The following is a 57671-nucleotide window of genomic DNA, read 5'->3' on the forward strand; positions in this document are numbered from 1 at the left end:
TATCCACTACGCGCTCCTGCGATGTGTTTTATCCCAACAAAGATTAACTAATAGTAACGCGCTAAGCTAAAGTAACCAAGTGTTTCTATTAATTTATCATTTTTATCACAGTTGTGTGCTGTTGGTGCTAGTGGTAGCATATATAGCTATAAATATCAGGGGATCAAGCAAACATGGATGTGAAATTTGCCCCTGTCATGGCAAATGCAAATAACTTCCCTGTTGCAACAATCAGGGCAACACCGGCATTTTGTGTGACAGATTTTCGTCGGCTTGGGCAGTCGACTGACTTTTCGCAGTGTATCTATACTCGCAATGGCCGAGCCGCTATTGGTCTTGCAGCACAGCAGTTAATGCATAGTAATAAAGCGAATGTAGTTTTATTACCGGCTTATCATTGCCCAGCTTTAGTAGAACCTTTTCTTTGGTTAGGTTACGAGATACGTTTTTATCCAGTTTTACCAGATTTAACTGTAGACGAAGATGTATTTCTGCAATACCTAACCGCTGATGTAACACATTGCCTTGTAGTAAGGTTTTTTGGCTTTCAGCAAAATAATAAACAATTAATAAATTTAGCTGCGCTAGCAGGTAAAGTAATTATTGAAGATTATGCTCATGCCTTAGTGGACTTTTTACAGCAGTTAGAGCAGGTAAATTCAACTGTTGCTGCCCGCATTTGTAGTATTAATAAAATATTACCCACTATTGATGGTGGCTTGTTGTATATGCAACAAGGAATAGGTGTGCAGCCGCAATATTGCAGTTGGTATGAAGAAGCGAAAGGGATCGCATTTCTATTTAAAATTCCGCAGTTTATTCAATATATTAAGTCAAAAGTAAAGAAACCAAGGCAGACACCATCTGTCGCACAAACAGCTGCTCGAACAGTAAATAAACTTACTTACTTTCAGCCTGAAGATCTTAGTTCTGCTAGTTTTCGCCACACAAAAGTAATTTTACAATTAAGTGATTTTAAACACATAAAAGCTAAACGTAGATCTAATTATAATTACCTAGCGCAAGGTTTAGCCAAAAGCCAAGCGGGGCAGTGTTTATATGCATATGCGGAGCTGGAAGCACCTTATGTTCTCCCATTTTTACTGAATGATGCGGCTGATTTTCAACATTTAAGGTTGAAGAAAATTCAAGTGTTACGCTGGGAAGAAGTTGCTTATGGGCAATGCCAAGTGAGTGAAGATTATCGCAGCCGACTTATTCAATTACCTTGTCATCATAAATTAAAACAAGCAGAGCTTGATTATATTATTGATGCCGTTCAAAACCTGGTGAAAAAAAATGAAAGCTAGAGCGTATGCTATAACAGATTTTAAACAATACACTACTGATTGGGACAAGTTAAATCAACAAACCCATAATCAGGCTATTCTTACTGTTGATTTTATTCAATGTTTAATTTCTCATTATTTTTTAGGTACTGAACAGTTAGTTATTGTTAAAGAGTCTACTAATATTATATTTATGGGTTTTTTTCAGCGAGTGGGCTTTGGCCGTTGGCAAACTGTTATGCCTTCTCAAGCACCATTAGGCTTATGGCTAAGTGCTAATGGCAGTGTAGATGAAAAGCTATTAGCAAAAATCGCCTCTGTTTTACCTGGTATTATTTTGCAAATAGACCTACTGCAAGCCGATTCGCGTTATTTAACGGTAGGGCCTAATATTTATCAGCAACATTATATTGAAACGGGTAATAAGCCGATACCTAGTCATTATGATGATTTTTTTAAAACTATAGGTAAAAACTTACGGCAAAATTGTAACAAAGCCTATAATAGAGCTGAGCGTGAAGGTGAAAGTTTTAGTACTGAAGTATTAACCAGTAGTGAAGCTGTTTTAGCTGGCGTGATTAAATATGGTGATATCGAAAGTAATAGCTGGAAAGCCGAACAAGGTACTGCTATTAGCGCTACAAATAGTCAAGGTAAGTTTTATCAAACTATGATGACTAGGCTAGCGCAGCGCAATAAGGCTTGTGTATGGTACTTTTTAGTCTCTGGACAAGTAGCGGCTGTTGATCTTTGTGTTAGCCATAACGGTAATTTAATTATTTTAAAAACTACATTTGACGAACAGTTTGCTCAGTATTCACCCGCGTTATTATTAAAAATGCAGATGCTTAAACACTATGCCGAACATCCTGAATTAGCTATAAAAAATATAGAGTTTTATGGCAAGGCTATGGACTGGCACAAACGTTTAAATTCTGAGCTTAGACCAATAGTACATTTAAGTTGGCAACGAAATAGGCTGTTGCGGTGGTTAGTAAAACAACGGCGCGATAAAAATAAAGTAGAGAGCTAATTGTCATGAATAAAGTAGCCGTTATTATTCCTTACTTTCAACGTAAAGCCGGATTATTAACCGCGGCTATCACAAGTATTAGACAACAAATAGCTTTTGCACGTATTCAACAAATTATTATTATTGATGACAGCTCGCCACGCAAAGCTGTTTTAGATCTTGAGCCTTTTTTATTTGATCCAGAATTACAAACTAAATTACAACTAGTCGAGCAGGTTAATACCGGTGTTTCAGCTGCCCGTAATGCGGGCTTAGACTTAGTTGCTAATGATGTTGAATACGTTGCGTTTCTTGATCCTGACGACGTATGGTTAGAAACGCATTTATCTTCAGCTTTAGCCGCGTTAGACAAAAATAGCGACTTTCACTTTGCTAACTTTACTCATATTGGCCAAAGTATTGGGGCATTTGAGCGGACAAAATTTTTTCAAATAACCGAACATAAATTGTTGTTAAAACCTGATATATATCAATATTGCACTGATATGGTCCGGCAAATTACCACCGTTAATATTATTGGTACTTCTACAGTAGTGTATCGTTTTAGTTTGGCTAAGAAAGTTAGATTTGAACGCCAATTTACTTTTGCTGGTGAAGATTATTTAATGTGGTTAGCACTTATTGCCTGTTGTTTTAAGATTAGCTTTACATCTAGTATTACCGCTCACTATGGTGAAGGGGTTAATTTATTCTCTGGAGCAATATGGGGCAGCAGGCATATGTGTGTGCGTTTATTAGATGAAATAAATTATCGTAGCTACATTTTAAATAATATTGCTCTAGAGCGGGATAATCAATTAATGATTAAACAAGTGATAGCTGCTAATCGTAAAGCTTATATAGGCAATGTTATGTCGATGCTAAAAAGGTTTAAACTCAATATAATTTGGTTAGTTTTACAACAGCTTTGGTTAAATAATGATTTTAGAAAAGTAATGTTGAATAAATAGCACTTAATTTTTCAATTGAATACTTAACAACCTAGCGTGAAATTTAAAGGCAGTTTTATCCCAAGGTGTAAAACGCTTTAATTTAAATTCAGATGTAAGCTTAGAAGAAACACCCCAATTAGTTGCTACCGCAGTTTTAAAGCCTAGCTCTTGCACACAGTTTACTGTTTCTTGATCAAAATCTATGTTTTCTACCCCATTTGGATAAGCAAAATGCTCTACTGCTTTACCAATCCATTGCTCTAATTCTTGCTTTGATTGAGCAATTTCTTGGCGTTGTTTTGCAACAGGTAATATTTTTAAAATAGGGTGGTTTACCGTATGAGCGCCAATAGTAATGCCTTTATCGGCAAGCTGTTTAACTTGCTTGGGTGACATCATTAATGGCGTTTGCTCGGTGCAGTTATTTTGCTGGTAGAATTTATCAATTAAAGCGATACGTTCTGTTGGTGGTAAGTATTTAAGCTGCTTAAGCCACTGCTGAGCTTGTTCACGTCTATCCGCCCAGTCAGTTAATGTTAGTGTGGTTTCATTTAAAACAAGCTGTTGCCGCTTAGGATCAGAGAATAAATAGAGTAAACGATCGTTCCACATATTTGTGCCGTGGCTAAATGCGGTCGCAACATAAACCGTTGCCGGAATAGCGTATTTAGCCAGTATGGGCTGAGCAACGGTAAGGTTATTAAGGTAGCCATCATCAAAAGTGACGCAGATAGCATTAGCAGGCAAAGTGCCGGCTTTTAAGTGGTTTAGACCTTCACCTAAAGATAATGGCGTAAAGTAGCGTTTTATTAAGCGCATTTGCCAATCAAAAATATCTGCTGTTGGCTCTGTTGGTCGCATGGGATCTTTGCTTGCCAATACTTGATGGTAAATTAAGATGCTTAATTTATTTTTGCTAAATAAACGACCAAACAGAGCAATAAGACTATGCATGAGTTGTCGCTTCATCTTGTTGTAACCATAGCTCAAGTACAACCAGTAACCAGATCAACTCACCATAATAATTAGTATGCTGTTGTTGATGTGCAGCTATAACTTGTTCAATTAAGCTATCGTTGACAATTTTACGCTTTTTAAAGGCATGCAAGGTATCTAATGCTATAGTTTTAAGTCGTTCATTTTGTTGTAGCCATACGCCAAAGGGTAAACCAAAGCCTTGTTTTTCTTTGCTTAGAGTTTCATCAGCTAAAAACCCTTTACAGCTTTGCTTATAAAAGTCACGTAACTTAGTACCCGGTAACTTAATATCAGCGGGTACTAAGCAGCTAAAGTCGACTAAGTCTTTATCTAACAAAGGAAATTCGACATTAATATTGGCCAATTCACACATTTTGCGAACTTTAACTAAGTCGTTATCAGCGAGTGTAAATTTCCAATCTAAAAACAACATCGCATCTGTAGGGTGCTGGCTTGTACATTCTTTATAGCGTTGCACTAATTGTTGCTCGGGCTGCTTAAGATCTATGCCAGTTAAGAAATCGGCCGTAAAAATGGCATTGGCACCTAATTGATTAATAAAATTATGGGTTTGCAGTCGCAAGGGCAGTCCGGTTCTAGCTTGGCTAATGTAACTAGCTGCTTTTTGTGTGCCAGGAATATTTGCCAAAAAGCTATCATGAAAGATGGCTTTAAGTAGCGCTTGTATCGGGCTAGGTAGTTTTAAATAAGGTGTAAATACTTTTTGTCTAGCATAACGGCTATTACCTGCAAAAAGCTCATCGCCGCCGTCGCCGGCTAATAATGTTTCTATACCTTGCTTTTTAGCATCTTGAGCACAAAAGTAAGCCGCCATGGCTGAAGAATTGCCAAAAGGTTCGTCAAAATACTGGGCAACTTTTACAAAAGCTTCAGCAGCTTGTTCAGGTTTTAAATAAAGAACTTGGTGTTGGGTATTAAAATGTTTAGCCGTAATTAGGGCATAAGGGGTTTCGTCATAGCCTTTAGCTTCAAAACCCACAGAGAAAGTGCGAGCAGGTGTTTGATGTTTGGCTAGCATACCAGCAACGGTAGAGCTGTCTAAACCACCGCTTAAAAAAGCAGCTACGTTGTCGCCAGTGTGCTTCTTAACAGCTTGCTCTATGGTATTAATGCACTGTTTATGCAATGTTTTATCGTTAGTTTGTTGAGTAAACTCAGGGCTGTATAGCAGTTGCGTGCTAAATTTTAGTTGCTGATTTAAATACACGGCTTTAGCCGGCTCTAGTTTAGCAGCTTGCTGATAAATAGTTGTTGGAGCTGGAATACAATGAAAATACAAGTAGTTATAAATTGCTTGTTTGGAAATTGTTAGAGTAATAGGTAGCCGTTTTAATTGCTTTAAATGGCTACTGATATAAAGGGTGTTATTTTCAAGGCTATAAAAACAAGGCTCTATACCCATAATATCATTAACTAAAAATGCTGTTTGTTTGCCTCCGATAATTGCTAACCAGAAGCGGCCGCTTAAACGTTGATAAAAAGTTTGGTCATCGCTACTTGCTAGATACTGTTGCAATAAAAACTCAGCCGAGCAGACTTTATGCTCAAATAGTATAGTGCCCTTGAAGGCTATAGCAGTTTCTTGTTGCTGATAATGCTGAATATCAGTGCCAGCGATCACTAATTTAAGATTGTCTTTAGTATCTAGTGTTATCGTGTTTTCCATGGCGTTTGCCTCCCACAAAATATAAGTATCGACTTTAACCCTGTTATACTCTACTTATTTTGAGTAACAAGTTCCTGAGGCTTTTAGCCTGATGCACACGAGAGAAGGTGGCAATTTTTTCTTTTGGTAAAAACTCATATTGGTTGTTTTGTAACTTTGTTAATAAAGCTTTAATGGCGGTACATATTTGCTCTGAATTATTTAATGGAGCTAACTCAGCAACTTGGGACTGCAAGATTAAGTTGGCTGTATCACCTTTTGCATCCGTTAAAGCTAAGATAGGTTTTTGTGCGCGAATATATTCATAAGCTTTAGCCGGAGTTTGATAATTACAATTGCTAGCTTGCATAAGTAGCAAGGCATCTGCATTTAACATTTCTTCTAAGGCTTTAACGTAACTTAAGGCTGGCGCCAGAGTGATAATATCATTTATACCTAATTCTTGCAGTACTGGTTTAAATAACCCATCGTGCCCAGTACTTCGCAGTATAATGCTTAATTTATTGCTTAGGTTTGGTTCTTGTCGCTTTAAAGAAGCAATAGCATTAAAAAATGGAATAGGATCACGTTCCGACGGATAAATAGTGCCGCTATGCAGTAATGTGACTTTATCATCAGCTATGGCAGATTGACTAGATGTTACCTGTTCAAATAGTGCTTCATCATAACCATTAGGCAACACTTGCCAAACATCAGTAGCTACTTCAGGGTAACGTTGTTGGTAGAGCTTTAGTGCACCAGGGCTGGTGAAGATGATATGCCGGCAGTGTTTGGCGGCTTTTTTTTCTATCCAGCTAAATAGCTTTCTTACTCTAGGATTGGCAGGATAGTCTTTTTGCAACATAGGATCACGAAAGTCAGCAATCCATGGGATCCCAGTTAATTTATGGATAAAATAGGCGATGAAATGAGCAGAAGCGATAGGGTAGGTACTAATAATAACATCGGGCTGATATTTTTTTGCGTAGCGCCAACCGCGCAAAAAACCACCCAAAATCCAGCTTTGCCATCTATCTGGTAAAGCCATCCAGCCAATGTATTTATTTTTGAAAGAAAAATGTTTTGCCGTATCTCTGGCATAACAGCGCAGTACATTAACTTCAGCCGGTATTAGGGCTAAGTTTTTGTCATCACATTGGCTGTAAGCTTTGGTAGATGCAGTAAGTACCGTCACATTGTCGCCTTGCTCGGCAAAGTAACGAGTAAAGGCTAATGTACGGTGGACACCACTACTCATTTGTATTGGTGGAAAATGAAATGCTATATATAAAATACGTTTAGACACAAACTTTCCATGTTCGCGATAAGTGATGCTATATTAAAACGTTTTGAACATGTTAATGCAACTGCTGTCTTTATTAAAATTAAAGTAACGTTGACTTCAAGCCTAAAACAACTAAAATTGGCTAGCAGCACTTATCCTGTTTATGCTCTTCAAATTATTGCTAATTAGCTTGCAATGTAAAGGATTACATCAAATGACTTGCTTATATAAATTAAAAACAATACTACTTTTAGTTGTTGTTTTTACTTCTTTCAGTGCTTTTGCTAATAGATACAATAATAGCACTTGTGGCATTATTCCTGGGCAGAAATTAACAAATGCCTATGGTCCTTATGATGCAACTAACCCAGCCCATGCTAGTAAGTTGCCAATAGTTTTAGGTGCACACTTTACACGTGATGTTGAGCGATTAGTGAGCGGAATAAGTGGACCAGTAATGGGTGATATAGACTATACCCTAAGAGCTATACCTAATTATCATCGAGCGTTAGCTGCTATGGCAAAATATCAGCGGCGAGAAAAAGTAAAACTAAAAGAGCGTGATAGATACTACACTGCAGATTGCTACTTTCAGCGGGCTATCTATTTTCAACCAGCAGATGCAACAACTCGCATGTTGTTTGCTATGCATATGCATTTAACCGGCCGCTTAAATGAAGCAGCAGAGCAATATCAGTTGGGAATAATGGTAGACCCAGACTACCCTGAAATGCTTTATAACTATGGTTTATTATTGTTTGATTTAAAGCGCTTTACCGAGGCACAGCAAATAGCAACTAAAGCTTATGCTGCAGGCTTTCCGTTACAAGGCTTAAAAGACAAACTTAAAAACGCCGGATATAGCATTGAAAGCGTAAATTGATTTACTTACTTATCAGGCGGCATCAAGGGTTGATAACTCAGTTATCTTTCTGCCATGCCGTCCAAATAAAAATCGCTAAAACTAAACACTATCAATTAACGTATACCGTAAATCTACTCTGTGTACTGTTATTAATACGAGTAGGATAAGATGGCTTTACCTAATATTTCAGGCAAGATAATCTCTGGCAGTTTTTGGATGATTTTAATGCGTTGGTCATCAAGACTGCTTGGTATAGCCTCGGTGATAATTTTAGCTAGGATCCTGGTGCCCGAAGACTATGGTTTAGTGGCACAAGCGGTTTTGTTTTCCAGTTTACTTGAGTTAATTACCCAGTTTGGCTTTTATATTGCAATTATTAGAAATAAAAACTCTTCTGTAGCTGAATATAATACGGTTTGGACTTTAAGTGTATTAAGAGGGTTAATCCTCGCTTTAGTTGTCTGCTTAAGCGCAACCTTTATTGCTGATTTCTTTTCTGAACCCCGAATTTATCCGCTTATGTTTGTGTATGCCTTAGTTATTTTTATTAATGGCTTAATGAATGTAGGGGTAGTCGACTTTCAAAAATATATGCAATTTGATAAGGACTTTCGGTTAAATATTAGCTCTCGGTTAACCGGTTTTATTGTCACTATGGTTATTGCGATAATTTATAAAAGTTATTGGGCTTTTCCATTGGGATCGTTAGCAGGAGCCATGGTAAAAGTTATTGTTAGCTACACTATGTCTGCATTTAGGCCCAGATTTACCTTATCTGACTTTAGTAATATTTTTAACTTTTCTAAATGGTTTTTTATTTACGAATCTTTAAATGCTTTTTCCACTAAGCTTGATACCTTTTTGTTAAGTAAATTTTCTTCTACAGAAGCGTTAGGCTTGTATACCGTATCTAATGAAATATCTGCCATGCCATCAACAGAAGTTGCTATGCCAGTAGCTAGAGCATCTTTACCTGCATTAGCACAGTATGCCGATAATTTAGCTGAGTTTCGTAAACTCTATACTCAGGTGCTGGTATCCGTTTTGTTTATAGCTATACCCGCTAGTGTTGGCATAAGTGTTTTAGCCGACTATATAGTCGCTTTAGCTTTAGGGAGTAATTGGAGCGATGCAGCTATTTATATCAAAATTTTAGCTTTTCTTGGTATTACCAAAGTGAATGTTTCTTGCGCTGTAGCTGCGTTAGCAGCAGTGGGTAGGGCAAATATGCTTGGTCAATATTCTGCAATAATGTTTGCTATTCGGCTTGTTACTATGACCGCAGGCGTTCTGTTATACGATGCCATAGGTTTAGCTTATGGTGCTTTAATAGCAAGTTTCATCGGCATGTTACTGATCCATCATTTACAACAGAAAATTCAATTAATATCTTTCAGTGGTATGTTTAAAGGTTTATGGCGAGTTATTGTTTCTGCTGGCATTATGTGGCTAGTTTTGTATTTTCTTTGTCAGCAAATAGCTCAAATTATACCTAACCTAAGCGTAGCTTTAGTGACTATAGGTCTTGTTTTGTTAGGCGGCCTTATTTATATGTTATCGCTAGTAAGCCTTTGTAGCATTATGGATTGGCCCGAAGGGCCAGAAAAAAGCTACTTTATGACAATTAAAAAAGCTTTTGCTCGCTAGTAAAACTTGATATATATCTGGCGAGAGCTGAACTTTATAAGTTTAATTTGGACTTATAAAGTTCATCCTGAATAGCTTGTTATCAAATAACTTAAGTTGTTTGTTTAGTATTTTGCAAAACAAGTGCATCTATTCTTAAACCAACAACAGTAATAAGTGCATAAAGTGCAAAGGCTAAATCAAAATAGGCTAGGCTAACGTTACCGCCGGTAATACCATAGCCAATTAATGAAAGGTAAAGTGCAGAGCATAATTCTACCCCCCATAAGTTTTTTTCTTTACGCATTCGTTTTAAAATTTTTCTACTGGTAGCGTAAGAGCGATACATAATAAGCAAAAAAATAAACAGTCCTGCAAAACCATGATCACCAAGCACTTGGAAATAGATATTATGGGCAGCCTTGGGTATTTCATTCGGAGGAATGCTAGGTGTTTCAACCGGGCCATAAGTAGGGGTGTAAGGCGCATAACTGTGCCATAAAATAGGATCGGTAACCGCCCTGAAGCCACCACCAGTTAAAGGGTCATCACGTGCTATCATGGTTGATATTTTCCAGGCCCATAATCTACCGATAAATGAGCCGTCTTCTGTTGCTGTTTGGATGGTACTTTGTCTGTCCTGCCACTCTTCAGGTGCTTTGTTATAGAGTACTGGCAAACAGATTAAGGCCATTAAAGCCCAAGTTATTTTATGGCGAGACTTTAACCAGAAAAATAGTGCTAAAATAGTTAAGCCAATAAAGCCGCCGCGAGATCCTGTGCCGACTATTGAGATTACATTTAATGTTAGCAATGCCAATAAACCATACTTTATAAGTTTGTTTTCAGTGGTGTTTTTAAGGTAAATAATAAATGGAATGCACATATTTATCGCAACCGCTAAATCATTACGATCTATTAAAATACCCGAACGTCCAGTTATCTGATGGCTACCTGCTGATAATAAGTACTTAACCGCCTCCATTCCTGCATAAGAAGAAACTGATAGTACTATGGCCCAAATAATGGCATCAAGATGCAGTCGTTTTTGTACAGTTAACACAATAAAGAAAAAGAGCAGTGCGACTTTTATAAACTCAAAGAAAATGCTCCAAACATAGGAAGAACTGGCGCTATTATTAAAAATGGTCGTAATTAAGGTCCAGAAGCAGAATAAAATAACTAAAGTACCAATACCTCCCAAACGGAAAGATTTATTTTTTTGCACAAACAGATAAGCTAAAAAGGTAACTAATACGATAGTGAGATTTAAACGAAAGCTTTGTGAAAAACCAAAAGCCCAAGCTGCAGGTGCTGTCAGCGCTATCCATACCCAAGCGGCAACACCAAGGTAAGGACGCTTAAATGAGTAATAAATAGTTATTAATAAAAACAATACCAGTAATAAATCACGCATTAGGATTTGTCCTGCTTATCTGCCCAATAAAATAAAAAACATACGGCACCGATGGACATTAACAAATATAAACTATCTATCATGCTACAACCTTGCTAATAACATAACGAAACTTGCCTGATTTCTCTGCAGCAATAGTATCGACTTGCTGGATGGCAATTTGCACGTCTTGGCCTAATCGGGCTTTGAAACCAGTTATTATTTTAGAGTTAACTTCATCAGGCAATGCACCTTGTGGCCAAACAACCTGAACTTGGGTAAGCGCTAAACTTTGTTGCTCGATGCGAAAAGCTTCTACGCCCGGTATTTCTCGTAAAATATAGATTAAAGACAAGCCATGCATCATAGTGCCATCGCTTGCGACGACAAAGTCGGTACTACGACCTTCAATGGCCTCTAAAACCGGTAAACCGCGACCGCACGAGCAGGGTTTTGTTGCTAAGGTACCAATATCGCCAGTGCGGTAACGAATAAATGGAAACTCTGAGGTAGCTAAATGAGTGACGACAATTTCACCCGATTGGCCATTAGGTAAAACCTGACCATTAGGATCAATAATTTCTACAATAATATCTTCGTAGGATAAATGCATGCTGCCATGAGGGCATTCATGGGCAATAAAGCCAGCATCTCGGCCACCATAACCATTAGCGACAGGGGCAGCAAAGACTTCAGATATCAGCTCACGTTGATAGGGGTATAAGCGCTCTGAGGTAACAAAAATAACTTTTATGCCCAAAGCCGACATATCAATATTATGCTGCTTAGCGGTTTTGGCTAAAAGATGGTAAACCGAGGGGTAACCAAACAGCATTTTAGGCTTGATTTTTTTAATGGTATTTAAAAAGCCCAGTAGCTTTTGCTCTGTCATATCAAAAGCGGGGATCAGTGTTGAGCGAAATAATTTATCACGCCAAATACGCACTTTATCTTGGGCATTTAATTCTATAGGTGAGCCCCATGCCACTATTTCTTTATCGCCAATATCCACTCCCCACCAACGGGTAGCTCGCCATTTTTGAGCAACATCATAAGAGACACGTTCATTGCCTAACAAAAATATAAGCGGTTGGCCGCTTGAGCCGCCAGTGTTAAAGCGCTTTAGCGCTGTTGCGTTATTCGCTTTGAGCGCAGCGAAGTTTTCGCTAATCACAGGCTTGGTTAAAAATGGCAATTGGCTCAGATCACTAGGATGCTTAAAGTGCTCAGGCGTTAAACTGTGTTGCTGCATAAGTTGGCGATAATAAGGCACATTTTGGTATACCTTGGCCATAAAACGATGCAGTTTATCTGCTTGTTGCTGCGCTAATGAGGCAGCGTCTTGCCACTGGCTTTGCTCAAGCTGTTTAAATACCGCAAGGGTCGTATGTTTTTTAAGCTTTTCTTGCAAAGGGAAAATACACTTGGCAATAAAAGCGGTATACCATGATGCCATTAGTTTATTCCTTTACCCGTTATTGCTCGCTGGTATTGCTCTAGCAATACCTTACTAACATTAGACCAATGAAACCTGCTACTACTGGCTAAACCATTAGTAATAAGTTGTTGTTTAAGCTCGGGGTTATTAAGTAAGCGCTTGAGCTGTTGAAAAATAAGCTCTGGCTGCTTTGGCGCTGTTAATAAGGCATCATATTCATGCTTAACCAATAATGGGATCCCACCAACATTACTGCTAATAATTGCAACGCCTGATGCCATAGCCTCTATTAATGAGTTTGGACTATTATCAACTAAACTTGTATTTAGCATAATATCGGCACTTTGGTATAAGGCTGCCATATCATTGCGGTTTAAACGGCCGACAAAGTTTACTGCAGTATCAAGTTGCAACTCTGTCACTAGCTGTTGGAGCTGCGCTAACTCAGGACCTTCGCCAGCTATTGTTAATTTAGCATCAGAGTGAGACTGTAAAATAAGGGCAAAAGCACGGATCGCCGTGGCCACATCATAAATAGCTTCTAGGTTTCGGGTAACGATTATATGCAACTGCGTCGAGTTAACCTGTTTTTTTGTTGGTTTAAATAACTCTGTATCTAAAGTGTTGGCAACTATAGTGCTAGCTTGTTTAAACTGACTAAATACTTGTTGTAAATACACTGAAGGAACAATAACGCCAGCACTTTGCTTTAGAGAAGCAGATACAAGGGGCCAAGAGCGGCTAAAAAAATCGAAGGCATGGCCACCACGATAGTTAACTAAAATAGGTTTGCTGCGTAATTTAGCTATCCAAATAGCAGGTGCGGCAAACAAATGCCAAGACCAGCCAGAATTTGCCATTAAATGCACTACATCTACTTTGCTGTAGCCTCGAAATAACGACAAGCAATATTGCGGTAGACGAAATAGGGCCCTAATGCCTGGGAGCTTACCGATAAAGGCCGGTTTATAGTCAGGGTTTACTTCGATAAAATAAACGTACGCACCACTAGATTCCAGCAGCTGCTTTAATTGTGCCGTTTGATTGGCCATACCACCAGCAGGCGGCGCCTTAGGTCCAACTAAGGCGACCTTAATAGAGCTAAAATCAGCGCTCATTACGCAATGACTCGTAAATGGGTTGATAATGCGCAACACTGAGCTGCCAAGTACGTTGCTCGTTAACAAAAGCTAAGCCATTTTGTTTAATTTCGTCTTGTGAAGGCAACTGTTGTAAATGTTTAATCGCTTGATTGGCTAAATCTTGAATATTATCTTTTTGGAATAACCAGCCGGTTTGGCCATGTTCTATTAATTCGTTATGTCCGCCAACATCTGAGGCTAGCTGTGTCATTCCCTGAGCCATAGCTTCAAGCGGCTTTAATGGTGTTACTAGTTCTGTTAGTCGCATAGATTTTCGTGGATAAACCAGTAAGTCTACTAGGCTGTAATATTGATTAACTTCAGCATGAGGTACACGCCCTGGCATAATAACACTGTCTGCTAAGTCTAGTTGTTGAGTTAAGCCCTCTAAAGCCGCTTGTTGTGGGCCGCCGCCTACTAATAACAAACAGGCATGGGGCAGCTTTTTATGAATTATAGGTAAGGCTTTAATAAGTAAGTCTAAGCCTTCATAAGCATAAAAAGAGCCTAAAAAACCTAACACCTGTTTATTCTCTAAATTGTATTTAGCTAATAATATAGGATCTTTATGCTCAATAACCTGAAACTGCTTAGGGTTAACCGCATTTGGGATCACCGTAATTTTTGACTCGGCTATGCCTCTACTCAGTAAATCTTGGCGTAAACCTTCACAGATAGTAGTTACTGCATTTGCCTTTTTAACTACGTAAGTTTCAAGTTTTTTAGTTAAGGTGTATCGTAAGTCATGCTCTTTGCAGCTGCCATGATCAACCGCAGCATCTTCCCAAAATGCCCTTATTTCATACACTACTGGTAGTTTGCATTTCTTAGCGGCTAATAATGCAGCTAAGCCATTTAGAGCAGGAGAGTGAGCATGAATAACATCGGCCTTCTCTTTTGAAACCACCTCTAAAATACGTTTTTTAAGCGCTAATACCGTAGCGATTTCCTTTAACACCGGTAGTTGCCAAAATTTAGCTAGCCAAGGCTTAGTGCGGTAAAATAAAAAGTCTTCAGCTTGCTCGGTTTCATTGGTATTATCAGGATGCTTGGGGCTAGAGACATGACAAGTACTATAACCTAGTATGCGTTGCTGTTGTAAAATAGCTCTAGAGCGAAAAGTATAGCCGCTATGCAAAGGTAAAGTATGATCGAAGACGTGTAAAATTTTCACTTTTTACTGCCCTCGCTGTAAAAAAGCGGCAAACATCATTAGGGTCCATAAAGCCGCGCTATTATCTTTAAGGCCTTTACTGTGGTCATTCAATAAACGCTTTAATTCATTAGGATCAAAATAGCCGCTATTAAGCATTTCATCAGATAATAGCTTATCTTGTACTCGTTGCTTTAAAGGGCCACGAAACCACTCTTCTAAGGGTACGGCAAAGCCCATTTTATTACGATATAACACGTCTTGCGGTAAATGTGGCTCTAATGATTTTTTTAAGCTGAACTTGCCAATCCCTTGCTCTAAGTTAGCTGCAGATTCAGCCTTAAATGACCACTCAACAAATTTATGATCTAAAAAAGGCACACGAACTTCTAAGGAATGAGCCATAGAGGCACGGTCTACTTTCGTTAAAATATCGCCAACTAAATAGGTTTTCATATCAAGGTATTGCACTTGTTTTAGCGGATCTAAATGTTGCACTTTGTCACGATAGCGATCGAAAACTTGTACCGAGTTATAGCCATTTAATCGTTGTTTAAAAGCCTTTGAAAATAACTTATTACGCTGGTCGGTACGCAGAATTGATATAGAATTATGGTAGGCGGCAACATCATCTAAAGCTAAAGATTGAAAGGTGGTTTTAGCTCTGAATATACGTGGCGCCCAATCTAATTTTGGATATAAAGCACCAAGCGGTGTAAAAATGGCTTTGCGAATAGCAAGTGGCAATATATTTCGTAATTTATGTTCATTTAAATGTAGCTTATAGCGCCGATAACCAGCAAAGAGTTCATCTGCGCCGTCACCACTTAACGCAACCGTAACTTGTTTACGGGCCATTTCACAAACGCGATAAGTTGGAATGGCAGAGCTATCAGCATAAGGTTCGTCATATAAATCAGCAAGTTTGTCTAATAACTCAAAATCATTTTGACTAACAATATTAACTTGATGATTGGTTTTATAGCGATCGGCAACTTGCTGAGCAAACTCTGTTTCATTAAAGGCTTTACTGTCAAAACCGATAGAGCAAGTGTTAACAGGCTTTGTTTGTAAGCCAGCCATTAATGCCACTACTGCGCTTGAATCGACGCCGCCAGATAAGAATGCACCTAAGGGAACTTCAGCCACTAAACGGATATCTATAGCTTCGCGTAAGTTTTCAATTAGCTGTTGTTGAAGTTCAGCTGTGGAGATTGATTTATCCCACTGGGTGGGAATATCCCAGTATTGCTTAGGCTTAGGTAAAGTATTAGTGCCATGTTGTAATAATAAACTATGGCCAGGGGCTAATTTATAGCTATGCTGATAAATGGTATAAGGCTCTGGAATATAGCCAAAACTAAAGTAGTCTTCAACGCTGCTATCTCGCATTGAAGAGTCAAAATCAGGGTGGTTGCGGATAACTTTTAATTCAGAGCCAAAGATAAACTGGCCATCGGGCAATAACGAATAAAAAAGCGGCTTAATACCAAGCCTATCGCGGGCTAAAAATAAACACTGTTTTTTACTATCCCAAATGGCAAAAGCAAACATGCCGCGCAGATGGTCAACGCAATTTTCACCCCATTCCAGCCACGCATTAAGAATAGTTTCAGTGTCGCCTTGAGTGGTGAATTGATAGCCTTTTTCAATTAAGGATTGGCGCAGCTGTTTAAAGTTATAGATTTCACCATTAAAGACAATCCAAGCTTGCTTATTGGCGCTCATCATTGGCTGTGGACTACCCGCTATATCAATAATAGATAAACGCCGGTGAGCTAAACCGATAGTATCAGCATAAAAATAGTCGCCAGCATCTGGCCCACGATGTAATTGGCTATTATTCATTTTTACTAGTACAGATTGAACCGGCGTATCTGTGTTAGCGAGTTGGTAAATCCCTGCAATACCGCACATGTATTATCCTTGCTTCCCTGAGAATTGGTATAATGCCTGATACTGTTTAACCATAGCGGATAAACTAAAATGCTGCTGACAGTGGTTTTGGCACATTAAACCATCTGTTTTAATACGTGTTTCCGTAGATAAATACCCTAACATAGCCTTGCTAAGTTGCTGAATATTATTTACTTCAACGAGGTTTGTTGGGTGTAATTCTGCGGGTAATAAATCAACATTACCACCGACATCTGTGGCTATAACAGGTGTTGCACTAGCCATAGCTTCAAGAATAGTATTAGAGATACCTTCTGCTAATGAGGGTAAGACAAAAACATCTAGCCGCTGCATTATCGCGGCAATATCTGCTCTATTACCTAAGAAAACAATATTTTCGCTAAGCTGTAACGCTTGGCTTAATTGCTCAAGCGTTAAACGATTAGGGCCATCACCAACAATAATTAGTCCGGCTTTGACCTTAAAATCAGGGTGCTGCTGCATTAAGCTAGCAAAAGCCTGTAATAAATAAGCTTGATTTTTAATCGTTGCTAAACGACCAACAGTACCAAACAAAACGGGTTGTTCACTGCTTTGAATATTGGTTGGTAAAGTCAGGCTAGCCGCTGTTGCATTAATAAACTTAGCAAGGTCGACACCATTACATATTCGCTGGATCTTATTGGCAGGTATAGCTATTTTCTGCCGTAAATAACGCTCTGACTCAGAAGATAAGCAGACAAAGCGATGAACAAAAGGTTTTAATAAACGGCGTAAAAACTGATACTTTTTATTAGTGCCGCCAATGTCAGACGTATCCCATCCATGCTCGCCATGAATACGTAAGGGGACTTTACGCCACCAAGCAACAAGCTGTAGCTCTAAAGTATTTAAATTTCGGCTATGTAAGATGTCGGGCTCTAATTGTATTAACAATTTATTTAATGTGGGAAATATTTTCCAGTCATGACCTTCGCGCTTATGTAAGTTGTAAAACTGAACATTAGACTGGCTAATTCTTTGTGCAAAAGCGGGGTCATAACCAGTTAAGGTAATAATACTATGCTTGTAACCCTGAGACGGTAGGTTATTAATTAAATTGACCATGCCATTTTCTAAGCCGCCGGTACTAAAGTGCCAGACAATATGGGCTATATGTTTTACTGGTTTAGTCATTAGACCCACCAGAGATTGTTTGCTCGGATGACATGGTTTTTATTGATATTAACTTATCAGCGGCAGCTTTTAGTAAGGGTAAAGCTTCCTCAGGCGGTACATCTTTAATAGAAACAGCATTAACAGCCATAGTGGCATCACTATTAAAATAGTAGGATAAGGTTTGTTGAACTCTAGTGGCTAATTGCTTAGTAAAGCGCTGCTCATCAATCTGATACCAATAAAGTACACTGCGATAACTGCCATTTAATGAACTAAGATGTAAGACTGTATATTTTTCTGTAGTGAGCTGTTGCTGTATTAACCATACTTTTTTATCAAATAGTTGGTTTTGCCAACTAAAGAGCTCCCCTGAACTTTGTTTTAAGGCATAAACAGCCCGCATATATTCTATTTTGCTTGGTTCTTGTAGCTGGCTAAAGGCAAGGCTATTAACAAACTTTACTCCCCAATTAGACTGGCTGCTTTTGCTGTGAGTAGCACTAATTAATGCTGCTGCAGGTTCTACGGGAGCGGTGACTATAGGTAAATTAAGGCTAAATAAAGCAGCGGCAACCATAGCGCACATTAAACTTAATTGTGGAGGTTTAAGTGGTAAAATTACCAACTGTAATGGGGTTCTTTTAAAGCTAATACTGTCATCAGCAAAGCGTGAGCCTAACCAAAAACCAGCAAATAACACTAAGCCAAAAAATATCCAACCATATAAATAATGATCAGCGCCAAAACCTAATTGCATATTAGACTTCTCGCCAATATATACCAATATAAAGGCTCTAATACCGTTAGCTATAACACTTAAAATAGTCATAAAGACAATAAAACTAATTTGCTTTGCTAAGTGGCGATAATTCAAATAAGCAAATAGAGTAGAAATAGCCAGCGAAGCAATTAAAAACCGTAGCCCTGAGCAAGCTTCTGCAACTTCAAACATCCCCACAGGTGTAGATAAATATAAGCCTTGGCGAAATACAGGTATAGATGCGAGATGTAATAAATAAACAGTGATGTCAGCAGTGATATTTTGCAGTTGTAGCGATAGTTCTTCGCCAAAAGGGATTAAAAAAACCAGATAGCACAAAGCAAAGCGGTGTTTTTTTGCTGCTTTAGTGCCAAATAACAACCAAAATATAGCGGGTAAACTAAACACTGCAGCAATATGCATAAATAACGCAATATCAGCAGCATAGGCCAACAGCCACACTAAGAGCATCGCTAGCACTATTAGACTAGGTAACCAGAGTAATTGGCTTGAGTAATTAGTATTGCAACTAAGATCGTTACGCTTGCTAAGCATAAACCAAATAGAAATAGGCAGAATTAAATAACAATGGTTATAGGTTGCAGATGAGCGCCAAACCCGCTCTATATCTAGCCAAGTAGCACCATAAAACGCAAGGTAAGCAATACTGACTATGATTAAAAACAGTAACTTCATATAGTGTAATCTGCTCATGCACTAGGCCTTGTAGCAAATAAGTTAAGCAGTTGTTTTAGTGTATTTGGCCAAGTGAAATGGTCTAAAATCCATTGCCGGCTTAGTTGGGGTTGAGGTTGTTTTAATTGATTTAAACAAGCTGCTATAAACTCCTGCTTACCATCAACGACTATAGCGCCAGTTTCCTTGGGGGCATTTATGCCTTCCATTGCCATAGAGGTACAGATCACGGCTTTATTCATAGCCATGGCTTCTAATACTTTATTCTGAATACCTCGGGCAATAAGCATAGGCGCGACAGCAAATAGCGAGTGTTGAATATATGGACGAACATCAACTACTCGGCCAGTTACCTTAATACCGTCAACTAAGGTTAAATTTCTCACTTCGGCACTAGGCTTACCGCCAACTATGACAAACTCTAGCTCAGAATATTTAGCTTTTAAGCTAGGCCATACTTGCTGAGAAAACCAAATAACTGCATCAATATTAGCCCAGTAATCCATAGCACCTGTAAAAACAATAAATTGCTTAGGCAGCTTAGTTTCTGTAGCGGTAAGTTCAGAGTCTGGTTTGAAAAAGTCGGTATCTACACCATTAAGTAGACTTTGTATTTTATCAACGAGAGATTTTGGCATTAACTGCCGAAAAGCTTCAGCTTCATCGTTTGATACAAAAAGGCTTTTGGTAAAAGACTGACAAATATGCTGTTCGTATTGTTGTAATAATCTAGCTTCGCGTTGGTAAAACCAACGTTTAATACCCGTGTTTTTACTAGCATATTGCTGCCACTTATCTGAGTCGATATCAACAAAATCAATAATTCTATTTAAGTCGGTAAATTGATCTTGTTCAACATATTGTGCCATCGAAGAAGAATAAACTAATACATCTTTAATTTTATGCTGGTGTAACATTTTTTTCACCCAAGCTTGCATACCTAAACTAAAGTAATAGGGCAGGGTTATAGGCTTATTGCTAATAAAGCCGGTTAGGCCTATCAGCTTAGCAAGCCATTTATTTTGACTAATAACTCGGGTACTTTTACACCATTGATTTAATTTAGTGATGTACTGCAAATCAAACTCATCATCGACAAAGCAGCCCAAATGGATCTCATAATCAAGGCTTAATTGTTTCATTAGATTAAATGAACGGATCTTATCCCCTTTGTTAGGAGGGTAAGGGATACGATGTACTAACATTAATAAAGGTGGCTTAGTCATTTTTATCCCAGGTACTTGGACAGTTTAGGGCCAAGCCACTGACTAAACTTTAGCGGTAGCTTTTTCCATAATCGAATAAATAATTGATATTTAGGATTATTAGGACTTAAATTTGGCAGCTCATCTGCGGTGACTAAATAATACTGATAAGGTAATTCTGTGGCCGTCATTCCCCAATGTTTTTTATAGCTATAAGCACCAGAGTCAATTTTACTGCGACCAAAGTCAAATTGATCACATTGTTTGTTTAACTTGGCATGGCACATTAATTGGTAATACATAAAGTCATTACTTTTTAGTTGCCGCGCTTGCTCTATTCCACCGCCGTAGTAGGGTAAAACTTGGCCTTTAAAATAAAAGCTAAGTACAGATGAAATAGCTTTGTTGTCTTTACGTACTGTTAGTATTTCGGATTCATTAGCAAAGGTAGTTAAAATTTTGGCAAAAAAAGTTTTGCTAAATACAGGTGTACCCAAATTGCGGACGCTTTGTGAATAGGTTTGATAAAAATCATCCAAACTTGAGTCTAAAGTATAGTGTAAAGACTCATTAAGTGAATGGCGAATAACGGCTCTTTGTTTCTTTTTAACTGCAGCTAAAATTTGCTCTGGGCTGTCTGCTAAAGGGGTGGAAAAGTTAGCATGTTGAACTCGGGTTTCTAGGTTATTGTTTTGAGCATGCTGGTTTCTAAGTTCTAGATGTTGCACCTGGAGCTTAGTAGCAAGCTGTTGAGCTGATAACTCTAAAAAGCGTTTAACATCATCACTGCCAATAGCGCCACCATAAACACAAAATGGTGTTGAAACTAAAGCATCGCCAAATAAACGGCTTTTAACTCTAGCTAGCGGCAATATACCAACAATAGTGTTAGCTTGGGTGGCGTATAAATAAAAACACTTATGACCAACACTGTCGATAATATCTTGCCAGCCTGATAGATGAAAAAAAGTAGCTTCATCGCTAGCATAAACAAAATCGTCCCAGTCTTGGCGACGCTTATCCGTAAGCGTTAATGTATTCAGTTGATACATTATAATCCCTTAATAAAAAACAGTTACAGCTTATAAACTTCTTTTACGCTACGCCATTGAAAATCTTTTAGCAAACGTAATAGTTTAGCTTCCATCCTACCTAAGTTAGTGTAATGGCGAAACTTAGACTTAGCTGATGCCTCTTTAAAGCGAGGTTGCTCAGGGTCAATCTCCCAAGGATGGAAGTAAAACATATAAGGAGTATCGCTTTGGGCTAAAAAGCCATCAATGCCTTTTTTACTTAACCAATAAGGTAGTAATCTAAAATAGCCGCCACCTGCTACAGGCAGCTGTTTACCTAGCTTATTTAAAACTGGCATAGGGTATTCCCATATCCCTTCTGGTCTTAGGTAAGGTTTTTGTGGCCAATCAGGGGTGCCATATAAATCATGTACTACCGGGTAGGTACTAGAGCTATATTGATACCCCGCTTTTTGTAAGGCTGAAAAAGCCCATTGATTAGTTTTACCAATAGAAAAGCTTGGTGCACGGTAACCAGTAACTTCAGTTGCCGTTATTTGTTCTAATAACTGCTTAGCAGCAGTGATGTCCTGTAAAAACTCCTCGGGAGTTTGCGATGTCGCTTTAGCATGAGAAAAACCATGGCTTGCCACTTCGTGTCCAGCTGCATTGATCCGCTTAACTAGTTCAGGATAGCGCTTTGCAACCCAGCCTAAAATAAAGAATGTAGCTGTTGCATTATGATCAGCAAAATGCTGCAGCAAAATGTCAGTATTACGCTCTACCCGCTGAGGAAGGCTATCCCAATCTACAGGCTTGATAGTTTTATCAAATGCAGCAACATGAAAATAATCTTCAACATCAACAGTTAGGGCATTTAAAGTTAAGTTTTTAAACGACATTATTATTAGCGGCCCTTACCAAATAACACTATCTCTACAGTGCGGATTAAAATCATTAAATCTAGAAGCAAGCTACGATGCTTAATATAGTATAAGTCAAACTTAAGCTTTTCTTGAGCATCTTCTGCTGTAGCACCATATGGATACTTTAATTGCGCCCAACCAGTAAGGCCAGGTTTAACATTATGGCGCTGATTGTAGTAGGGAATGTCTTTTGCTAATTCATCTACAAACTCTGGACGCTCAGGTCTTGGCCCAACAAAGCCCATTTCGCCGTATAAAACATTCAGTAATTGTGGTAATTCATCAATGCGATACTTACGGATAAAGCGGCCAACTTTCGTTACTCTATCGTCGTCAGCGCTAGCCCAGCGAGCACCGTTTTTTTCAGCATCTGGCTTCATGCTGCGAAATTTTAGAATATAAAAAGGCTTGCCATCATAGCCAACACGAAGTTGCTTATAGAACACTGAGGCACCTGTTTTACGCCCATCTTCTAAGTAAATAAGCAGCATAGTGATTAAAATGATAGGCCAAGTAACTAATAAAAGAAGCAGGGCTAGTATAAGGTTAAGTTTATAGTCTAGACTGGTTTTAAAGCGCTGGTTTAAATCGAAACCATTACCGTATATTACCCAACTTGGGTAAATGAGGTTGACGGCAATTTGCCCAGTTTCTTGCTCAATAAAGTCAAGAATCTCAATAACATCAATGCCGCGTGTTTTACATTTAAATAAGTGCTCTACCGGCAGCATATTTCTACGTTCATCACAAGCGATAACTAATTGATCTATATTGTTTTCAATTGCATATTGGTACAAGTCGGTTTCATAATTAAAAGGTTTAAGCTTACTTTCATCAATAACAGACTGCTTGTCACCTTCAATAGGGGTAAAGCCAACAATATCAAAATTACGCTTGTCTACGTTACGGCGCATCCTGCGCTCAATAATAGACGCTCGTTCTCCTGAACCCAGTACTAGTATCCGTCTACGCCTAGTTAGAGTAATATCTGTATAGTGAAAAATAGCGCGAAAACTGCTGAGTAAAATTGCAGAAAAAATAGATGATATAAGTAGATAACTAAAGCTAATATGCAAGAAGCTAAAGAGTTGGAATACTACTAGTTCTAATAAAATAGCGTTAAACACTAAGGTAATAACAACCCGCTTTAGTATACCTTTTTGGCCTTCGCGTAGTTTTTGGTCATATAAACCAACGGATAAAGCGCATAGCATAACTGATGCGGCAAATAAAATTGCGTTAATTAAACGGTTGTCAAAGCTCACCGGCTCTATTGGTTTGAAATAGAGATTAAAAATATAACTTGCTAGCAAACTCGCCAGAATTAATAAGCTTAATTCTGCAATTAAAAAAAGCTTGTCTGCAATCGTATTTTGTCCGTAACGACTTGCTTTTCTCATGGTAACATCCTTGTGCGCAGTATTTACGCTTTACCTACCCCACAATGCTTATTCTTAAGCATACTACAAAGTAGCGTTCGTTTAATATACTATTAGCAAAGTATAGAGTAAAAAAAATAATTTTACTTTTTACATCACAAGAGTAACATTTTCGGTTATATTAAGAGCAGCATCAAGAAAAGGAAGACAATTATGCTCGTGGCATCTGCAAAAGGGAAATGCGGTTTAACATTATTCATTTGTTTATTTTTGTTTGGCTGCTCCAACTACTATTTACCTAAAGCAACTGTTCATAACTCACTGACGACCTCTGTTGACGACTATCACTACCTAGTAGGGCCTAATGACACCCTAACTATTTTTGTTTGGCGGAACCCTGAATTATCAGGCAGTTTTATCGTTAGACCAGATGGTAAAATATCTACCTCTTTAGTAGAAGATATCCCTGTCAGTGGAATAACACCTACTCAAATTGCTAGAAATATGGAGACAATACTCGGTAAGTATATTCGTGATCCTGTGGTCACTGTTTCTGTAACCAATTTTTTTGGTCCTTACAGTGAGCAAGTTCGAGTAATTGGTGCTGCGCTTAATCCTCAAGCTGTTACTTACAGAGAGTATATGACGGTACTGGATTTAATGATTGCAGTAGGCGGGTTAACAGAGTTTGCTAATGGTAATGGAGCAAAGTTAGTGCGTGCTAAAAATGGCATGCAAGTGACTTATAATTTAAGACTGGATGATCTAATACGCGATGGTGATATAAAAGCCAACGTCGATATGCTGCCTGGTGATATTGTTATCATTCCTGAAGCGTGGTTTTAATTAGTAGTCACCATGAAATCGAATCTATGGAGTGATCGATGAAAGAGTTACAACAGGCAATAGAGCTGCTTTATACCTATTTGCAGGGAGTTTGGCTAAGACGACGTTATATAGTTATAACCGCTTGGTTGTTTTGTCCCTTAGGCTGGCTGTATGTTTATAATATGCCGCCTACCTTTGAAGCTAGCGCTAAATTATATGTCGAAACTAGCACTGTTTTAGAGCCGTTATTGCGAGGATTAACCTTAACTAAAAATTCTAGTGATGAAATAAAGTTAATTGCACGCACTTTATTAAGTCGGCCCAACTTAGAGAAAATTGCTCGTGCCACAGACTTAGATATTGAAGCTAAAGATGATAAAGCCTTTGAAGGTTTAATTGATGGCTTGCAAAAACAAATTCAAATAAGCTCTGCAGGTCGAGAGAACTTATACGTTATTGCCTATAACAACCCTAAACCGCAGTTAGCTTTAAAAGTAGTTCAAGAAACCTTAAATACTTTTGTTGAAAGTCAACTAGGCTCTAGCCGAGCAGATTCACAAACTGCTGAGCGTTTTTTTGAAAAAGAAATAGCTGATTATGAGCGTAGGTTAGTGGCAGCTGAAATACGTTTATCTGATTTTAAAAAGAATAAAATGGCGATGTTGCCTAGTTCAGAAAGCAATTATTACGGTCAAATAAGTGCAGAAAAACAAAAACTAGAAGAAGCTAAGTTAGTGCTGCGTGAACTAGAAACACGATTAGCCTCAGCGCAAAGTCAACTGACTGGTGAAGAGCCTGTTTTTGGTGTTATGCCATACTCAAGTGGCAGTAATGTGCCGATGACACAATATGATGATCGTATACGCACCCTTAAAGCTCAATTAGATAACTTACTGATACGTTTTACCGAACAGCATCCTGATGTATTAGAAGTTAAGAGACGCACCGAGCAATTAGAAAACCAGCGCCAAGAAGAGTTAGCGCAAATAGCTAAAATGTCTGCAGAGAACCCCGGGCAGAGTGCTAGCCTGAATCAAAACTCTTTCTATCAAGAATTGCGTATTAGTGTATCTAGGCTTTCTTCTGAAGTGGCGTCAGCAAAAGTTAGGGTGCAGGCTTATACTGCTAAGGTTGCAGATCTGGAAAGTAAACTTAATTTAATTCCAGAAATTGAAGCAGAGTTTACAGGGTTAAACCGTGACTATGATATTACTAAATCAAAATATGAGGCGTTATTAGCGAGAAGGGAATCGGCAGAACTATCACGCCGTGCTAATGCTTCAGATCAAGATGTACAATTCAATGTTATTGAACCACCAAGAGTACCACTAACGCCTTCAGGCCCCAATCGGGGGTTATTCTACACTCTAGTGCTAATTGTAGGCATTGGCTTAGGTGTATTTATCGCTTTCTTGCGTAGCTTAATTTCCCCTGTTTTATCTAGAGCATCACAGTTAAAAGTTATTAGTGACTATCCAGTATTTGGTGTGGTTTCGCATACAGATAAACGGAAAATTTTAAAGCAAATTAGATTACACTTTTTCTATTTTTCATTGTTAAGTGGAGGGCTGCTTTTATGTTATGTAGCGTTATTAAGCAATGAAGTATTATTTGGGCGCTCTGCTGAGCTGTTATTGAGGGGCATCAAATGAGTACTATAGAAAAAGCAATTAATAGAAAAAATCAGCAGTCTGATCTAGAACAGACCACAATAGAAAAAGCACAAAGTATTGAACAAGAAGATATAGAGCAACCTCTAGTAGCAGCTGAAGCAAGCAGCCAAACGGGTGCTAATAAAGGTGTCGCTACAAGCTCTAAAACAACGATAAATATTGATTTAGACGAGTTAGAACGCAAAAATTTTGTATCTTTATCTAGTGATCGTCGACTGATCAATGAAGAGTATAGGGTGATAAAGCGGAAACTGATTAATAATGCTTTTGGGGGCTTAAGCTCAACTTTAAAACATCCTAATTTAATATTAGTCTCTAGTTCAAGGCCTGGGGAAGGCAAAACCTTCTCTGCCATCAATTTAGCTTTAAGCATAGCGTTAGAGCAAGATAAAACTGTGCTGTTAGTTGATAGTGACGTGCTCAGACCAAAAGTCTCTAAAACATTGAATATTAACCATGAAGTGGGCTTAACAGATTACTTGCAGTCAGAAGAAATACAAGTAACTGACATTATTATTAATACCAATATAGAACGATTAAAAATTGTTACAGCAGGTTCTCCGCACCATTTATCAACAGAATTACTGGCTAGTGAAAGAATGTTGATGCTAGTGAATGAGTTTGCGTCGCGCTATCCTGATCGGATTGTAATTTTTGATGCTCCACCCTTGTTAGGAGTCAACGAAACCTCGGTGATGGCTTCTATGTGCGGTCAAGCGGTTATTGTTGTTGAAGAGAACCGCTCAAAACTAGCAGAGATTGAGCAAGCGGTGAGCTTACTGCCAAAAGATATTGCGATAGGATTTTTAATAAACAAAGCTCATCGTAACCAAGGAAAGGGTTATGGGTATGGTTATTACTATGGTGCTGACTAATAGACCAAGAACACAATATGTTCTAAAACAAGTGACACTGGTCGTTAGTGCCATGGCTTTGCTATTGCTAACAGGGAACTCTGCCAAAGCAGAAGTAAAGGTAGAACCCAAAATATCGGCTAATTCTTATGCTTATTGGTATCAGGAGCAACAATTAGGCTCCAGTACCGACCGTGGTATGGCGCTAGTATTAACGCCAGAAATAAGAATTAGTCGGACAGGACCAAGTGTTAAAACCTCCTTATTTTGGCAAGAAGAAGCAGTTTGGTACCATGATGCCCAGCGTTCGCAGCAAAGCGCGCCAACATATAAGGCTTCCAATATTGTTAGCGCATTTAATCAGCGTGTGACTTGGGAGTTAAATGCAGCAGGGGGGTATCAAATACGAGATACTCAGCAAGGCGTTTATGCTGATATAGTCACTAGCCCTGAAAATCTTGCTAAAACAAAAAATTATGGCACTAATCTAAATTTTACAACGCTCAAAGGTGGCCAGACACAAGCTAATCTTTCTCTTGCTTATAATGTTTTTAAATCGGATGGTTCTATCTCAGGACAGTATGATGGTTATTCTAACGATAGCTACCGTGGCAGGTTAAACTTAGGTAGTGCGAGTCGTACTGGCGCTTTTTTTTGGCAACTGAGTGGCAATTATAACCTTACTGAGCGAGAAAGTTTTGATAATTTCGAATCAGGGCAAGCCAATGGCATTTTAGGTTTGCCGCTGCATAGTAATTTATCGCTTTTATTGCGTACTGGTTATGAAAGAAATGAAGGCTCTACGACTTATCTTAATGAGTTTACTTCTTATGGTGCCGGTATCGAATTAAAGCTAGGCAGAGCTTCATGGTTAAATGTAACTTGGAATAAGTCTAACTTATCTAATGGAGCTGTAGATATGCTCGAATTAGATGCTATAGACGATGAGTATCTTGCTGGAGAGATTTATTTAGCTCCGAGTCGGCGCACTTCATTATCTTTTAGCATAGATAAACGCTATTTTGGTCGCACTAGAACGTTAAATGCTAGTTATAATTTACGTTTTATTAGTATTCGTGTGGCGGCAAATGACACGGTAAGAACCCAGACGCAGTTAGGCGAAGCTTTTGAAGATCTAGGTATTTTTGTCTGTCCAGATGGTAGTACAGATTTAGCTGATTGTTTCCGACCACCTACTAATAGATATATTCCAGGTACGGGGGAGTCTTTTCAGCAAGCAGGCCACTTCGTTCCAGAGTTGAGTGAAAGAATTGTATTAAGTCGAAATATCCTATTAGCTATTGGTTATACTAAAAATAAGCTTTCTCTGAATATTAGTGCTAGCACTGGTGAGGACGAATATGTTGAAACACAACGTTTAACTAAGCGGCATAATTTAACTATGCAAGGGTTATGGAAGCTGTACTCTGATTTAACATTGAATACAGAAGCTAATTTTTATCGTTTAGAGTATACCGATGATGATCGTACTGATGAGAATATGTCAGCTGTAGTGGGACTGACATATTCTATTTCACAAAAGACTGATCTAAAAGTTGATGCACGCCATACACGGCGAGATTCAAATATAGATAGTCTTGATATTAGCGAAACAAGGTTAGGTCTAGGTATTACTTATAGCTTTTAAGCTCATAAAGATAGTGCTTTAACTATCACGATCTTTATGAGCATTTAATTGTGATTGTTGCTGTTTAATTAAATCGTCTAGCTGTTTTGCCATGTCTAGTTTCTGTTGTAAAGCACTGTCTAAAGCTGCACTTAATTCTTTTAAACGATCTTGCTGACCTTGTTGTTCTTGTGTTGGAATTTGTGGGGCAGCAGACGTTTTTGGCGGGACTTGCGTAGGCTGTAAATTAGCTACTTCTTGATTAATTTCATTTAATACTGTTTGCACATGCTGAGTTTTAATGATGGCGAACTCTTCTAAATAGCCAAATAGTAAAACCCTATCCATTACAGCATTAATTTTCCGCGGAATGCCTCTGCTATGTTGTTGGATCAGTATAAAACAGTCATTATCTATAATGGTTGTAGAGCCGCCAGCGTGGGTTAGGCGATATTGAATATAAGCTTTAGTATCCTCTAGAGAAAATGCAGTTAAATTTGATGAGGCAATGATGCGCTGTCTAAATTGCTCCATATTTGGATCTTGAATTATGGCATTCATTTCATTTTGCCCCAACAGAAAACTTTGAATTAAAGGTTTACCGTCAATTTGAAAGTTTGACAGCATTCGCAGCTCTTCTATGGAGTCTAAAGGTAGGTTTTGTGCCTCATCAACTAGCAATAAAGCACGGCGTTTTTGGGCATGCAAACGTTTTAAATAGGCATAAATAGCGTCTAAATAACTGGCTTTAGATTGCTCAGTGACTACAAGGTTAAAACTGGAAGCGATCATTCTAATTAGATCGTCTGGTGCTAATTTTGAAGTGACAATTTGTTTAGCGACAATCTCATCTTGATTTAATTGACTAACTAATTGATTAGCAATTGTTGTCTTCCCTGTGCCAACATCGCCGGTGATAACGATAAAACCTTCACCTTGGCTTAAACCATACTGTAAGTATGCTAAGGCTCTGTTGTGTAGTTTGCTGGCATAAAACCAATTATTATTAGGTGTAAGCTGAAAAGGGCGTTCCTTTAGCCCGTAGTACTTTTCGTACATCTTATTCTCCCTGTCTATTCAGCAACTGTAGGTTTGTGAATTTTCTAATTTAATTAACCCAAGAGTATAGCATTATGTTAAGTATATAATCATTTTTAGTACAGGTTCTCTTATTAAAAAAAAGGCGCTTTCTCTGGTGATTAATTACTATTATCTTAAGGTTTAATCATTTAAGACTGTGATTTTCTGCCGATAATTTGCGCTTTGCGGCTAAAAAACATCCGAACGAGAGTAACTAGCGAAAAAACTATTGACACATTCTGAACCGCACCCTAGAATGCGCCCCGTGTTCTGCAGTAACAGCGTTTATTTAAACGTTGCACTAAAGGGTACTAAAGTGCGGGGCTATAGCTCAGCTGGGAGAGCGCTTGCATGGCATGCAAGAGGTCAGCGGTTCGATCCCGCTTAGCTCCACCAAGATTTTTACAGTGCGTCCCCTTCGTCTAGAGGCCTAGGACACCGCCCTTTCACGGCGGCGACAGGGGTTCGAATCCCCTAGGGGACGCCAAAAAATCTGAGCACTTTAAGCAATAATGAACAAAATGCGTCCCCTTCGTCTAGAGGCCTAGGACACCGCCCTTTCACGGCGGCGACAGGGGTTCGAATCCCCTAGGGGACGCCAGTTGTTCTAAAGAATTATAATCTGTGCAATACTACTGTTACCAAGTCCCCTTCGTCTAGAGGCCTAGGACACCGCCCTTTCACGGCGGCGACAGGGGTTCGAATCCCCTAGGGGACGCCATCTGGTGTCAAAATCAAGATAAACCATTTAGTTATGGTTAACTATTCAAAGTTCATCAATTAGCTTTAACATAATATCCTTAATCTTTGGCTGTGCCTCAGCGTTAGGATGTATGCCGTCTGCAAGCATCAAACTCTTATCTGTCGCAATCTGCTCCATAAAAAATGGCCACAATACAATATTATGCTGTTGGGCCAGTTCAGGATAAATTTTCGCAAAACTCTTACCGTAGCGAGGTCCATAATTAGGTGGAATTCGCATTTGCATTAAGATTGGTTGCGCTTTATGCTGCTGAACTAGGTTGATGATTGAGTTTAAGTTTTCTTTAATCGGCGCTAATGGAAAGCCGCGCAAACCATCATTGCCGCCAAGTTCAATTAACACAGCATCTGGTTGGTGTTGTTGCAATAAAGCGGGTAGGCGTGCAGCAGCACCTGCAGTGGTTTCACCACTAATGCTAGCGTTAATTAGCTGCCACTGAGTGTCTTGCTGTAATAGGTGTGGCCAGCCTTGCTCGTAATTCATACCATAGGCAGCACTAAGGCTATCACCTAAAATAAGTAACTTTTTAGCAAAAAGGGTCTGGCTAAAAATACAAAGGAAAATAATAAATATTATGCGCATGACATTATCACCTGATGAACAAATAAAAGCGGTTAATTTAACTAAAACAGTAACCACTACTAGTGGTAACTTAACTATCCTGCATGATATTAGCTTAACGATCAATGAAGGCGAGACTATTGCAATAGTGGGGGCGTCAGGATCTGGCAAGTCAACCTTATTAAGCTTGTTAGCAGGGCTAGATAGCGCGACCACAGGCGAAGTGTATTTAGCTGGCCAACCTTTACATAAGATGTCTGATGATGCCCGAGCAGCGCTAAGAGCAAGCAGTGTAGGCTTTGTGTTTCAATCCTTTTTATTACTACCTAGTTTAACGGCACTGGAAAATATTACGTTACCTGCTGAATTAGCAGGAGATAAAAAAGCCAAACAACGCGGTTTAGCTTTATTGCAACAAGTTGGTTTATCGGAACGAGCTAACTTTTATCCTGCACAATTATCGGGTGGGGAGCAACAGCGGGTTGCTATTGCCCGAGCTTTTATTACTCAACCTGCTGTATTGTTTGCCGATGAACCTTCAGCAAACTTAGACGCCGTTACCGGCAGTAAAATTGAAGCATTATTATTTGAGCTAAATGCAAAACATGGCACAACCTTAGTTTTAGTTACGCACGATCCTGCTATTGCAACACGTTGTCAGCGCCAATATCAAATGCAAGCCGGTCGGATTAGCCAAAGTCAAGAGAGGCAGCAAGATGTGGGCTAGTATTGCTTGGCGATTATTTTGGCGAGAGCTCAAGCAAGGTGAGCTTTGGGTTATTGCTTTTTCATTATTTTTAGCTGTGGCCTCAGTTGTAAGTTTAAGTGGTATAACACAAGGTGTAGAAACAGCGCTACAACAGCGAAGTGCACAATTCATAGCCGCCGATAAAGTTTTAGGCTCCAGCATTCCTTTTTCTGACGACATTATTGTTAAAGCAACCGAGCATAATTTAACTACAGCCAAACAAATGCAGTTTGACTCTATGGTGTTTGCTGGTGACAAAATGCAATTAGTCACGGTTAAAGCTGTTAGTGATGCCTACCCATTGCGTGGCGCTTTATTACTTAACCGCAGCCTAAATGTAGGTGATGGCTTTGAGCATAAGCGACCTTTACAGCAAGTATGGTTAGAGCCGCGTTTATTTGAATTATTAAGTATTAAACCAGGCGCGCAAATAGAACTAGGAGCAGCTAAGTTTACTGTCGCTGGCATAATTAAAAGTGAGCCTGATGCGCCTTTAAGTGTATTTACGGCAGCACCTAGGTTATTAATGAATATTGCGGACATTCCGGCCACAGAGATTGTGCAGCCGGGTAGCCGCATCAGCTATCGCTATTTGTTCTCAGGCGCCAGTAATGATTTAGCGCGATTTGAAGCTGCACTGAATACAAATTTATCGGTACATCATAAATGGCAGGATCTTGATAGTGAATCAGCCATTGGTAGCGCTTTAAACCGTGCTGAGCGCTTTTTATTACTAGCCGGTTTGTTAGGTATAGTGCTAGCGGCCTGCGCATCCGCTGTAGCAGCAAATCGTTATGGCCAAAGGCATATTCAAGCTGTGGCGGTAATTAAAGCCTTAGGGGCTAGCACACAGCAGGTAAGGTTGATCTATGGTAGTCATTTAGCATTAGTGACGGTTTTTAGTTTAGTTATTGGCTTAGTAGTGGGGCAAGTTGCAATAGCTGTAGCTCAATGGGGAATTCAGCAGTATTTTGCTGATTTTATAGCTGAATTAAACTTTAGGCCTATAGTGTTAGGAGCGATAACCTGTATTATTTGTGCCACTTTGTTTGCTGGTCGACCTTTATGGTTGTTGTCCAATACTGCAGCTATGGTGGTATTAAAGCGACCATCTGGCCTTGAGTTTAAAATTGATATTTTGCAGTTTGTTACCGGTGGCTTAGCCGTATTTTTATTAATGTGGTTATTTAGTGGTGAATTATTACTTAGTCTAGGGTTATTTATACTTTGTTTATTATTTTCCATCATTTTATTACTTTGTGCAGCGGCTATTGTTCGTTTAGCCAAGCCTATGGCTGCAGGACAGAGTAGTGCGAGTCGTCTTGCTTTAGCTAATTTGCGGCGTAGATTATGGGCAAATAGCTTTCAGCTAATTACATTTAGTTTAGCGATCTTCTTATTTTTACTATTGTATTTCTTGCGCACTGAGCTAATGGAGCAATGGCAAAAGCAAATTCCTGACGGGGCGCCAAATCACTTTTTAGTTAATGTGACTAAGTCACAACAACAACAGTTAACAGCGTTTGCAGCAGAGCATAATTTAACCTTAGATGCTTTTTATCCAGTAGTACGTGGCCGTTTAACCACTATTAATGGCCAGGTTGTGACAGAAGCTGCCAGTAAAGAAGAGACGGGTGAACAACGAGTAGGTGTGGGCCGTGAGCTTAATTTAACTTGGTTAACTGAATTACCAACTAATAATGAGTTGGTAGAGGGGCTTTGGTTTACTGAAGCCAGCAAAGCTGAAGTATCAATAGAAGCCCAGTTAGCCGAGCGGTTAGGATTAAAATTAAATGATAAATTAAGCTTTTCTATCGGTGGTCAGCAAGTTAGTGCGGTTGTTAGTAGCATCCGCAGTGTAGACTGGAATAGCTTACAGCCTAACTTTTATATGATTTTAAGTCCTGATGTACTGGCTGACTTTCCATCCACGGCTATTACTGCATTTTATTTAGCCCCAGACAAGCAATTATTGCTAAATAAGTTAGCGCGATTAATGCCAACAGTAACGGTCATAAGTGTTGATGCAATTATTAAACAAGTTAATGCAATTATTAGCCAAGTTAGTTTAGCTTTAAGCTTTATTTTAATTATTATTGCGCTTGCCGCTGGGCTAGTGTTAATCGCTCAAGTACAGGCAACGCTCGAGCAACGTGAGCAAGAGTTGGCAATTTTACGTACTTTAGGTGCTCAGTATGCTTTTTTACGTAATGCGCTTTTATTAGAATTTGCATTATTAGGCGCTTTAGCCGGCAGCTTTGCTACTGTATTAGCTGAAATATTATTATTTGTAATTCAACAGCGGGTCTTTAACTTAGCCTTTCAACCACATTGGCAGCTATGGTGGTTGGGGCCAACAATTGGCGTAATAATGGTAACAGTATTAGGCTGGTGGCAACTTAAACGCTTGTTACAAATCCCAAGTGGCCTCTTAGTACGTAAAGTGCTAACGGGCTAAGATAGCAGTTAAAGCGTCATCTAACTGTGGATAAGCAAACTGAAAACTTGCCGCAGTTAGCCTAGCAGGAACAACACGTTGGCTGTTTAAAACCAAATCAGCCATTTCGCCCATAATCAAGCGCAATACTGGACTAGGCAGTGGCAAAATAGCTGGACGCCGTAAGGTAGTGGCTAATTGCTGAGTAAATTCTGAGTTAGTTACAGGGTAGGGAGCAGTTGCATTAAAAGCGCCTTGTAATGTGGGGTGCAATAATAAAAAGTCGATTAAACCCACCATATCTTCTATATGGATCCATGACATATATTGTTGACCTGATCCTATTTTACCACCTAAGCCCAATTTAAATGGCAATAACATTCGCTTTAAAGCACCGCCTTGTTTGGCTAATACTATGCCAGTACGCAATAAGCACACCCTAGTTGTTGCAGAAGAAGCCTGTAGGGCTATTTCTTCCCAACGTTGGCAAAGGGTATGACTAAAGTCAGCGAAAGGGTGAGAGTAATCTTCAGTTATTATTTGCTGATTTTGGGCGCCATAATAACCAATAGCTGAGCCGCTAATAAATATACCAGGTGGAGTGTTGGCGGTTGAGATAGCCTGGTAAAGTTGCTCGGTTAATTGCCAACGACTTTGACATAATAGCTGTTTGTGCTTCGCAGACCAGCGTTTGCCAAGAATAGGTTCACCGGCTAGGTTAATAACAGCATCTAGCTGGTTAAAATCAACTTGGCTTAACTCGGTTACAGCGGCTATACCTTGGCTAACAAGCTGCTCAGCATTGACTGCACTACGAGTTAAAGCAATAAGCTGATGTTGTTCTTGCCAGAACTTGATTAATGCTGAGCCGATTAAGCCGGTAGCACCTGTAATTAATATTTTCATTGCTAAATCTATATTGGTTAAGCTAATAACAGTATAGAGCTTATTTTGCTATCGATAGGGTTAAAGACACTGAATCAGCAAATCGTAAAGCAAAAGGCTTATCTACTTCCACTTCTGCGTAACTCACGCTAGCATGCTCTGCGGCAATACTGAGCACATCGGCGGTTAATTTCTCTAGCAATGAAAACCGATTTTGCTCCACTAAAGTAATAATTTTTTTTGTGATAGTACGGTAATTTAAAGCCTTTGCCATGTCGTCCGTTTGGGCCGCATCTTGAGCACAGTAATGGATCTTGGCATTAATAATAATATCTTGTTTATTTTTAATTTCGTCTTCATTAATGCCAATATAGGTGCGAAGGCGAAGATTTTTAATTTTTATTATTGCACTATTATTTAGCTGCATTTCTTGCGAACCCTTATTAAAAAAAAGCGATATTATATAATTGAGTATAAGCTATTATTTAAATTAATCTGGGAATACGATTTTAAAGCGTGCACCACCATAAGGGCTATTATCTAAGGCTAATTGACCCGAGTAAGACTCAACAAGTTCGGCAACGATTGCTAAGCCTACACCATGTCCTTCGCTATAGGTATCTAAGCGTGAACCTCGTTGAAATAACTGATGATGTTTATCAGCTGGAATGCCGGGGCCATCATCTTCAACTGTTAAGGTTAATGGGTGCTGACTAATGCTAATTGATACTAGGCTTTTACAGGCTTTACTGGCATTGTCGAGTAAATTACCTAAAATTTCCATTAAATCGGTTTCATCACCTTTGAAAACATTGTTGTCATTACATTCGATATTAATAATTAAATCTTTATCTCTATATATTTTCTCTAGTGCTGAAACAAGCTTGGTGAGTAAAGGCTTAATTAAAATTTGTTTTTTCCATATATCTTGTCCTGAACTACTAGCACGTTTTAGTTGATGCTCAATCATGCCCGTTATTCTATCTAGCTGTTCTTTTAATTCAGGTTGTTGGCTTAATTCTGACGTTTGTAAAACAGCGACTGGGGTTTTAAGAGCATGGGCAAGATCACTAAGGTGATGTCTATAGCGTTGTTTTTGTCTATTTTGATTAGCCAATAACAGGTTTAAGTCTTCTTTAATAACAGCAAGCTCTGCTGGGTAACGCCCGTTTAACTGCTCTTGGCTACCATTTTCTACCCGGCGAATTTCATTATCTAAGCGTGATAAGGGTTTAGTTGTCCAGTAATAAGCTAGCAACATTAGTAATGATAGTATTATAGCTATGCCAATAAACCAACGGGCCAAGGTGCTTCTAAAACTGATATGAGGGGCACTAAGGCGCTTATCAGATTGCACCACATGTACTGTCAAAGGGACTGTAGTGTCTTCAGAATCAAATAATAAAGCGATAGATAATACCCAATACTCTTCATTGTTTTGCTCAACACCAGCAAACAAATGTTCTCCAGGCGGCAGGGCAAAGTTAGGCGGGCTAAAGTGTTGGCTTAAAGAGGAGTCGGATTGCCATACTAACTGATTTTCATCTGTAATATAGGCACTTAATCCAGAGTCAGGGCGGTAAAAGTCTGGGGCTAATGCGCTTCCTGATACTTCTATTTTACCATCGATAATATTTATTTCAGATAAAATAGCATACATGTTAACTTCTAACTTTTGCTCTGCATTAGTTAAAAGCTGAGTATAGAAGGCTTGATCTATAGCCAGAAATGAGCTCGGCAGTAGCAATAACATTAGTAAGACGCTGATAAGCAGTTGCCGTAGCTTTAAGGAGAGTGACATATTAAGCCACAGCTAATGTAAAGCGATAGCCACGTCCACGCAATGTCTCAATAGGTTTTAAGTCGCCTTCAGGGTCAAGTTTTTTACGCAAACGTAACACAAAGACTTCAATAACATTACTATCTAAATCAAAATCCTGATCATAAATGTGCTCGGTAAGTTCAGTTTTAGAAATGACTTTATTAGGATTGAGCATAAAGTATTCTAGTACTTTATATTCATAAGCCGTTAAACTAACCTCATCTTCGTGTAACCATACTTGCTGGGTACGGCTATTTAAGGCAATAGCACCAGCAGAGAGAGTTGGTTCTGGTTGGCCAGCTGCACGTCTAATTAATGCATTGCAACGAGCAAGTAGTTCTTCTGTATGAAAAGGCTTAGTGAGGTAATCATCAGCACCAGCATCTAAACCTTCTACTTTTTCTTGCCAACTGCCACGAGCAGTTAAAATAATGATTGGAGTTTTTAATGACTCTTGGCGAGCTTTGCGAATTAAAGTTAAACCATCTAGCTTAGGTAAGCCAATATCAATAACAGCAAGATCATAAGGATATTCTGATAATTTAAACCAGCCTTCTTCACCATCAGCAGCAATATCAACACTAAATTGTTGTTGTTGTAATTGTTGTTTTATTTGCTGGGCTAATAAGTTTTCATCTTCCACAACTAATACACGCATTAACTTCTATCCTTATGTACTTTACCCGTTTGGTTATCAACCAAAACCGTAATGACATGTCCGTCATTTTGTAATACTCGGACCTGATAATAACGCTTATCGGCCCTGAGTTTCATTATTTTGCCTTGATAATGCTGTTGCACTAAAGTAACAGCCTGCTCTTTGCTGATTAATACTTTATTTGTAGGCTTTGCCGCCTGTACTAGGGGCGTGAGCAGCAGTGCGACCAATAGCAGTATTACTCTTAATGCAATCATTATAGTCTCCATAAAACTGATAGTACTTTACCGAACTATTAATTCGACAGCAATCATCAACCTAAGCTAAAGCAGATGATGCTTAATAAAATACTGCCTTTAACCTATATATGACTAGCATAAAGAAGCCTGCATTAATTAGTGCTGAATATTTCTCTTGAATAACCAAAGCAAAAAGTTGCAAATTATTTGCAAAAGTTAAAATATTGTCTAGTTTATATAAATTGGCTTTAGATTTTTGCAGTTTTGGTTGTGTTTTTTACCTTTTATTAAAGTCAATATGAGTAGTTTGCAGTATCAAAAATACTTAAATTTATACTTAATCATAAGGATATAATGATGAGAAATTTAATTGTTGCAATAGCGTTAACTCTACTTACGTTGATGGCATCAGCAAGTTTTGCCAATACTAAAAGCTCTACCACTTTAAATAAAGCTGATGCTGCAGAGCAGAGAATACAAAAATTAAACATTAACCAGGCAAGCTTACAGCAACTGGAGGCTATCCCTGGATTAGGTAAGAGTAAAGCACAAGCTGTATTAGATTATATTGCTAAAAATGGCGCTATTAAAAATAGTAATGAACTCACAAATGTAAAAGGTATAGGCAATAAATTAGCGGCTAAAATTAGCCCGTACATTAGTTACAATTAAGTTAAAACTCTGGCTAATCAGCCAGAGCTTTCATTTGTTCATTAGCCCACTGCACTGCTGTATGGTAAGCATTTGGGACTTTATCTTTCTCAAGGCCTAGTTTTTCAATGATAATATTTGCGTTTCTCCAGTGCGCAGCTTCATAAGCTTTAATTAAAGCAATAAAGCCAGCTAATATGCCTTTTTTCTCGGTTAGTGCTAACTTGATTTCAGAGGCTAAAGGCAATTTATCCATTACTGATTCAATAGATTCATTTAAAATAGCATCCATCAGTGACATTAACCCGGTTAAAAATGCTTTAGAGGTGTCAGTTCTACCTTGAATGGCAGCTAGTTCTTCACAAAAACGAGCACGTGTCATTGACATCCGCATAAGTTCAGCCGGTTTGTCGCTATTAATTTGTGAAGCAAACAAGAGTGAAAGGAACTTTTTTAATTCTGCTTGGCCAAGCACAACTAAAGCATGTTTAATGGTTTCTACTTCCGCTCTGCGCTTAAATATTGCCGAATTACTATAGCGTAATAGCTTATAAGATAAGTTAACATCTCGTTCAAAAACTTGGGTTATTTTGCGTAGATCTATTTCAGGCCGAGAAGTTTCATATAAAAGTTCAACTAGGGTGGTTTGCGCTGGTGATAGAGCCTTAGCTTTTAGCATTTCAGGTTTAGCAAAGAAGTAACCTTGGAAGTAGGTAAAGCCCATTTCCATCGCAGTATTATACTCCTCAATGGTTTCTACCTTTTCTGCTAATAACTTAATATGAGGATAATCACTTATCGCTTGCTTTACCTCATTCATTTGTTCAATGCTTGAGGTGCGAAAGTCAATTTTAATAATATCTATATAGGGATAAAAATGACGCCATACAGATTTATGGACGTAATCATCTAGTGCGATAATATAACCATTGTTTTTTAATTCTACGCATTCTGCTAATAAAACTTTGCTAGGTTGAACTGTTTCAAGTATCTCTATCACTACTTGCTCTTTTGGCAACATACTTGGGAACTTTTTAAGTAGGGTTGGTAATGTAAAATTAATAAATCCAAGTTTATCGCCTAGAAAATCATCTAAACCAAAACTAAATTGACTGCCTTCGATCATGCGAGATGTTGCTTCATTACCGTCAATGTTAGGAAATGCATTCACAACACCGTCACGAAATAATAATTCATAAGCGTAAAGCTCTTTATCCCTAGTCAATATGGGTTGACGTGCAGCATAAAAATACATAGAAATTTATTCTCTAAATGATATAGCTAAAGCAAATATAACCAAAAAGCATACAGTTAGGTAGTTATAAATTCTACCTAACTGTATTTGATTATTTATGCCTGTTTAACTTCATGTTGCATTTTATCAAATACCTGAAGTACAGAAGGTGCTGGTGTCTTTGTTAACTTACTAACAATGATAATAGTTAAGGTACTAATAATGACACCCGGTAAAATTTCATAGACAAGACTACTTAATTTAGCACCGTTTTCTAATACTGGGGCATAAATCCAAAATAGAACTGTCACCGCACCACTCACCATACCGGCTAGAGCGCCAGCAAAGGTCATACGCTTCCAAAACAAGCTTAGAATCACTAAGGGGCCAAAAGCAGCACCAAAACCAGCCCAGGCATTGCTCACTAAGGTTAATATAGAGCTTTCTCTATCATAGGCTAAGGCTATAGCGACTAATGCAACCACTAGCACCGAAAGGCGACCAACAAGTACTAGTTCTTTTTGACTAGCATCGCGGTGGATAAATACTTTATAAAAATCTTCAGTTAGTGAGCTTGAGGTAACGAGTAACTGAGAAGAAATGGTACTCATAATAGCAGCTAAAATTGCCGCTAATAAAAAGCCTGAAATTAACGGATGAAATAAAAACTGTGAAAAGACAATAAAGATCGTTTCTGGATCAGACAATGTCATTTGTGTTTTTGCGACATAGGCAATACCCACTAAACCGGTTACCATAGCACCAATCAGTGTAATGAGCATCCAGCTCATACCAATACGGCGTGCAGCTTTTATATCTTTAATTGAGCGAATTGCCATAAATCGGACAATAATATGTGGTTGACCAAAGTAACCAAACCCCCAAGATAGAGCTGAAACAATACCTAATATTGTTAATATTTTGCCTTCCTTAACATCAAAGATAGGATTTAAAAACTCAGGATTTATAGCACTAATTTGAGTCATTGCAGAGCTAAAACCACCTAAGTGATCAATAGCAACAACCGGCACTAATACCAATGAGATAAACATAATACAGCCTTGCACAAAGTCGGTCATGCTTACCGCTAAAAAGCCACCAAATAAGGTATAAGCAACAACGACACCGGCAGTAACATATAAGCCTAGCTCATAACTTAAGTTAAAGGAGCTCTCGAATAGCTTGCCGCCACCTACAACACCAGAAGAGGTGTATAAGGTGAAGAAAACAACAATAACGATTGAAGAAACAATACGTAAGATCCGCGTTTTATCTTCAAATCTGTTTTCAAAAAAATCGGGGATAGTTATAGAGTCATTAGCAATTTCGGTATAAACCCTTAGCCGTGGCGCTACAACAAAATAGTTTAAATAGGCGCCAATCAGTAAACCTACTGCTATCCAGCCACTACTAACACCTGAAATGTACATAGCGCCAGGTATACCCATTAACATCCAGCCACTCATGTCAGATGCGCCTGCCGATAAGGCCGTAACTGCTGGACCTAGTTTTCTGCCGCCTAACATGTAGCCAGACACATCATCAGTCGATGTTTTATAGGCATAAAGCCCTATGCCAAGCATAACGATAAAATATAATGCTAGTGATATAATGGTGCCTATTTCCAAACCCATATCTCCTTGCGCTGAATGAATTTCAGCAAATCAAAACAATTTACAAAGGCCTAATTATAGCTTTAGGTCTATATATTCTGTTTTTATGCTAACAAGTTGCTGCTTTATATACTAGTGCTTCCTTTTAAACTGGCATGATAAAACAGGTTATTCAACTCATTATGGATGGTTTAGATATCATTTGGATATAAGGGCGCTAAGTCAGCTGACTTAGCTATTTTAGTCATATTAGGCTTAAATAGCTGCCATTGCTGCCATAAGCCTTGACCTTGCCACGTGCTTACATTATTAGCATATAAAGCGGCATTAAGTTGATTTATTTCTGCAATTAATGCTGCCGAGGTTAGTTGCTCTGTTAATTGGCTTAATGATGTAAACTGTTGATTGAAATAACGATAGCCCCAGCGTAATAACTCTTTCTTAGCGACTTCTGGTTCATTGTTTTGACAGGCCGTCTTTAAGGCATGGCTATTAAATTTGGCAACAGTTATTTTAGGTTGTGCAGAAGTAGTAGGTGCTCGGTATTGCCACATAATATAAAACAGCAATAGCGTAACTACCCAAATAAGCAAAATAACACTAGTGCTATATGTCCAAGCCCAGTTATTAACTCCAGCAGATTGCTTAGTCGATGTTATAGGCAGAGTTGTGCTAGCAATATTATCTTGGCTAGCGGCTGGTATAGAATTAGTGCTTTGGCTATTTGCCGCAGGGCTGACAATAAAGGTTTTTGCAGGCAATACAGCGCTTTCTAATTGATTAGTCTTACTATTCCACCAAGGTAAAGAGACTTCTGGTAGGCTAACTTTACCTGACTCTGTGGCTATAACAGCAGTAGTAAAAACTTTTTGGGCAATAATATGGCCATTGCGCTCAGCACTTTTAGCTTGCGGTTGCTCTTGATATAAACGTAAAGAATTAGGGAAACTTAGTGTTAATTCAGGTAGCTGATTTTCAGCCACATCTACAGCAGATAAGGTGATAGTTCTAGTTATAGGTTCACCAACAGTTAGTTCTGTTACATTAGGCGACCACTCTTCAGTCAGAGTAACTAAGCCTGCAACTAACCAGTTAGCTGTTTGGGAAGGAAAGCTATCAGGAATAGGCTGCACCTCTATGGCAATAGTTTGAGCTTGTTCTAATACTCTTTTGGTACGAGAGTAGTAACCATATTGTCTACTCGCTCGATCTATCATTTCGCCGCTAAAAACAGGGGGGGCAATACTAAAATGACCACTTTGCTGCGGTGTGATGGCATAACGACGGCTAAAAGTACGGTAGCGAATGCCATTAATTAACTCTGTTCCTTCAACATCTTGGCCAACTTTTTGGATGATAGCTCCTTCTAAAGTTGGCTCTGTTAAAGATGCGTTTTGGAACTCTTCTTTAGAGTAAATGGTAAGTGTATAGTAGCTTAACTGCTGAACATAAAGTTGACTCTGCTCAATTTCGCTTTGTAAAAACAACTCTTTATTCTCGGTGTTTGATGAGTTTTCCTGGCTGTCTGCAGCAAGAATAGTCAGGTTAATTGGCTCAGTGGTTAGGTTCTGGTAACTAAAGCTGGGAATAGTATAATCGCCGGCTGCTTTAGCGACTAAAACCACTTTCCATAAGGTACTTTGGCTAGTATTGCCATTAATATTACGGATGCTTTGGCTAACAGAAGGCATCATTACCGTAAAGTCTGATTTTAAAACATTAAAATCTATAGCAGCAGCATCGACTTTGGCGTCTAAGCTGATTTCTAAAGTAATAGGCTCATTTAATAAAGCTGGATTTTTATCAACTGCTGCACTTAGCTGGCTGGCTGCTGGCACTGAAGCAGAAAACAACAAAGCCAAAAGCAATAAGGTGCGGATTACCATTGTTGAACGACTCCTTTAGGTAAGCGTTGATGTTGGCGTTTCTGATATTCAAGATACATTTTATTACGCAATAACAACGCGGGGTCATCTTGAACTTTACGCAATAAATTATTTAATTGTTGCTGCTGCTCTGGTGTGGCATCTGGCCAAGCTTCAGATATTGCAGCTTGCTGTTGCATTTGCTCTTCGTTGGCCTTGTCTTTATTTGTATCTTGCTGCCTAGCTTGTTGCTCTTTTTCGTTGGCTTGCTGGGCATTGTTTGCTTCAGACTGGGCTTTATTATTGTTTGGATCTTGTTCAGCGTTAGAGCCTTCTGATTGTTGTTGACTTTGTGCTGAGTTATCTTCCGCATTTTCAGCGGGATCTTGCTCTGAGTTTTGCTGCTGCTCTTGGTCTTGCTGACCAGACTGTTGTTGCTTATCTTGATCTGACTGCGAGCTTTGATTATTAGATTGCTGCTCTTGCTGCTGTTGTTCAAGCAATTGCTGCATTAACTTTGCATTATCTGCCGCTGCAGTCAGTTCAGGGTTTATAGCTAAGGCTTGCTCATAAGCTTTAGCTGCATCGGCATAACGTTCCTGCTGAGCTAAACTGTTGCCTAAGTTATGCCAAGCCTCTGCAGTGTTAGTTAGGGTTGCGGCTTGATTAAAAGCCTGCTCTGCAGTTTGATAATCACCAGCCCGATAAGCTGCATTACCTTGCCATAATGGGTCGGTAAATTTTCCTTTAGCTGCAGCAAAGTCACCATTTTGGTAATCTTGTCTAGCTTGCTGTTGCTGAGTTTGCCATAAGTCGCGCCATTCTATGGCCTGTGCTGCAGGTGCAGGCAATATAAATATAACCAAGGTTAATAAAGAGCCATAACGACGCTGCCATAGTAATAGGGGGATTAATAACCATACTAAATAAATAGCCGCATCTTGCCATTGATCGCCTTGTATTTGTTGTAGTTGCTCGGCTGAGTCTAATGCGCTTAGTGGTGTTTGAGCTAAAATCTGTTTTATGCCTTGGCCATCAATACTGGCATTGGCATAAATACCACCATGTCGCTTGGCTAGGCTAGCTAATTGCTGTTGCGGTACTTTAGGTAAAATTACCGCCCCTTGAACATTTTTTAATAGCTCGCCATTTGCCAGTTGCACAGGGGCCCCTTCGGTTGAACCAAAACCCAGTATTGATAGTCGATGTGGCCAAGAATTAAGTAGCTTTTGGATGTCGTTGTAGCTGTTATCGTCAAAACCATCGGTAAATACCACTACATCGCCGCGAGGATAGCCGGCTTGGGTTAATAATTTATCAGCTTGTTGTAAGGCGGCATATAAATTTGAACCTTGTACCGGCATTATCTCTGGCTGCAAATCAGGAATAAGTAAGCTGATATTATTATGATCGGGTGTTAACGGCGCAATTATAAAAGCATCACCAGCAAAACTTAATAAGCCCAATTCACCTTCTTTAAGCTGTTTAGTAAAGTCTAAAGCCAGAAAACGCTGTTGAGTTAATCTATCGGGTGCCATATCGGTTGCGCGCATCGACATTGACATGTCTAATACTAAAACCGTGGCTTTTTTTAAGCCAAAAGCCGGCTGAGGTAATTTTTGCCAGCTAGGGCCAGCTAAAGCCAGCACACTAATACACCAGCATAATATTAGGCTGGGAAATAGCCAAGGCTGTTTTTTTAAAGCTTGTTGACTATTAAGTAACAGCGGCTGTAAATGAGGTGCAATTAAGCTATGCCACGGACTTTGATCGCGACGGTAAGCATAAAGTAACAGCGCCAATAATATGACCGGAATAATAGCGAGCAGCCAGATTGGCCGCAAAAAATGAAACTCAGCGAACATGTTGCATTATTCTCCACCAATTAATTTGCCGTATAGCTAATAAAAAAGAGCAGAGTAGCGCTAACGTCAGCGGCCAATGCAATAAGCTTTTTTGTGGTCTGTAGGTTAGGCTATCTCGGGTAATTGGCTCTAATTGATCTAATAATTTATAAATTTCTTGCAGTTCGCTTAAATCACGAGCACGAAAGTAACGGCCGCCGGTTTCTTCAGCTAATCGCGTCAATAGTACTTCGTCTAAATCATGCGATGGATTAACTACACGTTGGCCAAACAATCCTTGTTGGATCATTCTCTCTGCGCCAACCCCAACGGTATGAATTTTAACCCCAGCAGCTTTAGCTAAAGTAAGGGCTTCTAAAGGCTGAATGTTGCCAGCAGTATTAGCACCATCACTTAATAAAATTAATACTTTATTGGAACTTTCATAAGTGTTTAAACGCTTTACGGCTAAGCCTATGGCCTCACCAATAGCTGTGCGGGTACCGACTAAGCCCAGCACACTGTCATCGAGCATTTTTTCTACTGTAATTAAATCAAAGGTTAGTGGTGTTTGTTGATAAGCGGCATCAGCAAATAATATTAAACCAATTCTGTCGCCCTGACGCTGTTGTATAAAGTCTTTCACAACAGACTTTACGGCTTCTAGTCGGTTTATATTTCTGCCTTGGGTAACCATATCGGCTATTTCCATTGAACCGGATAAGTCGAGCGCTAACATTAAGTCACGACCTTGTTGTGGTATTGTTTGAGTGTCACCTAACCAACGTGGCTGCATACAAGCGATAACAAGGGCAAGCCATATAACAAACATTAAGATGGAATTTGCACTAAACCAACGACTAGATTCGGTTGTGTTTGCATCGGCTAACTTAGCCAATGGGGGTAAATATAAAGTGCTCGTATTGTTTTTTTTATTTTTTGGCCGCAAAAATAACGGTACAATAATTAACAATGCCAACCAAGGGTAAGCAAAATCAAGCATGATGTTGCTCCTTTTCATTAACCATTACAGCTAATGGACTCATTACAGCAGGAACTGGCAACTCATAGTCATCTTGTGCTTGGTATTGGTTTAACCACTGTTTGGCAAAAACATAAAATTGGTTAAGTTCAGCTTCTGAGTGTGCTGGGCTATAAAGTAGTATATTTAAATTAGGCAGCGGCAAGGATAGGTGCTTGGCTAACCAAAGTTGCCATTGCTCAGTGTTAGCCGATAGCGCTGGATGTTTAGGTTGATAATGCTGCAGCACACGTTTTAGTAATAGATTGATTTGATTAGCTGTATCAGGTTGCTGTTGTAACTTGTCAAGTTGCGCTATGGCTTGTCGTTTAGCTAACCAGTAGCGATGGCGCTGTATTAGTTTCCAAATTGTAAAAGCTAATGCAGCTATAGTGCATATTAATAACAGCCAATAGATAGGTGCTAAGCCAAAGTAGACTGTAAATTCAGGCTCTACAATATCGGCTAAAGAAGCTAATGCTGGGTTAGTATTCATCATCTCAGTATTAAGCATATTATTTACTGTATTAAGATCAGCCATGCCAACGAGTCTCTAATTGGCTTAAAATAGGTTCTGCTGCGGTTATGTTTAGCCACTTACAGCCAGCTAATAATAATTGTTGCTGTAATTGTTGTTGGTTAGTTTGTTGCTGTAGCTCATAACGTTGCTGTAACTGCTTATTGCTTAGCTCTACAATGCCACTGTGTAGGCCATCGCTAACAGCAGCTAAGCCAGAGCTTGAAGCGGGGATACTAAGCTCTAGTGGATCATTAATAGCACAGCAAGTCACTTCATTGTGCTGTCGTATTGCCCTAATGTGGCGTAACGCATCAGTATTAAACTGACTAAAATCAGACAATATATAGACTAAGCTGCCAGGATGAACTAAACGGCGTAATTGAGCCAGCGCAGTAGTAAATGTAATGCTATTTTGGCCGCTGCTATTAGCAACATGATTAGCCTTATTATTGTGCGTATTGTGGATTTCAGTTAAGGCATGAAAATAGCGCAAAACACCAAGGCTACGGCTTTGTGGTTTTAATTCTCGTTGCTGCTGTTGGCTAAATACTATGCCGCCAAGTTTATCGCCTCGCTTTTTAACATGCCAAGCAATAAGTGCTGCTAAATGGGCCGCTTGAACTGACTTAAATAATAAAGTTGAGCCAAAGTGCATATTGCTGCTTAGATCAGTAAAAATAAAAACTGGTCGTTCTTTTTCTTCACGAAACAGCTTAGTATGCACCTTGCCTGTGCGAGCAGTTACCCGCCAGTCGATAGTGCGAACATCATCCCCGTTTTGATAATGACGCACCTCGTCAAACTCCATACCTCGGCCTTTACTTTTAGCCAAGTAGGTGCCAGCCAACTTACTTTGAATGGCCATTTTCGGGCTTAAATCTAGCACTTTAGTGTAACGCTGATACCATAACAGCTCTGGTAAACCTAAAGTGCTACCACTGGCTTGGGTTTGGCTAAGCCAGTGTTGGGCAGAGAATTCTGAAGCTAACATTAGGCTGAAGGTACCAAACGTAAAATTTCAGCTAAAACATCATCAGTTGTAATACCTTCGGCTTCAGCGGTATAGGTTAATATAATTCGATGGCGTAATGCATTATGAAATACAGCTTGGATATCATCGGGTGTGACATAATCTCTGTCACTAAGCCAAGCTTTAGCTCGAGCACAGCGCTCAATAGCAATAGTGGCACGAGGACTAGCACCATAAGCAATCCAACTGGCTAACTTATCGCTATAGGTACTAGGTTTACGAGTTGCCATAATTAGCTGGACTATATATTGCTCTAGGCCATCGGCCATATGTAACTTTAATATTTCTTTGCGAGCGGCAAAAATATCGGCTTGGCTTATGCTGGTTACCGCTGCGCCTTCGCTAGATAAAGCTTCATTGCGAGTTAATTGCAAAATGGCTAACTCGGTTGCAGCATCAGGGTAATCTACTTTTAAATGCAATAAAAAACGGTCAAGTTGGGCTTCAGGTAAGGGATAAGTTCCTTCTTGCTCTAATGGGTTTTGGGTTGCCATCACCAAAAACAATTCAGGTAACGGGTAGGTATTGCGACCTACAGTTACTTGTTTCTCGGCCATAGCTTCTAATAATGCCGATTGTACCTTTGCTGGTGCACGGTTAATTTCATCTGCTAAGATTATATGATGAAAAAGAGGGCCAGACTGAAATTCAAATTGTCCGGTCTCAGGGCGATAAATATCAGTTCCGGTTAAATCTGCTGGTAGTAAGTCGGGCGTAAATTGAATGCGATGAAATTCGCCCTCAACACCATCAGCTAGTGCATTTACGGCTCGAGTTTTTGCAAGGCCAGGAGGGCCTTCTACCAGAAGGTGTCCATTGGCTAAAAGTGCTAATAAAATGCCTTCTGTGAGTTCAGGCTGCCCTAGTACTTGACTGTCAAGATAGGTTTTTAAACCGGAAAATGCGTTTACCATAATGCGCTTACCCTAATGTAGAGTCTTATTAAGATTTAATGATTACTTTTTACCCAAAACAAGAAATTTCAAGCTAGGCTATGACGTTATATCTTATATAAGGTTCAATTTGTATTAAAACAAGTGTTTTAATTTTCAGCAACTGTGGTTACAATCGATAATAGAATACAGGTCAGACCTGTTAATTTAGATTGAGGAACACGATGAAGAAGCCAATACAATTAACAACTCGCGGTGGTGATAGAATAGCTATTGTTGCAGGTTTACGCACACCCTTTGCTAAACAAGCGACTGAGTTTCATGGGGTTTCAGCGTTAGATTTAGGCAAAATGGTGGTTAATGAGTTACTTATTCGTACTGAAATTGACCCTAAATTAATTGAACAGGTTGTCTATGGCCAAGTAGTGCAAATGCCTGAAGCACCTAACATTGCTCGGGAAATTGTATTGGGCACCAATATGAGCATACATACTGATGCGTTTAGTGTTAGCCGTGCTTGTGCAACTAGCTTTCAATCAGTAGCAAATGTATTAGAAAACATGATGGCAGGCACATCAGAAATTGCTATTGCCGGTGGCGCAGATTCTAGCTCAGTGTTACCTATTGGTGTCAGTAAAGCCTTAGCGCGTGCCCTTGTTGATTTAAACAAGGCTCGTACCTTGAGTCAGCGTATCGCTATCTTTCGTCGCTTAAAATTAAAAGATTTATTACCTGTACCGCCAGCCGTTGCCGAATACAGTACCGGTTTATCTATGGGCGATACTGCCGAGCAAATGGCGAAAAGCCATAATATTAGTCGTCAAGAGCAAGATGCTTTAGCGCATCGCTCACACACTTTAGCAACGGCGGCGTGGCAAAGTGGTGTTATGCAACAAGAGGTGATGGCCGCTTATCCAGAGCCGTATTCGCGCTTCTTGGAGATGGATAATAATATTCGTCAAGACTCTAAATTAGAGTCTTACGCTAAATTAAAGCCAGCCTTTGATCGTGCGCATGGCACTGTTACTGCGGCAAATAGTACTCCATTAACAGATGGGGCTTCAGCCGTATTAATGATGACAGAAAGTAGAGCTAAAGCCTTAGGTTATAAGCCATTAGGCTATATTCGTAGTTATGCTTTTGCTGCGATTGACGTTAAACAAGATATGTTAATGAGCCCATCTTATGCGACACCGCTAGCTTTAGATCGCGCAGGTATGACCTTAGCCGACTTAACCTTAATTGAAATGCATGAAGCTTTTGCTGCGCAAACCTTAGCTAACGTAAAAATGTTTGCTAGTAAGAAATTTGCCGCTGAAAAACTCGGCCGCAGTGAAGCCATTGGTGAAATAGATATGGATAAGTTTAATGTTAATGGCGGCTCTTTAGCTTATGGCCATCCGTTTGCTGCCACAGGTACCCGCTTAATTGTGCAAACATTAAATGAATTAAATCGTCGCGGTGGTGGTGTAGGCTTAACAACAGCTTGTGCTGCAGGTGGACTTGGAGCGGCTATGATAGTGGAGACAGAATAATGACATCAAGCAATAGTTTTAGTTTAGCGGTTCGTGATGACCAAATAGGTGTAATTACCATGGACATCGTTGGCGAATCTATGAACGTGTTAAAAGCCTCATTCGCAGATGAAATTACCGCTTTATTATCAGAGATTAAAGCCAATAAGCAATTAAAAGGTTTAGTATTTATTAGTGGTAAGCCTAGCTCATTTATCGCAGGTGCTGATATTTCAATGTTAGATAACTGCGAAACAGCCACAGAAGCACAAACCATTGCAACTATGGGCCAAGATATGTTTAATCAACTTGAACAGCTCAGTATTCCTTTAGTTGCGGCGATTAATGGCCCTTGTTTAGGCGGCGGTTTAGAGCTTGCTATGGCCTGTCATGCTCGTGTGGCAACAACTAACCCTAAAACGGTACTTGGCTTACCTGAAGTGCAATTAGGTTTATTACCCGGCAGTGGCGGCACTCAGCGTTTACCTAAGCTGGTTGGTTTGCAAAAAGCTTTAGATATGATGTTAACCGGAAAGCAACTTCGTGCTGCCCAAGCTAAGAAATATGGCTTAGTTGATGATGTGGTTCCTGAGTCTATTTTACTAGAAGCTGCAGTGAAGCTGGCTTTAAAAGGTAAGCCACAGCGTGCTGATCGTAAACTGGGATTAATGGATAAGTTTTTAGAGCAAACTAGCGTTGGTCGCAATATTGTATTTAACCAAGCACGTAAACAAACGCTAAGTAAAACACAGGGTAATTATCCTGCGCCTATTAAAATTTTAGAGGTTATTCAAACTGGGATAGAGCAAGGCCGTCTGGCTGGTTTAGCCGCAGAAGCCGAAGCTTTTGGCCAGTTATGTATGACTAAAGAATCTGCTGCTTTACGTAGTATTTTCTTTGCAACAACTGAAATGAAAAAAGAAACCGGTGCCGGTGATATTAAGCCGCAACAAATTCATAAAGCAGGCGTTTTAGGCGGCGGTTTAATGGGTGGGGGCATTGCTAATGTAACGGCAACCAAAGCGGGTATTCCTGTTAGATTAAAAGATATCAACCCGCAAGGCATAGCCAACGCTTTACAGTACAGTTATTCACTACTAAAGAAAAAGCGTGATCGTCGTTTTATTAGCCAAGCCGACCTGCAAAAGCAGATGATGCTAATTAGCGGTACAACCGATTATACCGGTTTTCATGATGTTGATGTTGTAGTTGAAGCGGTATTTGAAGATTTAAGCTTAAAGCAGAAAATGGTTGCTGAGATTGAAGAGCATACTCATGACAAGACTATTTTTGCCAGCAATACAAGTTCTTTACCTATAAGTCAGATAGCAGAGAACGCTAAACGCCCTGAAAATGTTATTGGCCTACATTACTTCTCTCCGGTTGATAAAATGCCACTGGTTGAGGTAATAGCCCATGACAAAACATCGCCTGAAACTATTGCAACTACCGTTGCTTTTGCTAAAAAACAAGGCAAAACACCTATAGTTGTTAAAGATGGTGCGGGTTTTTATGTGAACCGTATTTTAGCTTTATATATGAATGAAGCGGCCAATATTTTACTTGAAGGCGAATCAATAGAAAGCATTGATACATCTTTAGTTAAATTTGGTTTCCCGGTTGGCCCTATTGCGTTATTAGATGAAGTAGGCATTGATGTAGGGGCTAAGATCTCACCTATTTTAAGTGACGCTTTAGGTGAGCGTTTTGTTGCTCCTGCGGCCTTTGACAAGCTGTTAGCGGATGATCGCAAAGGTAAAAAGAATGACAAAGGCTTTTATTTATATAATGGCAAAAATAAGAAAGCGAAAAAGCAAGTAGATAGCACGGTTTATAATTTACTTGCTGTTACGCCAGTATCACGCTTAAGCCAAGAAGATATAAGCAGTCGCTGTGTGGTGCAAATGTTAAATGAAGCGGTTCGCTGCTTAGACGAAGGCGTTATTAGTAGTGCAAGAGATGGTGATATTGGTGCGATATTTGGTATTGGTTTCCCGCCATTCTTAGGTGGCCCATTCCGTTATATCGATAGTATAGGTGTGACAACCTTAATTGCTCAGTTGCGCAGCTTAGAAAGCCGCTTTGGCGCTCGCTTTACGCCAGCACCGCTACTGTTAAAAATGGCTGAGCAGCAAGAAAAATTTTATCAATAGTTAATAAAGCTTAAGCAAAAAGGCATGTTGTAAAACATGCCTTTTTTAATTAAAAAATAAAATAGAACCAACAAAAATGTAACAGTACTGATGCTAGTGGTGGTGTATACTTTACCTAGTTAATAAGTGGAGTAGTTAAGTGTTATTATTACCTGTTATTTGGCTGTGTACTGCAGTAGGAATCTATATTGCAGCTATGCGTAGTGGTATGGCTGCTTTTCGCTGGGCTTTAGCTGCTATCTGCTTAGGACCGTTATTGATACCTTTATTTAATAGTCATAAGCGTCTGAATATCTTACGAGTAAGAGGTGATTTGTCTGCCTGTTATAAAGCTTAGTCTTTAAGTAATAAAGTCTGGGCTAGTTGACTCGTTATCACCTCTATCTGTTTTAAATTAGCAGTGCTGGCTAAAAATGCTGCATATATTCCCTTGGTAATGGTTGGGACTTCTGGGACTAAATATAAACGCTGCTGGTTGAGTTGCTGCTGTATCATTGCTTTAGGTAAATAAGCACTACCACCACTATAGAGCATCATTTCTAACGCTATTTTGGCATTGCCGACTTGATGCTTGGCGCTTGGCTTCTCAGGGAAAAGACGATTAAACTGGCTATTAAAGCTGCTACCCCAACTAATACTAATATAATCTTGCTGCCAATTGGTTAAACTTGCTGAACTAGAACTACTGACAGCAACTAAACTAATATCACCTAACTTTTCAATTTGCATATCATCTGCTTTAGGTGCGTCAAACAATACAGCCAAATCTAAGCTTCTCTCTTGTACTTGCCGTACTATTTGTTCACGGCTTAATAAATCTGCCCGCCAACACATATTAGGCAGCAAGTGCTGACTGCGAACGAAGCTGTGTAGCAAAAATGCATCCCAAATATTCGCTGTACCAGCTATAGAGAAGGGCTGGGTTAATTCTGCACTAATAGCCACATCTTGCTTAGCCCGCTGCAAAGCGCTTAACATAGATTCTGCATGAGGTAATAAGCGTTCACCTGCTACGGTTAATTGTATATTGTTACGATGGCGGCTAAATAGCATTACGCCTAAATATTGCTCTAATTGGCGGATCCTAAAACTGACTGCAGACTGGGTTAAATATAAGTTTTCTGCAGCTTGACCAAAGTGGCGAGTGCGCTGAACTTCTATAAAGGTTTTGAGTAGCTCTGTGTCCAAAATTGCCTCTTTGAATTATTTATGGTGTCGATAAAAAGTTTTTGTTTTACGATAAGTTTATTGTTAACCATACTCCGCACAGTTTCAACTGGTTAGAACTAAGTTCTAACAACATTAGAGGAAAAAAGTGATGCAACAAAGTTTTGTCAGTCACCGTCGCTTTTTCGATGACCGTAATTTCCCTAAAGGGTTTACTCGGTCTGGGCGTTTTACACTAAATGAGGGTAATGTGCTCGAGAAGCATGGCTTAGCAATGTTCGAGCTGGAGCAAGGAACAAGAGCGCCAGCAAATGATGAAGAGCAGAGGTTTATAGCTGTTTGCAAAGGCGAAGAGCCAGCTACGACCATATATGAAAAAACCTGGCTGAAGTACAAAAATCGTTTAGCTGAAAAGCGCAAGTTTCATACTGTATTTGGCAAAAAGAAACTTGCTGATGGCAGTGATGATTTTTCTTATGTAGAAACCGATCTGGATTAACATGAACAGCGCCTAAATGGCGCTGTTTTTTTAGATAGGACAAACCTCAAGACTTAGATGAACTGTTGCTCATGGCTAATGCTAGCCGCTCTTGCTTTATATCTTGTAGTAACAGTTTAAACTCATTGCCACTAATTGGCTTACTATAATAATAACCTTGAATAATCTCACAGCGTAATTTATGTAGCTGTTCTACTTGCTCTGCTTGCTCAACACCTTCTGCAACAACAGTTAAATTAAGGTTATGAGCAATAGTAACAATAGTGTCTACCATATTACGGCCACGAGCTGTATTCAAATCATCGATAAAAACTTTATCTATTTTTAAGGTATTAAGTGGGAACTGCTTTAAATAAGCTAATGAAGAATATCCGGTACCAAAATCATCCATAGCTAAATGCATACCACGAGCTCGGAGCTTTTTCATAGTTTCAATAGCTAGAGTAGGAGATTGCATAACAGTTCCTTCGGTAATCTCTAGCTCAAGATGAAACGAAGCAAGTCCAGTTTCTGCTAAGATCTGGTCAATTTGCTCACATAAATAAGGTAAAGAGAATTGGCGCGAGGATAAGTTAACAGCAACTTTACCACTAAATAAACCTTGATCTATCCAGCTTTTTACGTCTTGGCAGGCTTTACGTAGTATGACTTCACCAATCTCAACAATTTGGCCAGTTTCTTCTGCGATTGGGATAAAGTTAGCAGGGCTAATTAAGCCACCTTTAGGCGTGTTAAAACGAGCCAAAGCTTCCATACCTGCTAACTCGCCAGTAGTAATATTCAGTTTAGGTTGATAATAAACACAAAAGTAATCTTCTTTTAAGCCATGCCGGATTAGGTTTTCAATTTGTAAGCGTTTAACTGCTAATTGATTCATTGAGTCATTAAAGAATAAATAGCGGTTGGCACCTTGGCTTTTTGCGTTGTACATAGCAGTATCAGCATTACGTAATAATACTTGAGCATCCTTGCCATGTTTAGGATAAGTGACGATACCTATGCTACAGCTAATAGCTAACTCATGCTTATTAACAAAAAATGGCTGGTTAATTAAAACTAATAAATCTTTTGCTATCGACTCTACAGATGCAGTGCTTTTGGGTTGTTGAATTAAAATGGCAAATTCATCGCCGCCTAATCGATATAAAGCGTCTTTATAGGGAGCTATTTGACTTAAGCGGGCGGTAATTTTGCATAATAAGTTATCACCTAACTCATGACCTAAAGAGTCATTTATTTTTTTAAAGTTATCTAAATCAAAGGCTAATATTGCATACTCAGTGTCTCTGGTCACAATGGCTGATAATTGCTGTATAAACACACTGCGATTAGGTAAGCCGGTTAAGGTATCTTTATTAACTAAGTTGTTAAGCTCTACTTCACGTCTTTTACGTTCAGTAATATCAGATAATACAGCTACAAATTGGCTGGTCTGTTGTTGTTCATCTTTAACTGCATCGAAAGTGAGTTTGGCATAATAGATCTCACCATTAGGCCGTTGCTCACGGATCTCTCCGCTCCAATGATCGTTTTGGCTTAACTTGGTGCGGATGTCCGCCATAAAATCACTAGAATGTAAGCTTAATTGAAATTGTTTATTTATGACTCTTTTTTGGGATAGCCCCGTGATCTTTTTAAAAGCAGGATTAACATCTAAGATAGTAAAGTTGTGATCGCAAACCATTACAGCATCAGAAATTGTTTCTAAACACCGAACTAATAATTGCATTTGCTCTTCGGCTTGTATTAAATGCTGAATATTTCTTAGGGTGCCGGTGACTCGAGTCGCATTACCCTCAGCATCAAAAGTTACCGCTTTGCCGCGATCTAGTACCCAAGTCCAGTTATTGTTGCTGCTTTTAATACGATATGTTGCTTCGAAGTACTCAGTTTCTCCTGCTAGGTGCTGTTGTAGTAAAGTTTGTACCCGAGACAGATCATTAGGGTGAATTTGTTGCTTGTTAGGAGGAAAGTCGGCGGCATTAGTGCTTTCTTCAACCGGAACCTTCCATGAGCTTGAGCGATATAGTTGTGCTTGGTCAATTCTCCAGTCCCATAATTCATCACCGCTACCCCAAAGAGATAAACGCAGTTGCTCTTCACTTTGCATAAGCTTAACTTGCGAGCGTCTAGCCTTAATAACACTATAAAGAGCTAAAAGAGAGGTTAAAACGGCAACTGTTAGGGCTGTTGTTGATATATATAATTGCACACCGTCTCCATTAACAGCATATAAGTGACACGGCCAAAACAGCAAAAATAAGCTAGATACTGGTCAAGTTTTAAGCTTTGTTATCTAAAAGTGAGTGTTACTAACTGTGCTTTAATAAGCCTACGTTAGCTAAGTTTTTTTAAACTGTCAAAAGCAATTTTTGTTTGTTGTAATAGCTGTTTTAATTCTGAGCTATTACTGGTTTTAATGTGTGCTAATGCAGGCTTAGGGTCTGTAGCTAAGAATATAACATCATATTCCGCTAATAACAGTTGCTGTAAAAAAGCAATAAATTGCTCTAAAGATAACTGAGTTAAAGCTTGAAGTATATTTTCGGTTAAGCTGAAGGAGTAATCTTGTTGACCTAGCGCTAGCCAAAAGCGCTTAGCTCTTGCGCCTAAACTACCGTCAGTTTGGCTTAATTGAGTTTGTAAGCCTTGTTTCATTACAACAAAGTCACTGGCCGATAAATTTTCAGTTTCCTTTAAGAATGAACGAAAAAAAGCGACAGTTGCTTGATATAGTTGATGGCAGTTTGCTGTGGGAGATTGCACATAAAAAACAATGCCAGGCAAAGTGTTTATTGGTGCATAACCAGTACCAACTAAGTAGCCTAGTTGCTGCTCAGTGCGTAACTGATGAAAGTACTCTGCTGATAACACATGGTTAGCTAACATAAATAATGCCATAGTGACGGCTGTTGTTTCTTGTGCGGGTAAGTAAATAACTAGCGCATGATCGTCATGTTCTGTTTCTATTTGTAGCCAAACAGGACCTTGGCCCTGAATTTTATAGACAGGGTTTGCGACAGTTGGAGCAGCATTAGCAAACTTATGTTGCCAATGTTGAAGGTTAGCGGTTAATTTACTTGCCTCTGTGGGGAGCCAATTACCAATCATTAAACTTTCTATATGTACTTTTTCAAACAACGACTTATGAAACTGCATAAACTCATTAAAACTTAAAGTATCTAGTGCCTGAGCAAGCTCAATTATTTCTGGATTTGATGGCTGTAAAATAGCAGACAATTGGCCAAATAGCTTAGGTACAGGTTTGCTTTTACTACTATTTTTCCAGTGCCTGATAAGCTGCCGTTTAATTTCTAAAAACCTAGGCGGGCTAAACTGCTGTTCTGGCATCTTCTCAAGTAAGTTTGTTAACAATAACAACTGATTGGCAGCCAAACCGCTGGTATGAATGCTAATACCTTGCCGATGGACATGGACATTATAAACTAAGTCGATAGCAGTAGCAGGATAAAACTCTTGGTTTATATTATCTTGAAATAATTCCACCCATAATCGTATTGCAGCAAGATGGCTATTGCTTTTTTGGCTATTAGCTAGGCTTAACTGAACAAAAATATGGCCTTTAGGACTATTAAACTCAGTGTCTGCTTTATACCAAATGGATAAAAATTCTGTATCTAGCAGCTGTTTAGGTA

48 protein-coding genes and 4 tRNA genes (1 of these 52 cut by a window edge) are annotated in these 57671 nt (G+C 39.1%); 20 read left to right on the forward strand and 32 right to left on the reverse strand.

The window, feature by feature from the left end; genetic code table 11:
• Window positions 1-173: 173 nt before the first annotated feature.
• The 3 genes from RDV63_RS06870 to RDV63_RS06880 are packed head-to-tail and all read left to right on the forward strand — an operon-like array spanning window position 174 to window position 3272.
• A complete protein-coding gene (locus RDV63_RS06870; protein ID WP_313908761.1) occupies window positions 174-1310 on the forward strand; it encodes a DegT/DnrJ/EryC1/StrS family aminotransferase in 1137 nt (378 codons plus the stop codon).
• Window positions 1300-2322 (forward strand): GNAT family N-acetyltransferase, encoded by a 1023-nt coding sequence (locus RDV63_RS06875; protein WP_313908762.1) that lies wholly within the window; start codon window positions 1300-1302, stop codon window positions 2320-2322. Before RDV63_RS06870 ends, RDV63_RS06875 begins: the two co-directional genes overlap by 11 nt.
• A gap of 5 nt (window positions 2323-2327) precedes the next feature.
• Entirely contained in the window at window positions 2328-3272 is a 945-nt protein-coding gene (locus tag RDV63_RS06880; RefSeq protein WP_313908763.1) for a glycosyltransferase family A protein, read from the forward strand.
• Between the two features lie 3 nt (window positions 3273-3275).
• On the opposite strand, the gene RDV63_RS06885 is transcribed toward RDV63_RS06880, so the two are convergent.
• Genes RDV63_RS06885 through RDV63_RS06895 form a run of 3 tightly spaced genes read right to left on the reverse strand, consistent with a single transcriptional unit; the run spans window position 3276 to window position 7204 of the window.
• A complete protein-coding gene (locus RDV63_RS06885; RefSeq protein WP_313908764.1) occupies window positions 3276-4223 on the reverse strand; it encodes a polysaccharide deacetylase family protein in 948 nt (315 codons plus the stop codon).
• Complete coding sequence (locus RDV63_RS06890) at window positions 4201-5919, reverse strand: asparagine synthetase B family protein (protein ID WP_313908765.1); 1719 nt, start codon at window positions 5917-5919, stop codon at window positions 4201-4203. The genes RDV63_RS06885 and RDV63_RS06890 overlap by 23 nt, the downstream gene beginning before the upstream one ends.
• A 43-nt stretch (window positions 5920-5962) precedes the next feature.
• Window positions 5963-7204, reverse strand: coding sequence for a glycosyltransferase (locus RDV63_RS06895; RefSeq protein ID WP_313908766.1), 1242 nt, complete (start codon window positions 7202-7204; stop codon window positions 5963-5965).
• 193 nt (window positions 7205-7397) lie between these two features.
• Here RDV63_RS06895 and RDV63_RS06900 point away from each other — a divergent pair, with 193 nt between their 5' ends.
• Together RDV63_RS06900 and RDV63_RS06905 are read left to right on the forward strand one after the other, a co-directional pair.
• Window positions 7398-8066 (forward strand): hypothetical protein, encoded by a 669-nt coding sequence (locus RDV63_RS06900; protein WP_313908767.1) that lies wholly within the window; start codon window positions 7398-7400, stop codon window positions 8064-8066.
• Between the two features lie 150 nt (window positions 8067-8216).
• The gene (locus RDV63_RS06905) at window positions 8217-9695 is read left to right on the forward strand and encodes a lipopolysaccharide biosynthesis protein (protein WP_313908768.1); all 1479 of its coding nucleotides are present in this window, start codon (window positions 8217-8219) and stop codon (window positions 9693-9695) included.
• Window positions 9696-9786: 91 nt separating this feature from the next.
• Here the strand turns inward: RDV63_RS06905 and RDV63_RS06910 are convergent, their stop codons facing one another.
• From RDV63_RS06910 to RDV63_RS06960, 11 genes are all read right to left on the reverse strand, one after another.
• A complete protein-coding gene (locus RDV63_RS06910; protein ID WP_313908769.1) occupies window positions 9787-11091 on the reverse strand; it encodes a putative O-glycosylation ligase, exosortase A system-associated in 1305 nt (434 codons plus the stop codon).
• Window positions 11092-11170: 79 nt separating this feature from the next.
• On the reverse strand, window positions 11171-12526 hold the full coding sequence (locus RDV63_RS06915) for a phenylacetate--CoA ligase family protein (RefSeq protein WP_313908770.1): 1356 nt from the start codon (window positions 12524-12526) through the stop codon (window positions 11171-11173).
• Window positions 12526-13626, reverse strand: a complete 1101-nt coding sequence (locus RDV63_RS06920; RefSeq protein ID WP_313908771.1) for a glycosyltransferase family 4 protein — start codon at window positions 13624-13626, stop codon at window positions 12526-12528. Before RDV63_RS06920 ends, RDV63_RS06915 begins: the two co-directional genes overlap by 1 nt.
• Window positions 13616-14824, reverse strand: a complete 1209-nt coding sequence (locus RDV63_RS06925; protein ID WP_313908772.1) for a TIGR04063 family PEP-CTERM/XrtA system glycosyltransferase — start codon at window positions 14822-14824, stop codon at window positions 13616-13618. Before RDV63_RS06925 ends, RDV63_RS06920 begins: the two co-directional genes overlap by 11 nt.
• Before the next feature lie 3 nt (window positions 14825-14827).
• Window positions 14828-16720, reverse strand: coding sequence for an XrtA/PEP-CTERM system amidotransferase (locus RDV63_RS06930; protein WP_313908773.1), 1893 nt, complete (start codon window positions 16718-16720; stop codon window positions 14828-14830).
• 3 nt (window positions 16721-16723) lie between these two features.
• Window positions 16724-17875, reverse strand: a complete 1152-nt coding sequence (locus tag RDV63_RS06935) for a TIGR03088 family PEP-CTERM/XrtA system glycosyltransferase (RefSeq protein ID WP_313908774.1) — start codon at window positions 17873-17875, stop codon at window positions 16724-16726.
• Window positions 17868-19331: an exosortase A gene (xrtA, locus tag RDV63_RS06940; RefSeq protein WP_313908775.1), complete on the reverse strand. Its 1464-nt coding sequence runs from the start codon at window positions 19329-19331 to the stop codon at window positions 17868-17870. Before xrtA ends, RDV63_RS06935 begins: the two co-directional genes overlap by 8 nt.
• A complete protein-coding gene (locus tag RDV63_RS06945; protein ID WP_313908776.1) occupies window positions 19328-20539 on the reverse strand; it encodes a TIGR03087 family PEP-CTERM/XrtA system glycosyltransferase in 1212 nt (403 codons plus the stop codon). Before RDV63_RS06945 ends, xrtA begins: the two co-directional genes overlap by 4 nt.
• Before the next feature lie 2 nt (window positions 20540-20541).
• Window positions 20542-21570 (reverse strand): FemAB family XrtA/PEP-CTERM system-associated protein, encoded by a 1029-nt coding sequence (locus tag RDV63_RS06950; protein ID WP_313908777.1) that lies wholly within the window; start codon window positions 21568-21570, stop codon window positions 20542-20544.
• A gap of 23 nt (window positions 21571-21593) precedes the next feature.
• Window positions 21594-22433 carry an XrtA system polysaccharide deacetylase gene (locus RDV63_RS06955; protein ID WP_313908778.1) on the reverse strand — a complete coding sequence of 280 codons (840 nt, stop codon included), beginning with the start codon at window positions 22431-22433 and terminating at the stop codon, window positions 21594-21596.
• A gap of 5 nt (window positions 22434-22438) precedes the next feature.
• Window positions 22439-23857, reverse strand: coding sequence for a TIGR03013 family XrtA/PEP-CTERM system glycosyltransferase (locus tag RDV63_RS06960; RefSeq protein ID WP_313908779.1), 1419 nt, complete (start codon window positions 23855-23857; stop codon window positions 22439-22441).
• 192 nt (window positions 23858-24049) lie between these two features.
• Here RDV63_RS06960 and RDV63_RS06965 point away from each other — a divergent pair, with 192 nt between their 5' ends.
• Genes RDV63_RS06965 through RDV63_RS06980 form a run of 4 tightly spaced genes read left to right on the forward strand, consistent with a single transcriptional unit; the run spans window position 24050 to window position 28839 of the window.
• Complete coding sequence (locus RDV63_RS06965; RefSeq protein WP_313908780.1) at window positions 24050-24682, forward strand: XrtA/PEP-CTERM system exopolysaccharide export protein; 633 nt, start codon at window positions 24050-24052, stop codon at window positions 24680-24682.
• Between the two features lie 38 nt (window positions 24683-24720).
• A complete protein-coding gene (locus tag RDV63_RS06970; protein ID WP_313908781.1) occupies window positions 24721-26316 on the forward strand; it encodes an XrtA system polysaccharide chain length determinant in 1596 nt (531 codons plus the stop codon).
• Window positions 26313-27212, forward strand: a complete 900-nt coding sequence (locus RDV63_RS06975) for an XrtA-associated tyrosine autokinase (protein WP_313908782.1) — start codon at window positions 26313-26315, stop codon at window positions 27210-27212. The genes RDV63_RS06970 and RDV63_RS06975 overlap by 4 nt, the downstream gene beginning before the upstream one ends.
• Window positions 27181-28839, forward strand: a complete 1659-nt coding sequence (locus RDV63_RS06980) for an outer membrane beta-barrel protein (RefSeq protein ID WP_313908783.1) — start codon at window positions 27181-27183, stop codon at window positions 28837-28839. Before RDV63_RS06975 ends, RDV63_RS06980 begins: the two co-directional genes overlap by 32 nt.
• Window positions 28840-28857: 18 nt before the next feature.
• Here the strand turns inward: RDV63_RS06980 and RDV63_RS06985 are convergent, their stop codons facing one another.
• Complete coding sequence (locus RDV63_RS06985) at window positions 28858-29877, reverse strand: ExeA family protein (RefSeq protein WP_313908784.1); 1020 nt, start codon at window positions 29875-29877, stop codon at window positions 28858-28860.
• A 341-nt stretch (window positions 29878-30218) separates the two neighbouring features.
• On the opposite strand from RDV63_RS06985, the gene RDV63_RS06990 reads away from it, so the two are divergent.
• The 4 genes from RDV63_RS06990 to RDV63_RS07005 all read left to right on the forward strand — a co-directional run bounded on the left by RDV63_RS06990 (window position 30219) and on the right by RDV63_RS07005 (window position 30619).
• Window positions 30219-30294 (forward strand) — tRNA-Ala (locus tag RDV63_RS06990).
• Window positions 30295-30309: 15 nt separating this feature from the next.
• A tRNA-Glu gene (locus tag RDV63_RS06995) sits at window positions 30310-30385 on the forward strand.
• Window positions 30386-30423: 38 nt separating this feature from the next.
• A tRNA-Glu gene (locus tag RDV63_RS07000) sits at window positions 30424-30499 on the forward strand.
• 44 nt (window positions 30500-30543) lie between these two features.
• A tRNA-Glu gene (locus tag RDV63_RS07005) sits at window positions 30544-30619 on the forward strand.
• Window positions 30620-30664: 45 nt separating this feature from the next.
• Here RDV63_RS07005 and RDV63_RS07010 read toward each other — a convergent pair.
• Complete coding sequence (locus tag RDV63_RS07010) at window positions 30665-31243, reverse strand: arylesterase (protein WP_313908785.1); 579 nt, start codon at window positions 31241-31243, stop codon at window positions 30665-30667.
• Here RDV63_RS07010 and RDV63_RS07015 point away from each other — a divergent pair.
• Together RDV63_RS07015 and RDV63_RS07020 are read left to right on the forward strand one after the other, a co-directional pair.
• Complete coding sequence (locus tag RDV63_RS07015) at window positions 31242-31949, forward strand: ABC transporter ATP-binding protein (RefSeq protein ID WP_313910396.1); 708 nt, start codon at window positions 31242-31244, stop codon at window positions 31947-31949. The two genes, RDV63_RS07010 and RDV63_RS07015, sit on opposite strands and share 2 nt — an antisense overlap.
• Window positions 31939-34428 (forward strand): ABC transporter permease, encoded by a 2490-nt coding sequence (locus RDV63_RS07020; RefSeq protein ID WP_313908786.1) that lies wholly within the window; start codon window positions 31939-31941, stop codon window positions 34426-34428. Before RDV63_RS07015 ends, RDV63_RS07020 begins: the two co-directional genes overlap by 11 nt.
• On the opposite strand, the gene RDV63_RS07025 is transcribed toward RDV63_RS07020, so the two are convergent.
• From RDV63_RS07025 to RDV63_RS07045, 5 genes are all read right to left on the reverse strand, one after another.
• Complete coding sequence (locus tag RDV63_RS07025; protein ID WP_313908787.1) at window positions 34417-35313, reverse strand: TIGR01777 family oxidoreductase; 897 nt, start codon at window positions 35311-35313, stop codon at window positions 34417-34419. The two genes, RDV63_RS07020 and RDV63_RS07025, sit on opposite strands and share 12 nt — an antisense overlap.
• A gap of 40 nt (window positions 35314-35353) precedes the next feature.
• Complete coding sequence (gene folX, locus RDV63_RS07030) at window positions 35354-35719, reverse strand: dihydroneopterin triphosphate 2'-epimerase (protein WP_313908788.1); 366 nt, start codon at window positions 35717-35719, stop codon at window positions 35354-35356.
• A 63-nt stretch (window positions 35720-35782) separates the two neighbouring features.
• A complete protein-coding gene (locus tag RDV63_RS07035; RefSeq protein WP_313908789.1) occupies window positions 35783-37093 on the reverse strand; it encodes an ATP-binding protein in 1311 nt (436 codons plus the stop codon).
• 1 nt (window position 37094) lies between these two features.
• The gene (locus tag RDV63_RS07040) at window positions 37095-37772 is read right to left on the reverse strand and encodes a response regulator transcription factor (RefSeq protein ID WP_313908790.1); all 678 of its coding nucleotides are present in this window, start codon (window positions 37770-37772) and stop codon (window positions 37095-37097) included.
• Window positions 37772-38029, reverse strand: coding sequence for a PepSY domain-containing protein (locus RDV63_RS07045; protein ID WP_313908791.1), 258 nt, complete (start codon window positions 38027-38029; stop codon window positions 37772-37774). The genes RDV63_RS07040 and RDV63_RS07045 overlap by 1 nt, the downstream gene beginning before the upstream one ends.
• A 339-nt stretch (window positions 38030-38368) precedes the next feature.
• On the opposite strand from RDV63_RS07045, the gene RDV63_RS07050 reads away from it, so the two are divergent.
• On the forward strand, window positions 38369-38683 hold the full coding sequence (locus RDV63_RS07050; protein WP_313908792.1) for a ComEA family DNA-binding protein: 315 nt from the start codon (window positions 38369-38371) through the stop codon (window positions 38681-38683).
• A gap of 13 nt (window positions 38684-38696) precedes the next feature.
• Here RDV63_RS07050 and RDV63_RS07055 read toward each other — a convergent pair whose 3' ends face one another.
• From RDV63_RS07055 to RDV63_RS07090, 8 genes are all read right to left on the reverse strand, one after another.
• Entirely contained in the window at window positions 38697-39917 is a 1221-nt protein-coding gene (locus RDV63_RS07055) for an EAL and HDOD domain-containing protein (protein WP_313908793.1), read from the reverse strand.
• A gap of 95 nt (window positions 39918-40012) precedes the next feature.
• Complete coding sequence (putP, locus tag RDV63_RS07060) at window positions 40013-41530, reverse strand: sodium/proline symporter PutP (RefSeq protein ID WP_313908794.1); 1518 nt, start codon at window positions 41528-41530, stop codon at window positions 40013-40015.
• A 170-nt stretch (window positions 41531-41700) separates the two neighbouring features.
• On the reverse strand, window positions 41701-43395 hold the full coding sequence (locus RDV63_RS07065; RefSeq protein ID WP_313908795.1) for a BatD family protein: 1695 nt from the start codon (window positions 43393-43395) through the stop codon (window positions 41701-41703).
• Complete coding sequence (locus RDV63_RS07070) at window positions 43389-45239, reverse strand: VWA domain-containing protein (RefSeq protein WP_313908796.1); 1851 nt, start codon at window positions 45237-45239, stop codon at window positions 43389-43391. The genes RDV63_RS07065 and RDV63_RS07070 overlap by 7 nt, the downstream gene beginning before the upstream one ends.
• Entirely contained in the window at window positions 45229-46221 is a 993-nt protein-coding gene (locus RDV63_RS07075) for a VWA domain-containing protein (RefSeq protein ID WP_313908797.1), read from the reverse strand. The genes RDV63_RS07070 and RDV63_RS07075 overlap by 11 nt, the downstream gene beginning before the upstream one ends.
• On the reverse strand, window positions 46214-46780 hold the full coding sequence (locus RDV63_RS07080) for a DUF4381 domain-containing protein (protein WP_313908798.1): 567 nt from the start codon (window positions 46778-46780) through the stop codon (window positions 46214-46216). Before RDV63_RS07080 ends, RDV63_RS07075 begins: the two co-directional genes overlap by 8 nt.
• Window positions 46773-47750 (reverse strand): DUF58 domain-containing protein, encoded by a 978-nt coding sequence (locus RDV63_RS07085; RefSeq protein WP_313908799.1) that lies wholly within the window; start codon window positions 47748-47750, stop codon window positions 46773-46775. The genes RDV63_RS07080 and RDV63_RS07085 overlap by 8 nt, the downstream gene beginning before the upstream one ends.
• Window positions 47750-48703, reverse strand: coding sequence for a MoxR family ATPase (locus RDV63_RS07090; RefSeq protein WP_313908800.1), 954 nt, complete (start codon window positions 48701-48703; stop codon window positions 47750-47752). The genes RDV63_RS07085 and RDV63_RS07090 overlap by 1 nt, the downstream gene beginning before the upstream one ends.
• A gap of 203 nt (window positions 48704-48906) precedes the next feature.
• On the opposite strand from RDV63_RS07090, the gene fadI reads away from it, so the two are divergent.
• From fadI to RDV63_RS07105, 3 genes are all read left to right on the forward strand, one after another.
• A complete protein-coding gene (gene fadI / locus RDV63_RS07095; RefSeq protein ID WP_313908801.1) occupies window positions 48907-50217 on the forward strand; it encodes an acetyl-CoA C-acyltransferase FadI in 1311 nt (436 codons plus the stop codon).
• Window positions 50217-52349 (forward strand): fatty acid oxidation complex subunit alpha FadJ, encoded by a 2133-nt coding sequence (fadJ, locus tag RDV63_RS07100; protein ID WP_313908802.1) that lies wholly within the window; start codon window positions 50217-50219, stop codon window positions 52347-52349. Before fadI ends, fadJ begins: the two co-directional genes overlap by 1 nt.
• A 139-nt stretch (window positions 52350-52488) precedes the next feature.
• On the forward strand, window positions 52489-52686 hold the full coding sequence (locus RDV63_RS07105) for a hypothetical protein (RefSeq protein WP_313908803.1): 198 nt from the start codon (window positions 52489-52491) through the stop codon (window positions 52684-52686).
• On the opposite strand, the gene RDV63_RS07110 is transcribed toward RDV63_RS07105, so the two are convergent.
• The gene (locus RDV63_RS07110) at window positions 52683-53537 is read right to left on the reverse strand and encodes a LysR family transcriptional regulator (RefSeq protein WP_313908804.1); all 855 of its coding nucleotides are present in this window, start codon (window positions 53535-53537) and stop codon (window positions 52683-52685) included. The two genes, RDV63_RS07105 and RDV63_RS07110, sit on opposite strands and share 4 nt — an antisense overlap.
• A gap of 130 nt (window positions 53538-53667) precedes the next feature.
• Between RDV63_RS07110 and maoP the strand changes: the two genes are divergently transcribed.
• The gene (gene maoP, locus RDV63_RS07115; protein WP_313908805.1) at window positions 53668-54015 is read left to right on the forward strand and encodes a DUF413 domain-containing protein; all 348 of its coding nucleotides are present in this window, start codon (window positions 53668-53670) and stop codon (window positions 54013-54015) included.
• Between the two features lie 46 nt (window positions 54016-54061).
• On the opposite strand, the gene RDV63_RS07120 is transcribed toward maoP, so the two are convergent.
• Together RDV63_RS07120 and RDV63_RS07125 are read right to left on the reverse strand one after the other, a co-directional pair.
• Entirely contained in the window at window positions 54062-56227 is a 2166-nt protein-coding gene (locus tag RDV63_RS07120; protein ID WP_313908806.1) for a putative bifunctional diguanylate cyclase/phosphodiesterase, read from the reverse strand.
• Between the two features lie 125 nt (window positions 56228-56352).
• On the reverse strand, window positions 56353-57671 hold the 3' portion of the coding sequence (locus RDV63_RS07125; RefSeq protein WP_313908807.1) for an insulinase family protein. 1477 nt of this gene lie beyond the right edge of the window; the window shows 1319 of its 2796 coding nt (coding positions 1478-2796); the start codon falls outside the window, past its right edge — the gene reads right to left on this strand; the stop codon is at window positions 56353-56355.

The organism is Rheinheimera sp. MMS21-TC3, from assembly GCF_032229285.1.
GTDB lineage: Bacteria > Pseudomonadota > Gammaproteobacteria > Enterobacterales > Alteromonadaceae > Alishewanella.

Excerpts from the sequence above, each read along its gene's own strand:
- xrtA (WP_313908775.1), bottom strand. The coding sequence starts at position 19,331 with ATGAGCAGATTACACTATATGAAGTTACTGTTTTTAATCATAGTCAGT.
- fadI (WP_313908801.1), top strand. The coding sequence starts at position 48,907 with ATGAAGAAGCCAATACAATTAACAACTCGCGGTGGTGATAGAATAGCT.
- RDV63_RS06900 (WP_313908767.1), top strand. The coding sequence starts at position 7,398 with ATGACTTGCTTATATAAATTAAAAACAATACTACTTTTAGTTGTTGTT.
- RDV63_RS07010 (WP_313908785.1), bottom strand. The coding sequence starts at position 31,243 with ATGCGCATAATATTTATTATTTTCCTTTGTATTTTTAGCCAGACCCTT.
- fadJ (WP_313908802.1), top strand. The coding sequence starts at position 50,217 with ATGACATCAAGCAATAGTTTTAGTTTAGCGGTTCGTGATGACCAAATA.
- RDV63_RS06935 (WP_313908774.1), bottom strand. The coding sequence starts at position 17,875 with ATGACTAAACCAGTAAAACATATAGCCCATATTGTCTGGCACTTTAGT.
- RDV63_RS06965 (WP_313908780.1), top strand. The coding sequence starts at position 24,050 with ATGCTCGTGGCATCTGCAAAAGGGAAATGCGGTTTAACATTATTCATT.
- RDV63_RS06945 (WP_313908776.1), bottom strand. The coding sequence starts at position 20,539 with ATGACTAAGCCACCTTTATTAATGTTAGTACATCGTATCCCTTACCCT.
- RDV63_RS07020 (WP_313908786.1), top strand. The coding sequence starts at position 31,939 with ATGTGGGCTAGTATTGCTTGGCGATTATTTTGGCGAGAGCTCAAGCAA.
- RDV63_RS07045 (WP_313908791.1), bottom strand. The coding sequence starts at position 38,029 with ATGATTGCATTAAGAGTAATACTGCTATTGGTCGCACTGCTGCTCACG.
- RDV63_RS06910 (WP_313908769.1), bottom strand. The coding sequence starts at position 11,091 with ATGCGTGATTTATTACTGGTATTGTTTTTATTAATAACTATTTATTAC.
- RDV63_RS07015 (WP_313910396.1), top strand. The coding sequence starts at position 31,242 with ATGACATTATCACCTGATGAACAAATAAAAGCGGTTAATTTAACTAAA.
- RDV63_RS07070 (WP_313908796.1), bottom strand. The coding sequence starts at position 45,239 with ATGTTCGCTGAGTTTCATTTTTTGCGGCCAATCTGGCTGCTCGCTATT.
- RDV63_RS06970 (WP_313908781.1), top strand. The coding sequence starts at position 24,721 with ATGAAAGAGTTACAACAGGCAATAGAGCTGCTTTATACCTATTTGCAG.
- RDV63_RS07035 (WP_313908789.1), bottom strand. The coding sequence starts at position 37,093 with ATGTCACTCTCCTTAAAGCTACGGCAACTGCTTATCAGCGTCTTACTA.
- RDV63_RS07025 (WP_313908787.1), bottom strand. The coding sequence starts at position 35,313 with ATGAAAATATTAATTACAGGTGCTACCGGCTTAATCGGCTCAGCATTA.
- RDV63_RS06890 (WP_313908765.1), bottom strand. The coding sequence starts at position 5,919 with ATGGAAAACACGATAACACTAGATACTAAAGACAATCTTAAATTAGTG.
- RDV63_RS06875 (WP_313908762.1), top strand. The coding sequence starts at position 1,300 with ATGAAAGCTAGAGCGTATGCTATAACAGATTTTAAACAATACACTACT.
- RDV63_RS07085 (WP_313908799.1), bottom strand. The coding sequence starts at position 47,750 with ATGTTAGCTTCAGAATTCTCTGCCCAACACTGGCTTAGCCAAACCCAA.
- RDV63_RS06930 (WP_313908773.1), bottom strand. The coding sequence starts at position 16,720 with ATGTGCGGTATTGCAGGGATTTACCAACTCGCTAACACAGATACGCCG.
- RDV63_RS06950 (WP_313908777.1), bottom strand. The coding sequence starts at position 21,570 with ATGTATCAACTGAATACATTAACGCTTACGGATAAGCGTCGCCAAGAC.
- RDV63_RS07055 (WP_313908793.1), bottom strand. The coding sequence starts at position 39,917 with ATGTATTTTTATGCTGCACGTCAACCCATATTGACTAGGGATAAAGAG.
- RDV63_RS06915 (WP_313908770.1), bottom strand. The coding sequence starts at position 12,526 with ATGGCATCATGGTATACCGCTTTTATTGCCAAGTGTATTTTCCCTTTG.
- RDV63_RS06870 (WP_313908761.1), top strand. The coding sequence starts at position 174 with ATGGATGTGAAATTTGCCCCTGTCATGGCAAATGCAAATAACTTCCCT.
- folX (WP_313908788.1), bottom strand. The coding sequence starts at position 35,719 with ATGCAGCTAAATAATAGTGCAATAATAAAAATTAAAAATCTTCGCCTT.
- RDV63_RS06975 (WP_313908782.1), top strand. The coding sequence starts at position 26,313 with ATGAGTACTATAGAAAAAGCAATTAATAGAAAAAATCAGCAGTCTGAT.
- RDV63_RS06885 (WP_313908764.1), bottom strand. The coding sequence starts at position 4,223 with ATGAAGCGACAACTCATGCATAGTCTTATTGCTCTGTTTGGTCGTTTA.
- RDV63_RS07065 (WP_313908795.1), bottom strand. The coding sequence starts at position 43,395 with ATGGTAATCCGCACCTTATTGCTTTTGGCTTTGTTGTTTTCTGCTTCA.
- RDV63_RS07080 (WP_313908798.1), bottom strand. The coding sequence starts at position 46,780 with ATGGCTGATCTTAATACAGTAAATAATATGCTTAATACTGAGATGATG.
- RDV63_RS06985 (WP_313908784.1), bottom strand. The coding sequence starts at position 29,877 with ATGTACGAAAAGTACTACGGGCTAAAGGAACGCCCTTTTCAGCTTACA.
- RDV63_RS06880 (WP_313908763.1), top strand. The coding sequence starts at position 2,328 with ATGAATAAAGTAGCCGTTATTATTCCTTACTTTCAACGTAAAGCCGGA.
- putP (WP_313908794.1), bottom strand. The coding sequence starts at position 41,530 with ATGGGTTTGGAAATAGGCACCATTATATCACTAGCATTATATTTTATC.
- RDV63_RS07050 (WP_313908792.1), top strand. The coding sequence starts at position 38,369 with ATGAGAAATTTAATTGTTGCAATAGCGTTAACTCTACTTACGTTGATG.
- RDV63_RS07090 (WP_313908800.1), bottom strand. The coding sequence starts at position 48,703 with ATGGTAAACGCATTTTCCGGTTTAAAAACCTATCTTGACAGTCAAGTA.
- RDV63_RS07040 (WP_313908790.1), bottom strand. The coding sequence starts at position 37,772 with ATGCGTGTATTAGTTGTGGAAGATGAAAACTTATTAGCCCAGCAAATA.
- RDV63_RS07075 (WP_313908797.1), bottom strand. The coding sequence starts at position 46,221 with ATGCTTGATTTTGCTTACCCTTGGTTGGCATTGTTAATTATTGTACCG.
- maoP (WP_313908805.1), top strand. The coding sequence starts at position 53,668 with ATGCAACAAAGTTTTGTCAGTCACCGTCGCTTTTTCGATGACCGTAAT.
- RDV63_RS06980 (WP_313908783.1), top strand. The coding sequence starts at position 27,181 with ATGGGTATGGTTATTACTATGGTGCTGACTAATAGACCAAGAACACAA.
- RDV63_RS06905 (WP_313908768.1), top strand. The coding sequence starts at position 8,217 with ATGGCTTTACCTAATATTTCAGGCAAGATAATCTCTGGCAGTTTTTGG.
- RDV63_RS06920 (WP_313908771.1), bottom strand. The coding sequence starts at position 13,626 with ATGAGCGCTGATTTTAGCTCTATTAAGGTCGCCTTAGTTGGACCTAAG.
- RDV63_RS06955 (WP_313908778.1), bottom strand. The coding sequence starts at position 22,433 with ATGTCGTTTAAAAACTTAACTTTAAATGCCCTAACTGTTGATGTTGAA.
- RDV63_RS06960 (WP_313908779.1), bottom strand. The coding sequence starts at position 23,857 with ATGAGAAAAGCAAGTCGTTACGGACAAAATACGATTGCAGACAAGCTT.